Origin of the sequence: Pseudomonas sp. PA27(2017) (assembly GCF_001945445.1) — a bacterium.
Classification (GTDB): domain Bacteria; phylum Pseudomonadota; class Gammaproteobacteria; order Pseudomonadales; family Pseudomonadaceae; genus Aquipseudomonas.
On the sequence record NZ_MSXW01000061.1, the window covers coordinates 420118 to 476742 of the forward strand.

The window sequence follows — 56625 nt, forward strand, 5'->3', positions numbered from 1 at the left end:
TGTGGAGCGCCGCGATGGCCTTCACTACACCCGTCTACGCTACCCATGTGCAAGACCCATGCAGGAAGCCAGATCATTATGAATGTCTTGATCGTTGATGACGAACCCCTTGCCCGTGAGCGCCTGAGCCGAATGGTGGCCGCGCTGGACGGTTATCGTGTGGTCGAGCCCTCTGCGAGCAATGGCGAAGAGGCGTTGGCGCTCGTGGAGAGCCTCAAGCCCGACGTAGTGCTGCTCGACATCCGCATGCCGGGCCTCGACGGCCTGCAGGCCGCCGCCAGGCTCTGCGAGCGTGAGGCGCCGCCAGCGGTGATCTTCTGCACCGCCCATGATGAGTTTGCCGTGGAGGCCTTTCAGGTCAGCGCGGTGGGCTATCTGGTCAAGCCCGTGCGCCCAGAACACCTTGAGGACGCACTGAAAAAAGCCGAGCGCCTGAACCGCGTGCAACTGGCCGCGCTCACCCGACCCGCAGCGGAAAGTGGCGTTGGCCCGCGTAGCCATATCAGTGCGCGGACCCGCAAAGGCATAGAACTGATTCCGCTGGACGACGTGATCTATTTCATCGCCGATCACAAATACGTGACGCTGCGTCACGAGGGCGGCGAGGTCCTGCTCGACGAGCCGCTCAAGGCGTTGGAGGACGAGTTCGGCGACCGTTTCGTACGCATCCACCGTAATGCCCTGGTGGCCCGCGAGCGTATCGAGCGCCTGCAGCGCACCCCGCTGGGTCACTTCCAGCTCTACCTCAAGGGGCTCAATGGCGATGCGTTGGTGGTCAGCCGCCGCCACGTTGCGGGTGTGCGGAAATTGATGAACCAGATCTAGCGAGTCCGTTGCCGCGTCGCGGGCAGTAGGGCGAAGGGTCGCAGCCGGCTTCGGGCCGGCGACCCGCGAGCCTGTTATCATTCGCGGCAACTGGTTTTCTGGAACATGCAAATGCCCCGCGAAATTCGCATCGCCACCCGCAAGAGTGCCCTGGCCCTGTGGCAGGCCGAACACGTCAAGGCTCGCCTCGAACAGGCCCATCCGGGCTTGCGGGTGAGCCTGGTGCCGATGGTCAGCCGTGGCGACAAGTTGCTCGATGCGCCGCTGGCCAAGATTGGTGGCAAAGGCCTGTTCGTCAAGGAACTGGAAACCGCGTTGCTGGAAGACCAGGCCGACATTGCCGTGCATTCGATGAAAGACGTGCCGATGGATTTCCCCGAAGGCCTGGGCCTGTTCTGCATCTGCGAGCGTGAAGACCCGCGTGATGCGTTCGTTTCCAATACCTACGACAGCCTCGACGCGTTGCCGGCCGGCAGCGTGGTCGGCACCTCCAGCCTGCGTCGCCAGGCTCAGCTGCTGGCGCGCCGCCCCGACCTGAAAATCCATTTCCTGCGTGGCAACGTCAACACCCGTCTGGCCAAGCTGGATGCCGGTGAATACGACGCCATCATCCTGGCGGCGGCGGGCCTGATCCGTCTCGGCTTCGAAGACCGCATCCGCGCCTCCATCGGCGTCGAGCACAGCCTGCCGGCTGGTGGGCAGGGCGCGGTGGGTATCGAATGTCGGGTCGGCGATGCCCAGTTGCAGCAACTGCTGGCGCCCCTCAACCACACCGAGACCGCACTGCGCGTGACGGCCGAGCGCGCCATGAACAAGCACCTCAACGGCGGCTGCCAAGTGCCGATTGCCTGCTACGCCATTCTCGAAGGCGAGCAGCTGTGGCTGCGTGGCCTGGTCGGCGAGCCGGATGGCAGCCGCTTGCTGCGTGCCGAACAACGCGGTTCGGCTGAGGACGCCGAGCGCCTTGGCATCGACGTCGCCGAGGCACTGCTGGCTCAGGGCGCGGGCGAAATCCTCAAGGCTATCTACGGCGAGGCCGCTGCCGAGTGAGTGCCTGGCGCCTGCTGCTGACTCGCCCCGAGCAGGAGTGCCAGGCGCTGGCCCAGGCGCTTGTGGGCGAAGGTATTCGAAGTGCTTGCCTGCCGTTGCTCGGCATCGAGCAATTGCCGGAAACGCCTCAGCACAGTGCGACCATTTGCGACCTGCACCGCTACACGGCAGTGATCGTGGTGAGCAAGCCCGCGGCCCGCTTCGGCCTGGAGCTGCTCGATCGCTATTGGCCGCAGCCGCTAGCCGATCAGCCCTGGTTCAGCGTCGGCGCCGGCACCGGACATATTCTCGCCGACTACGGCCTGGCGGCGTTCTGGCCGAAACACGGCGACGACAGCGAAGCCCTGCTGGATCTGCCCGAGCTGCAGGCGCCGCTCAAGGATGCGATGTTTCCGCGGGTGCTGATCATCCGCGGTGAAGATGGCCGCACGCTGCTGGCCGAGCGCTTGCAGGCCCAAGGCGTCGAAGTGGACTATCTGCCGGTCTATCGCCGCGTGCTGCCAGCCTACCCTGCCGGTACGCTGCAGCAGCTGATACAGGTGGAACGCTTGAATGGCCTGGTGGTCAGCAGTGGGCAGGGCCTGACGCATCTGCGGCAACTGGCGGCGGATGACTGGCCCACGCTGGCGCAGCTACCCTTGTTCGTGCCCAGCCCGCGCGTCGCCGAAATGGCCCGCGAGCTGGGTGCGGTTGATGTTGTGGATTGCCGTGGTGCCGACACCGCGGCGTTGTTGGCGGCCTTGCGTGCGCAGGCTTCGCCCGACTCTTGAAGCAAAGGATGGATACGTGAGCGAAGCGACTCCCCCCAAAGAGCAGGAACAGCCTGTGCAGACCGCCCCCGAATCGTCCCCAGCCGCTGCCGAGGCCAAACCGGCTGCGCGCGGCTCGGCGATTGCCGCCGTGGCCCTGCTGGTCGGCGCCATCGGTGTCGGCATCGGCGGCTGGAGTGCCTGGCAATTGCACGCACTGCAGAGCGAAGCGCAGCAGCAGTCCGCTCAGCTCGAGCAGGCGCGCAGCCAGGCCCAGGCGTTGACGCAGCGCACCGAAAGCCTGAATGGCCGTTTCGAGCAACTGCCCAGCGTGCAGGAGCTCGAAGAGCGTCGCCAACTGGTGGCGCAACTGCAGGGTGACCAGCAACTGCTCAATCGCCGCCTGGAAACCGTCCTGGGTGCCAGCCGTCAGGACTGGCGCCTGGCCGAGGCCGAGCACCTGCTGCGTCTGGCCAGCCTGCGCCTGTCGGCGTTGCAGGACATCAACAGTGCCACTGCACTGGTCCAGGCGGCCGATGAAATCCTCCGTGACCAGGACGACCCGGCAGCCTTCGCCGCCCGCGAGCAACTGGCCAAGAGCCTGGAAGCCTTGCGCGCCACCGACAACCCCGATCGCACCGGCCTGTTCCTGCAGCTCGGCGCGCTGCGTGAGCAGGCTTCGCAGCTCAACTCGCTGAATCCCAAGTTCGTCGCTGACGGTGGCGTACTTGGCGAGCTGGCGGCCGAAAGTGAACCTGGTACCTGGTGGGGCCAGAGCCTGCACAAGCTCTCCCAGTATTTCCGCCTCGATTTCAACGCCGATCAGAACGTGCGCCCGCTACTGGCCGGGCAGAGCCTGACGCAAGTGCGTCTGGCCCTGAGCCTGGCGCTCGAACAGGCTCAATGGGCCGCGCTGCATGGCCAGACTCAGGTCTATCGGCAGGCGCTGCAGCAGGCAGCCGAGGTGCTGGACGCCAACTTCAATCGTGACAACCCCGACAGCCGCGCCTTGCGCGCCCGCGTCGGCGAACTGGTCGACCAGCCCATCGAGGTCAAGGCGCCTGAGCTCGGCGAATCGCTCAACGCCGTTCAGGCCTATATCGAGCACAAGCAGTCGGCGCGCGAACGCCTCAAGAATGCACCCGGCCAGGACAGTGCGGAGGAGCGCCCATGAAGCGCGTTTACCTGCTCTTGCTCACCGTGCTGGTGATCGGCGGGCTGGCGCTGCTGGGCCTGGCCATTTCCGAGCATCAGGGCTACGTACTGTTCGCCTACAAAGGGTTCCGCTACGAATCGACCTTGTGGGCCTTCGTGCTGCTGGTCGTTGCAATCGTCCTGGCGCTATGGCTGCTGCGGATTGTGATTCGAGCATTGCTGGTGTCGGTCGGGCTGATCAACCCCTGGTCGAGACTGCACCGCGAGCGCCGCGTGCGTAGCGCCTCCGAGCACGGTTTCCAGGAGCTCATCGAAGGTCGTTGGAGCAAGGCGCAGACGCACCTGAGCCGCATCGCACGCAACGAGCCGCGGCCCCTGATCCATTACCTGGGCGCCGCCCGTGCCGCTCACAACCTCGAGCATTACCAGGAAAGCGACGCCCTGCTGGAAGAGGCGCTGCAGCGCCAGCCCAACGCCGAGCTGGCGATCGCCCTGACCCACGCCGAGCTACAACTGGCGCGTGGTGAAATCGATGACGCCCAACAAACCCTGCAGGTGATGCACGAACGCCATCCGCACAACCCGCAGGTGCTGCGCCAACTGCAGCAGCTCTATGCAACCCGTGGCGACTGGCAGGCGGTGCTCAAGCTGCTGCCGGTGCTGCGCAAGGAAAAGGCCCTGGCGCCGGCCGAGCTGATGGCGCTGGAGCGACGCGCCTGGCGTGAATACCTGCTCGGCCTGGACTTCAATGAGGCAGGCGATGGCGCGCTGCCGTCGCTGGCCCAGGCCTGGGAGCGCTTGTCTCCCAACTTGCGTGGCGAGCCCGAGCTGCTGGCGGTATATGCCGACCGCCTGCGTGCGCTTGGCGCCGAGCCGGGCGCCGAGGAGTTGCTCAACAAGGCCTTGAACCGCGAGTACGACAGCCGCCTGGCGCGCCTTTACGGCTTGCTGCGTGGCCGTGATCCGGCCAAACAGCTGCAAGCGGCCGAAGGCTGGCTCAAGCAGCATCCCGATGATGCCGGGCTGTTGCTTACCCTGGGCCGCCTGAGCCTGCACAACCAGCTGTGGGGCAAGGCCCGTGATTACTTCGAGGCCAGCCTGACGCTCGAACGCCATCCTGAAACCTGCGCGGAGCTGGCGCGCCTGCTGGCGCAACTGGGCGAAGTGGAGCGCAGTAACCGCTTGTTTCAGGAAGGCTTGAGTCTGCTCGACCGTCGCCTCAGCGGCCAGGCGGTCGTAGCCACCACCGTTGAGCCTGCGCGCACGCCGCCGCTGGGCTGAGCTGCATCCGTGTGCGTCGGCTCGAGGCCGGCGCCGCTTTGATCCCCCTTGAAGGGTGATTAGAGCAGGCATAACCTCAGACGAAATGAGAGGTCGGACTGCACGCAGAATCATGCTAGTGTCCGGACTCGGCTGCACGTTCAAGGATCGACTCGTGGTGCGTTGCCGTCGCTGCCTGCCATGGCCCGCAGCGACTTCCGGCCAGTGGGATGCTGCCAGGTGACCAGCCAACTTCCGATTCGCGGCGAAGACAGGTTGAACGATGGTCTGAGCCCGGATGCCTACAGGACTTAACTCATAAGGGAGCGGATCACCATGCTCGAAAGTTGCCAGAATGCGCAGGAGCGGTGGGGCGGCGTACACCTGATGATCGATCGTTGGCTGCAGGAACGTGCCGAACTGATCAAGACCTACGTGGCCATCGATGACGTGAGCGACAAGGTGGTTATGCAGCGGTTCTGCGAATACCTCGTCGACTACGTCTCCGCCGGACATTTCGAGGTTTACCAGCAGCTCACCGACGAGGCCCGGGCGTTTGGTGACCAGCGTGGTCTCGAGCTGGCCAAGCAGATCTACCCACGAATCGAGGTGATCACCGAAGCGGCCCTGGCCTTCAACGACCGTTGCGATGAAGGCGATTGTGGCGACGTAGACTCGGTGAGCGCCGAGCTCAAGCGCCTGGGGCAGATGCTGCACGAGCGCTTCGAACTCGAGGATTGCCTGATCGAGGTTCTGCACACTGCCCACAAACAGCAGGCCACCGCCGCCGCTGTATGAGCCACGACGCCGCGATCATCCGCGGCGTCGTCGTTTCAGGCCCCCGCCAAGCATGCGCAGGTGCTTGCAAAGCGCCTCTGGCGGGCGCAAATTTCACCCACCTATGTATGGCTTTATCCCATCCGCCTGGAGGCGCGTCATGCCGGCCACAAAAAACCTGAAGAAGAAATCGGTCACCACCCCTTTGCATCTGCTGCAGCAACTGTCCGGAAGCTTGCTCGAGCACCTCGAGAATGCCTGCTCGCAAGCGCTGGTAGACGCTGAAAAGATTCTCGCCAAACTGGAAAAGCAGCGCGGTAGCGCGCAGGAAAAACTGCACAAGGCCCGTGGCAAGCTGCAGTCGGCAGTCGCCGATGGCAAGGCCAAGGCGCAGTCCAAGGCCAAGGCCGCGGTGGATGAGCTGGAAGGCGCGCTCGATGCGCTGCAGGCTCGCCAGACCGAGACCCGCCAGTACATCGTGCAACTCAAGCGCGATGCTCAGGAAAGCCTGAAACTGGCCCAGGGCGTCGGCAAGGTACGTGAGGCCGCCGGCAAAGCCCTGACCAGTCGTGACAAGGCACAGGCCAAGCCGGTTGCCAGCAAGGCTGCAGCCAAGCCAGTGGCTGCCAAACCAGCCGCCAAGGCTGCTGCAAAACCTGCTGCTAGCAAACCTGCGGTCAAAGCCGCAGTGAAACCGGCGGCTCGCGCTGCTGCCAAGCCGGCGACCAAGGCCGCAGCCAAACCCGCAGCCAAACCGGCCACCAAGGCAGCCGCTAAGCCTGCTGCCAAACCAGCCGCTCAAGCTGCCGCGAAACCGGCTAGCGTCAAGCCAGCTGCCAAACCTGCAGCAACCAAGACGGCGGCCAAGCCAGCAGTAGCCAAGTCGGCTGCCAAAGCGGCTGCGAAACCCGCTACCGCCAAGCCAGCGGCCAAGGCCGTCGCGAAGCCAGCTGCCAAGCCGGCTAGCCAGGCCACTGCCAAATCGGCCGCTGCCAAGCCCGCAGCTAAACCGGCTGCCAAGCCAGGTGCCAAAGCTGCCGCCAAGCCTGCCACCCCGGCGGCGGCGAAACCGGCTGCTGCCAAGCCGGCGACCAAGGCTGCCGCCAAACCTGCAGCTGCCAAAGCCGCGGCCAAACCTGCAGCCAAAGCCACGGCTGCAAAGCCGGTGGTCAAGCCTGAAGCCAGCAAGCCTGCCGTTGCATCGGCGAGCGAGCCAGCTCCTGCGTCCACGCCTGCCACCAATGCTGCCAACGGTGCAACGCCGCCAGCCAGCAACTGATCGGCCTCTGAGCCTGCGAGCCTTGCGCTCGCAGGCTCGACCCTCACTCCTTTCGATTATCCGCATGCTCTCGTGCGATCTCCGCGTCGATTAGTATGCGTTTTCTAGTTTTGCCCTTTACGTTGTCTGGTAAGCCTGTGTCGTGCAGGCCATCTCCCAAACCACTGTGAGGTGCACCATGTCGAACGCTACCGTCAGCAAGAAACCACTTGTCTCCGCTCGCCGCTCTGCCCTGGGCGATCAACCGTCGCGAATCAGAAAGTTGTGGCTCGCCGGTCTGGGTGCTTATGCGAAGGTTGGTCAGGAAGGCCTGGAATATTTCCAGACGCTGGTGCACCTGGGGGAGCAAGCGGAACAGCGCGGCAGGAAACAGGTCAATGAACAAGTCGAGGCGGCCAATGGCCAGATCGACGAAGCCAGAAGCAGAGTGTCCGTTGTGAAGAACCAGGTCGCCGCGCGTATCGAAAAGATCGAGCAGGCCTTCGATTCACGCGTGGCTGGCGCACTGAACCGTCTTGGTATTCCCGCCCGACAGGATATCGAAGCCCTGTCTGCTAAGCTGGATGAGCTGAGCGCGTTGCTCGAGCGTGTCGCGCGTACTCAATAAGGAGAGCAGGATGGCTGTCAAAAAGAAAACCGAGAAACAGACCAGCTCGTGGATCGGCGAGGTTGAAAAGTACTCGCGGCAGATCTGGTTGGCAGGCCTGGGCGCATATTCCAAGGTCAGCAAGGACGGCACCAAGCTGTTCGACACGCTGGTCAAGGATGGCGAAAAGGCCGAGAAAGCCGCCAAGAGCAACGTCGATAAGCAGGCCGATGCGGTGAAGTCGTCGGTGGATTCGTCCGTCAGCAGTGCGCGTTCGCGTGTCGACGAGGTGAAGGGCAAGGCGATCGGCAAGTGGAGCGAGCTCGAGGAAGCGTTCGACAAGCGTCTCAACAATGCGATCTCGCGGCTGGGTGTACCGAGCCGCAACGAGGTCAAGGCGCTCAATGACAAGGTCGATCTGCTGACCCGTCAACTGGAGACGCTGACGGGTGTATCCAGCAAATCCACCGCCAAGCCTGCGGTGAAAAAAGCCGCGGCCAAGCCGGCCAGCAAACCGGCGACCGCGAGTAAGGCGCCGGCCAGCAGGGCAGCCAGCACGGCAGCGGTGAAGCCAGCCGCCAAGCCGACTGCGGCTAAACCTGCAGCAGCCAAGAAAGCGCCGGTGAGCAAGGCGGCGGCGAGTAAGCCAGCCTCTGCCGCGAAAACCCCGGCAAAGGCCGCAGCTAAACCAGCTGCCAAGCCCGCGGCCAAACCGGCAGCTAAACCAGCCGCCAAAGCCGCCAGCAAACCAGCGGTGAAGAAACCGGCAGCCAGCAAGGCCACTACGGCACCGGCGGCACCGGTAACCACGCCAGCGGCCTCGACGACGCCGGCCGTGAGCCCCTCGACCTCTTCCGGCACGCAGTCCTGAGTCGGTAAGTCGCCTCTAAAACGCCCGATCCCGTATCGGGCGTTTTCGTTTTCAGCCGGCGCTCTCGTGCAGGTAACTGTGAGCCAGCAGCACAGTGGTGTGGCGCGCTTCGTCCTGCAGATGCGGGGCGACCAGCATCATCACGTGGTAAACCACCAGGCGGCTGTCGGCCGGCTGAGCAACGATACGCTGGTAATCCTGGGCGAACAGCAGGGTCAGCACGATTTGTTCGACCAGCTGCTGCAAGGCCTTGTCCTCACTGATCAGCACCCGCCGGCCCTTTAGATGCGCCAGCAGAGCCGTGAGCGTATGTCGCAGCCTGGCAAGCCAGTGGCGCATGCCGGCGGCCAGCTTGGGCAGGCGTCCGCTGAGGTTGGAGAGATCCTGAAACAGGAAGCGATAGGCCGACATGCCTTCGGCAATCAGGTGCAGGAACAGCCAGTAGTCCTGGGCGTCGAGCTCGGCGTCGTCAGGTGGGGTAAGCAGTGGCGCCAGTGTCGTTTGGAACTGCTCGAAAAGCGCCAGGGTCAGCGGTTCCTTTCCGTGAAAATGGTAATAGAGATTGCCCGGGCTGATGTTCAGTTCATTGGCGATTTCCAGGGTCGAGACGTTGGGTTCACCACGCTCGTTGAACAGCTGCAGGGTCGCAATGAGGATGCGTTCGCGGGTCTTCATGGGGCCGACGCATCCTCACCCATTGCCATGCGCCTGACCGTCAGAGTTGCCCACGGGTCGCCGTCACGTTGTACGGATGCATGACAGCCGGCTGCCGCTCTTCGGCGAGGAACTTCATGATGATGGGCGCCACCACCTCGGCACGGGTCACCAGGAACAGGTGGCCGTCGTCGATCACGTGCAGCTCCGAGTTGGGGATGCGCCAGGCCAGCAGGCGCATGTTGAGCAGGGGGATGATCGGGTCGTCGTCGCCGGCCAGTACCAGGGTCGGTTGGCGGATCTTGTGCAGCCAGTGAATGCTCGTCCAGCCCATGCCGGCGAACAGCTGCCAGTAGTAGCCGAGCTTGCCACCCGAGCGCACCTTGCTGGCGTGGGACAGGGCGAGCTTGGGATCCCGGCGGAAGGCCCCTCCATAGATGTCGGCGGCGATATGCACGCCGTAGGAGGGCTGCAGATAACGGCGCGGGCTGGCCATGCGCCAAAGCACCTTGGGCTTACCCGGAATCATCACCGCGCCTGCCGAGGTCGCGGCCAGCACCAGTTTCTTGCAGCGCTCGGGGTAGTCACGGGCGAACTGCTGCGCCAGGGCGCCGCCCCAGGACACGCCGATGGCATTGACCTGGCCGTAGTCCAGGTAATCGAGCATGCGCGCCGCCAGCTTGGCCAGGCCGGGAAAGCGATAGGGGATGCTTGGCGTGGAGGAGCCGCCGACGCCCGGCACATCGAAGGCGATGATTTCCTGATCCTTGTCCAGAGCGTTGACGAAGGGCATCACCAGTTCTAGGTTGGCACCGATGCCGTTGAAGATCAGCAGTGGCACCCTGTCCGGGCTGCCGGGGCGCACGGCGGTGCGGATCGTCTGTTGATTCAGGACGATGGTGCGAAACACGAAGGCTGATGACATGTGGCGCCCCTGTCGGTGGTCGTCGCGCGCTTAGCGCTCGTGCACGTAGGTGCCCGGTGCCGCCTCGGCCGCCGGGTAGCGCTTGTTGCCTAGCTTGGCGGGCGCCTTCTTGCTCTCCCCGGAGCGAGCGGTCAGCCATTTCTGCCAGTGCAGCCACCAGGAATCGGCGTGCTTGGTGGCGTCCTCCTGCCAGGCCTTCGGATCGGCCGGCATCTCGGGGTTGGTCATGTAGCGTGCCTTGGGGTTGCCCGGCGGGTTGAGGATGCTCTGGATGTGCCCGCTGCTGGACAGCACGAACTCGCACTGGCCGCCGAACAGCCGCGCCGACTTGTAGCAGGACGTCCAGGGCGTGATGTGGTCGTTGCTGCCGGCCACCACGTAGTAGTCACAGGTGACCTGACTGAGGTCGATGGGCGTGCCGCAGACTTCCAGCGCGCCTGCGCGGGTCAGTGGGTTGGTCTGGAACATCTCGATGAATTCGCCGTGCAAGGCGGCGGGCAGGCGGGTGGTGTCGTTGTTCCAGTAAAGAATGTCGAACACCGGCGGCTCGTTGCCGAGCAGGTAGTTGTTGACCCAGTAATTCCAGATCAGGTCGTTGGGGCGCATCCAGGCGAACACCTTGGCCATGTCGCTGCCTTCCAGCACGCCCGCCTGGTAGGAACGGCGCTTGGCCGCTTCCAGAGTCTGCTCGTCGGCGAACAGCGCGTACTGGCTGTCCAGCTGAGTATCCAGCACGCTGACCAGCAGCGTCTGGGCATGTACTTTCTGTTCGCCGATGGCTGCGTAGTGGCCCAGCAGCGAGGCGGTGGTCGCGCCGCCGGAGCAGGCGCCCAGCACGTTGACATCGCTGCTGCCGGTGATCGCGCAGACCACCTCGACGGCTTCCTTGAGCGCTTCGATGTAGGTCGACAGGCCCCATTCGCGCTGGGCCTTGGTCGGGTTGCGCCAGCTGACGATGAAGGTCTGCACCTGACTGCGCAGGAGAAAGCGCGCCAGGCTCTTTTCCGGGGACAGGTCGAATACGTAGTACTTGTTGATCTGCGGGGGCACCACCAGCAGCGGGCGCTTGAAAACCTGCTCGGTGACCGGGGTGTACTGGATCAGCTCCAGCACCTCGTTGCGAAACACCACGGCGCCTTCGGTGGTGGCGACGTTGCGGCCCACCTCGAAGGCTTTCATGTCCACCTGGCTGGGCATTCCACCGTTGTTCAGCAGGTCTTTGGCCATGTGCGAAAGACCGTCGAGCAGGCTCTTGCCACCTGTATCGAAGATGCGTTTGAGCGCTGCCGGGTTGGCCAGGCTGTTACTCGGCGCCATCGCCTCGGTCATCAGGTTGATGATGAAGTGGCCGCGGCTGACGTCCTGCTCGGACAGCGAGCTGTGCTCGACCCAGTCGTGCAACTCCTTGCGCCAGGCCAGGTAGGTTTGCAGGTAGCGGCGATAGAGCGGGTTCTGGCTCCAGGCCGGGTCGTTGAAGCGGCGGTCGTTGTCCTCGGGCTGCAACGTGGACTGGCCGAGCAGCACGTTCTTCATTTCCAGACCGAAGTGGGCGACGTGCCGGGCGCTGTGCAGCGGCTGGCGAATGGCCTGGGTCATTACCAGGCGGGCGGAAGTCAGCAGATCCCTGCCACGTATACCGATGACCGGGTTGACCCCCATGGTGCTCTTGGTGGGTTTGTATTTCAGGTCATCGTTCTGCTTTTCACTCATCGACAACGCTCCCTTTGCCAGCGGCAGGAGGCCATTGATTGCGGGCAATGGCGCTGATTCTGTCGAGGCTTGCGATTGGCAGTGGTAGTGGCGCTTGCGGCATCCAGAGATGGCGGGTGAACCTGAAGTGCTCTGGTTACCCGAGTTTAGACGTTAGCGCAAGATCGGCCAGGCGGGAGCGGCGATCGATGGGGGGTCAGAGCATCAGGCGCACGACCGACTCGTCGGGGTCGCGCGATTGGCCGGCGGCGGCCAGGGCGTCCAGGTAATCACGCCACAGTTCGTCTTGGCGCAGGGCCAGTTGCTGCAGGTAATCCCAGCTGAACAGCCCGCTGTCGTGGCCGTCGTCGAAGGTCAGCTTGAGGGCGTAGTTACCCGCCGGCTCGATACCGACCAGGGCGACGTTGAGTTTGCCGGTTTGCAGAATCGGTTTGCCGTGGCCCTGCACTTCGGCAGAGGGCGAATGCACGCGCAGGAATTCGGCAGGCAAGCGGTAGCTGTCGCTGCCGTAGTGCAGCTCTAAAATGCGCGATGCCTTGTGCAGCTTGATCGAGGTGGGGATGAGCACGGCGGGCTCCAGGCGAATCTGAAAGACTGCGCGGCGCAGAGCGCCGCGCAGTTGCAGGCTATCAGAGAATGTAGCGCGACAGGTCTTCGTCCTGCGCCAGCTCGCCCAGGTGGCTGTTCACGTAAGCCGCGTCGATGCGGATGGTTTCGCCACCCTGTTGACCGGCCAGATCGCCGGCGCTGAACGACACTTCTTCGAGCAGGCGCTCGAGCAGCGTGTGCAGGCGACGAGCACCGATGTTCTCGGTCTTCTCGTTGACCTGCCAGGCGATCTCGGCGATACGCTTGATGCCCTCGTCGACGAACTCGACGCCCAGGCCCTCGGTCTGCAACAGCGCCACGTACTGCTCGGTAAGCGACGCATGGGGCTCGCTGAGGATGCGCTCGAAGTCTTGCGGGCTCAGCGCCTTGAGCTCGACACGAATCGGCAGGCGGCCCTGCAGCTCCGGCACCAGGTCGCTCGGCTTGCTGAGGTGGAAGGCACCCGAGGCGATGAACAGGATATGGTCGGTCTTGACCATGCCCAGCTTGGTGTTCACGGTGCAGCCCTCGATCAGCGGCAGCAGGTCGCGCTGCACGCCTTCGCGGGATACGTCAGCGCCGCCAGCATTGGCGCGCTTGGCCACCTTGTCGATCTCGTCGATGAACACGATGCCGTGCTGTTCGACGGCTTCCAGGGCCTTGGCCTTGAGCTCTTCCTCGTTGACCAGACGCCCGGCTTCCTCGTCACGCACCAGTTTCAGGGCGTCCTTGACCTTGAGCTTGCGGCTTTTCTTCTTGCCCTTGCCCATATTGGAGAACAGGTTCTGCAACTGGCTGGTCATTTCTTCCATGCCAGGCGGGGTCATGATCTCGATGCCGGCCGGGCTGTCGGCCACTTCGATGTCGATTTCCTTGTCGTCCAGCTGGCCTTCGCGCAGGCGCTTGCGGAACAGCTGGCGAGTGTTCGAGTCGCTGCTCGACGCTGCTTCCTCGGCGAAGCCGCTGCGTGCCGGTGGCAGCAGGGCATCGAGGATGCGGTCTTCGGCGGCGTCTTCGGCGCGATGGCGCACACGGATGATTTCCTGCTCGCGCAGCATCTTCAGCGCGGCATCGGCGAGGTCGCGGATGATCGACTCGACGTCACGGCCGACATAGCCGACCTCGGTGAACTTGGTGGCTTCGACCTTGAGGAACGGCGCGTTGGCCAGCTTGGCCAGGCGACGGGCGATTTCGGTCTTGCCGACGCCGGTTGGGCCGATCATCAGGATGTTCTTGGGCGTGACTTCGGCGCGCAACTCGGCCGGCAGTTGCATGCGCCGCCAGCGGTTGCGCAGGGCGATGGCCACGGCGCGCTTGGCGTCATCCTGGCCGATGATGTGGCGGTTGAGTTCGTGAACGATCTCGCGGGGTGTCATGGACATGAGCGGGCTCCGATCCGGACTGACCTCAAAGGGCCGAGTCCAGCTCCTCGATGGTCAGGTTCTGGTTGGTGAACACGCAGATCGAGCCGGCGATATTCAGCGCGGTTTCGGCGATCTCGCGGGCGCCCAGTTCGTCGCTGCCTTTCTGCAGCAGCGCCAGCGCCGCGGCCTGGGCGAAGCCGCCACCGGAACCCATGGCGATCAGTCCGTGCTCGGGCTCGACCACGTCACCGTTGCCGGTAATGATCAGCGAGGCGTCCTTGTTGGCCACTGCGAGCATGGCTTCCAGGCGGCTCAGGGAACGATCGGTACGCCAGTCCTTGGCCAGTTCGACGGCGGCGCGCACCAGATGCCCTTGGTGCTTCTCGAGCTGCGCTTCGAAGCGTTCGAACAGGGTGAAGGCATCGGCAGTGGCTCCGGCGAAGCCGGCGATCACCTCGCCGTGGTAGAGGCGACGAACCTTCTTGGCGTTGCCTTTCATCACGGTGTTGCCGAGGGAAACCTGGCCGTCGCCACCCATGACGACTTTGCCATGGCGGCGGACTGAAACGATGGTGGTCAAAGGAGAGTCTCCACGCTGCGGGGCGAAATGGCCCTGATGGAAACTCAGATGGGGGCCCGCCGCGGTTTTTCAACCGGCGGCGGACGAAAGACGATCAGCGTAGCTGGCGCTGCTGTAACAACAGGTTGCCGAACCCCCCGGCTGCCAGGGTCTTCTGGGCGCCGGCCAGTTGCTCGCGATTGGCAAAGGGGCCGACCAGCACGCGGTGCCAGGTCTTGTCCTGCACGGTGCCGGATTCCACGCGCACGTTCTGGCCGAGCAGGATGATCTGCGCGCGCATGCTTTCGGCCTTGTCCTTGCTGGGGAACGAGCCGGCCTGCAGGAAAAACTGCGTGGTCAGCGGCGCCTGGGCAGCTTCGGCCGCTTTGGCAACGGGCGGTGCGGGTGGCGGGGTTTCGCCGTTGAGCGCGGCCTGGGCGCGAGCGGCATCGATCTTGGCCGCCTCCTCTGGGGTGACCGGCTTCTGCTCGGGCGTGGGCGTCGGTGGCGTGGGCAGGGCATCCGGCGGCACGATCACTTCCGACTCGGGGAGCAGGGTGTAGAAATCGTATTTGGGTTTGCCCGGCTCCTGGCTGGTGGACGAGGGCGTCGGTTTGGGCGTGGTGCTGGCGCGCTCCGGCTGTGGCTTGTCGCGCTTGACCGCCTCGTCGCCCGGCTTGAGATTGAGCAGCAGGGTGACGAAAACGCCCACGGCCAGGCCGCAGGCGAGCCAGATCCAGCCGGGTACCGGGCGCTTGCTCGGGGCCTTGTAGCGGCTGGCGCCGCGCTTGGGTGCTGGCTTCTTGCGGGCTGCCACTTACATGCGCTCCAGGGTTTCCAGGCCCAGCAATTCCAGGCCTTGCTTGAGGGTGCGGCGAGTCAGGCCAGCCAGGCGCAGGCGGCTCTCACGGATGCCGTCGTCTTCGGCGCCAAGCACCGGGCAATGCTCGTAGAAGCTGGAGAACAGCCCGGCCACGTCGTAGAGATAAGCGCACAGCAGGTGCGGCGTGCCCTTGTCAGCCACGCTGGCCAGTACTTCGCCGAACTGCGCCAGCTTGCCGGCCAGTTCGATTTCCTGGGGCGCGTGAAGTTCGATATGACCGCCGATCTCCTCGATGCCCTTGCCCAGCTTGCGAAAGATGCTCGCGGTGCGCGTGTAGGCGTACAACAGGTAGGGCGCGGTGTTGCCCTCGAAACTCAGCATCAGTTCGAAGTTGAAGCTGTAGTCGCTGGTGCGGTGCTTGGAGAGGTCGGCGTACTTCACCGACGCGATGCCAACAACTCGCCCGATCTGGCGTAGCTCAGCTTCTTCGAATGGTGTTTCACCCTTCGCAGCACGTTGGTCGTTGCGCTCCTTGACCAGCTCGTAGGCACGCGACTCGGCTTCGTCGAGCAGGTCGATCAGCTTCACGGTGCCGCCATCGCGGGTCTTGAAGGGGCGGCCGTCGGCGCCGTTCATGGTGCCGAAGCCCATGTGCTCCAGGTCCATGCCCTCGTGCACGAAACCGGCGCGGCGGGCGACTTCGAAAGCCATCTGGAAGTGTAAGGCCTGGCGCTGGTCGACGAAGTACAGCGCGCGGTCGGCCTTGAGCACCTGGCTGCGGTAACGCATGGCTGCCAGATCGGTGGTCGAGTACAGGTAGCCGCCGCCGGCCTTCTGCACGATCACCGGCAGCGGTTTGCCCTCGGCGTTCTTGTACTCGTCGAGGAAAACGCACTGGGCGCCGTTGTCTTCGGTGAGCAGGCCCTTGTTGCGCAGATCGGCGACCACGTTGGCCAGGTCGGCGTTGTAGGCGCTTTCACCCTTGACGTCGGCCGGGGTCAGCTTCACGCCCAGGCGGTCGTAGGCCTTCTGGCAATGGCTCAGGGAAATGGTGTTGAAGCGGTTCCACAGGCGCATGCATTCCGGCTCGCCGGCTTGCAGCTCGACGACCAGCGCGCGGGCCCGCTCGGCGAATTCCGGAGACTCGTCGAAGCGCTTCTTGGCGGCGCGGTAGAAGCCTTCCAGGTCGGCCAGCTCGCTTTCCGCGGCGGCCGGGTTCTCTTCCATGAAGGCCAGCAGCATGCCGAACTGGGTGCCCCAGTCGCCGACGTGATTCTGACGAATCACCTCGTCACCGAGGAACTCCAGCACTCGCGCCACGGCGTCGCCGATGATGGTCGAGCGCAGGTGGCCGACGTGCATTTCCTTGGCCAGGTTCGGCGAGGACAGGTCGACGACCACGCGCTGCGCCGGGCCATTCTTGCGCACACCGAGGTGCTCGTCGGCCAGAGCCGTTTCCAGGCGCTCGGCCAGGGCGTCGCTGTTCTGGAAAAAGTTGAGAAAGCCGGGGCCGGCGATCTCGACCTTGCTGATCTGCGCATCGGCAGGCAGTGCGTCGATGAGCTTCTGGGCCAGGTCGCGGGGCTTTATGCCAGCTGGCTTGGCCAGCATCATGGCGATGTTGCTGGCGAAGTCGCCATGGGTCTTGTCCCGGGTGTTCTCCACCTGGATCGTCGGGCTCAGGCCGTCGGGCAGCACGCCTTCGGCGGTCAGGCGGGTCAGGGCTTGCTGGATCAGGTGGCGAATGCTGTCTTTCATGGTCTGCTCGTTCGGCCGCGAGGTGCGGCGCCGCTCGAAAGCGTGGGTGGAAAACTGCGCATTATAAAAGCAGCCGCAGGTCGCAGGCCACCGGCGGCAAGGAAAAGCGCGCGGCAGTTGTCTCTGGATGCGAGCCGGGTACTCAGAACAGGTCGATCGGGTCCACATCCAGCGACCAGCGCACCGCGCGGCCGCTGGGCAGGCTTTCCAGGATCAGCAGCCAGTGCGCCAGCAGCTTGTGCAGCGGCGCCCGGGCGTTGCCCTGCAGCAGCAATTGCGCGCGGTAGCGCCCGGCTCGGCGCTCCATGGGCGCGGGCACCGGGCCCAGCAGTTCGATGCCGCTCAGCGCCAGTTCGTTCAGCAAGTGCTCAGCCTCGCTGCAGGCCTCGTCGAGAAAACCTTCCGCCTGGCCGGGCTTGTGCGCTTCGGCACGCAGTAGCGCCAGGTGGCAGAACGGCGGCAGGCCGGCAGCGCGGCGTTCGCTCAGCGCCTGGTCGGCAAAGGCGAAATAACCTTGTTCGGTCAGCTGTACGAGCAGCGGGTGGTCGGCCAGATGGCTTTGAATGATTACCTTGCCCGGCTCCTCGGCGCGGCCTGCGCGGCCGGCGACCTGGACGATCAACTGGGCCATGCGTTCGCTGGCGCGGAAGTCGGCGGAGAACAGCCCGCCGTCGGCATCGAGGATCGCCACCAGGGTGACGCGTGGAAAGTGGTGCCCCTTGGCGAGCATCTGAGTGCCGACCAGGATGCACGGCTCGCCGCGCTGTACGGTGTTGAACAGCGTATTCATCGCCTCCTTGCGCGAGGTGCTGTCGCGGTCGACACGCAGCACCGGCACGTCCGGAAACAGAATCTCCAGGCGTTCTTCGGCGCGCTCGGTGCCAGCGCCCACCGGGCGCAAGTCGACGTTGTTGCAGCTCGGGCAGTTGCTGGGCTGGCGCTCGGCGTGGCCGCAATGGTGGCAGCGCAGCTCGCGGCTGCGCTGGTGCACGGTCATGCGTGCATCGCAGCGCGGGCATTCGGACAGCCAGCCGCATTCGTGGCAAAGCAAGGTCGGCGCGAAGCCGCGGCGGTTGAGAAACACCAGCACCTGCTGGCCGGCTGCGAGGGTCTGGGTGATGGCCTGCTGCAGCGGCGGCGACATGCCGGCATCGAGCGGCCGGCTCTTGATGTCCAGGCGCAGGAAGCGTGGCGGCTGGGCGCCGCCGGCGCGCTGGTTCATGCGCAGCAGGGCGTAGCGGCCACTGTGGGCATTGTGCAGGCTCTCCAGCGAGGGCGTGGCCGAGCCGAGCACGATCGGCACGTCTTCCTGGTGGGCGCGCACCACGGCCAGGTCGCGGGCGTGGTAGCGCAGGCCTTCCTGCTGCTTATAGGAGGCGTCGTGCTCCTCGTCGATGATGATCAGCCCCGGACGCTTCATGGGCGTGAACAGCGCCGAGCGGGTGCCGATGATGATGTCGGCCTCGCCGTCGCGTGCTGCCAGCCAGGCGTCCAGGCGTTCGCGGTCATTGACCGCCGAGTGCAGCAGGGCGATGCGCGCGTTGAAGCGGCGCTCGAAGCGCGCCAGGGTCTGTGGGCCCAGGTTGATCTCGGGAATCAGTACCAAGGCCTGCTTGCCGGCTTCCAGGGTCTCGCGAATCAGCTGCAGATAGACCTCGGTCTTGCCGCTGCCGGTCACGCCGGCCAGCAGAAAGGCGTTGAAGCCATCGAAGCCGGCGCGCACCGCCTCGGCCGCGGCGCGCTGCTCGGCATTGAGTGGCAACTCAGGCTGGGCCAGCCAGTTGGCGTGGCGCTCCGGGCTGCTCAGACGGCGCACTTCGACCCGCACCAGGCCCTTCTCCTGCAGCAACTGCAGGCTGTCGCGGTTGATCTGCAGCTGGCTGAGCAGTTGGTGGGCGACGCCGTGAGGGTGCTGGGCGATGGTTTTCAGGGCCTCGCGCTGGCGCGGCGCGCGGGCCAGGCGGGGATCATCCAGGTGGGCGTCCTTGGCGATCAGCCAGAAGCGCTCCTGGCGCGCTTCGGCGGCTTCGCCCTGGCGCAGCAGCACCGGCAGCGCCCAGCTCAGCGTATCGCCCAGGCTGTGCTGGTAATACTGGGCGGTCCATTGGCACAGGCGCATGAGTGCAGGCGGCACCGGGGCTTGTAGATCGAGCAGTTGCAGCGCGGGCTTGAGTTTGCTGGCGGGTACGTCGCTTTGGCCTGTGACCTCGATCAGCACGCCGATCATCTCGCGGCGGCCGAAGGGCACGCGCAACCGTGCACCGGGCTGCAGGTCGCGGGCCGACACGCCGGGTGGAGCGAGGTAGTCGAACAGCCGGCGCAGTGGCGAGGGCAGGGCGAGTCGCAGGATGACGTCGGGCACGCAGAGGCTCCAGGCAGGCGAGGCGCAATAGTAACAGGCCATGTGCGACGGCCGGTAACAGCGAGTTGGTTGCATCATGGGCCGGCTCTGGTATGATCCGCGGCCAACCTAAGTGCGGTACCTGACAATAGTGTCGGGTGGCGGCACAAAACCTGAGGAAGAATCATGAAAGCCGATATCCATCCGGAATACGTCGCCATCGACGCCACCTGCAGTTGCGGTAACGTCATCAAGACCCGCTCCACTCTGGGCAAGCCCCTGAGCCTGGACGTCTGCTCCGAGTGCCACCCGTTCTACACCGGCAAGCAGAAGGTGCTGGACACCGGCGGCCGTATCGATCGCTTCAAACAGCGTTTCGGTGTGTTCGGCGCCAAGTAAGCGACCGAGCAGCGAAAGAGGCCCACATGGCTGTTTTCGCATCATTGAAAAAGGCGTCCCTGGTGGGCGCCTTTTTCGTTTCTGTCTTTTGCCTGCCTGCCCACGCGCTGTGCCCAGCGCCCGGCAAATTGCCGCAGGTCAAGGTGCAGCGTGTGGTCGATGGCGATACGGTGCGCCTGGCCGATGGCCGCAACGTCCGCCTGATCGGCCTCAATGCCCCCGAGCTGGCGCGCAAGGGCCGGCCGGCCGAGCCATTCGCCGAAACTGCCCGTGAGCGGCTTGCCGAGTTGGTGGCTGCCAATGGCGGGAGGGTGGGCGTGCAGGTGGGCGAGCAGAAACAGGATCGCTACGGCCGTACCCTGGCCCATCTCTACGATGGCGCTGGCAACAATCTGGAAGCGCAACTGCTCTCCGAAGGGCTTGGCCAACTGGTGGCGATCACGCCGAATGTGGCGTTGGTCGTCTGTCATCGTGAGGCCGAGCGTCAGGCACGTGGTGCTCGGGCCGGCCTCTGGGCGCAGCTTCGACCGCTGCCGGCCCGCGCGGTACGCAGCGGTGGTTTCGTGCTGCTCGAAGGGCAAGTGCAGCGTGTCGAGCGCAATCGTGGTGGCGTCTGGATCGAGCTGGGCAATTCGGTGGTGCTGCGTATTGCGCCGCAGGTGCTGGATACCTTCGCCGCGGCGGATCTGCGCGATCTTCAAGGCAAGCGGATCGAAGCGCGGGGCTGGATGATCGACCGCTCCCGCGGCGGCGGCCTCAAGGCTGGCCAGGCCCGCTGGATGTTGCCCCTGACCCATGGCGGCATGCTGGAGGTGCTGCGATGAGGTTGTGTTTGTTGGTTCTGATGCTGGCGACCCTGGTGGGCTGTGCGGTGAATCCGGCCACCGGGCGCACCGACTTCGTGATGATGAGCGAGGCCCAGGAGCTGTCCATCGGCCGTGATGCCCATCAGCAGATACTCAAGCAATACCCGCGCTACCCCGATGAAGCCCTGCAGGCCTATGTGCAGCAAGTTGGCGAGCGCGTGGCGCGGCACAGTCACCGCGGCCAGCTGGATTATCACTTCACGGTGATCGACAGCCCGGACATAAACGCCTTCGCCCTGCCGGGCGGCTACATCTATATCCATCGCGGGCTGATGGCTTACCTGAGTTCAGAGGCCGAGCTGGCGGCCGTGCTCGGTCATGAGGTCGGCCACGTGACCGCCCGCCACGGCGTGCGCCAGCAAAGCCAGTCGACCGCCTGGGGAATTCTCGGCCAGGCGGTGGCCATGGGCACCGGCGTCGGGGCCGCCGCCGACGTGACGGGTGTGCTGGGCAATGCCGTGGTGCGCGGTTACGGTCGCGACATGGAGCTGGAGGCCGATGGCCTTGGCGCCCAGTATCTGGCTCGCGGTGGTTACGACCCGCAGGCGATGATCGAGGTGGTCGAGGTGCTCAAATTGCAGGAAGACTTCGCCCGTGACCAGGCCGCTGCGCGCGGTGAGCAACAGCCGGTCGGCAGCTACCATGGCCTTTTCGACACTCACCCGGATAACGACCGTCGCCTGCAGCAGGTGATCGGCCCGGCCCGAGCTCTGGTAGGCGGGCAGCAGGTGGTCAACCGCGACGCATTTCTACAGCGCTTGCAGGGTCTGCCGTTCGGTGATTCGGCCGAGAGCGGTATTCGTCGCGGCGAGCGCTTCTATCACCGTGACCTGGATTTCACCCTGGCATTCGCCAAGGGCTGGAGCATCGTCAACCAGCCGCAGCAACTGATCGGCCAATCGCCGGACAAACAGGTGCTCGTCGCCATGACCCTGGAAGACAACCCGCGCGGTCTCGACGCCGCAACCCTGATCGAGCAGCGCATCGGCGGTCGGCGCCTGCTTGGTGGCGAGGCGCTGCAGCAGGCCGGGCTGCAGGGTTATACCGGACTGATCGAGGGCAACGTACCGCGCCGGGTGGCGGCGATTCTCAAAGGCGACAAAGCCTACCTGTTCGTCGGTGCGGTCAAGGGTCGCGCCGCCAGCGCCACGGAAGATGCCCAGATGCTCGCCGCGATCGGCAGTTTCCGACCGCTGCAGGCGGCCGAGCGCAAGCTGGCCGAGCCGCTGAGGTTGCAACTGGTTCGCGTGGCGGCAGGGCAGAGCGTCCGGTCGCTGGCGGCTGTCAGCGGCTTGCCGGATGACGCCGAGGCGACGCTGCGACTGCTCAACAATCTTTATCCACAGGGCGAGCCTCGCCCCGGTGATTGGTTCAAAACGGTTCGCTGAGGCACGTTTGCAGGCTGACTGCATAGTCTTGTGCAGGCCACCGCAGATTGCGTATCCTCGGCCGCCTGCCAGTCAATAGCCCAAAAAAGCGGAAATGCCACTATGTCTGATCTGAAAACTGCCGCTCTCGAATACCATGAGAAGCCCCGTCCGGGTAAGTTGAGCGTCGAGCTCACCAAGCCCACCGCCACTGCCCGTGACCTGTCGCTGGCCTACAGCCCGGGTGTTGCCGAGCCAGTGCGCGAGATCGCTCGCGATCCGGAGCTCGCCTACCGTTACACCGGCAAAGGCAACCTGGTGGCAGTTATTTCCGACGGCACCGCGATCCTCGGCTTGGGCGACCTCGGCCCGCTGGCCTCCAAGCCGGTCATGGAAGGCAAAGGCGTGCTGTTCAAGCGCTTTGCCGGCGTCGACGTGTTCGACATCGAAGTCGATGCCGAAAGCCCGCAGGCCTTCATCGATACCGTCAAGCGCATCTCCATCACCTTCGGTGGCATCAACCTGGAAGACATCAAGGCGCCCGAATGCTTCGAAATCGAGCGCGCCCTGATCGAGCAGTGCGACATCCCGGTTTTCCACGATGACCAGCACGGTACCGCGATCGTCACCGCAGCCGGCATGCTCAACGCCCTGGAAATCGCCGGCAAGACCCTGCCGCAAGCCAAGATCGTCTGCCTGGGTGCCGGCGCTGCAGCCATCTCCTGCATGAAGCTGCTGGTGAGCATGGGCGCCAAGGTCGAGAACATCTACATGATCGACCGCAAAGGCGTGATCCACGCTGGCCGCGATGACCTGAACCAGTACAAGGCGGTGTTCGCCACCGAAACCGACAAGCGCACCCTGGATGACGCGCTGACCGGCGCTGACGTATTCGTCGGCCTGTCCGGCCCGGATCTGCTGAGCGCCGAAGGCCTCAAGCTGATGGCGCCGAACCCGATCGTGTTCGCCTGTTCGAACCCGGATCCGGAAATCAAGCCGGAGCTGGCCCACGCCACCCGCAACGACGTGATCATGGCCACCGGTCGTTCCGACTACCCGAACCAGGTTAACAACGTATTGGGCTTCCCGTTCATCTTCCGTGGTGCGCTGGACGTTCGCGCGACCCGCATCAACGAAGAAATGAAGATCGCTGCGGCCAACGCCCTGCGCGAGCTGGCCAAGCTGCCGGTTCCCCAGGACGTATGCGACGCCTACGGCGGTATCAAGCTGGAGTTCGGCCGCGAGTACATCATTCCGAAGCCGATGGATGCTCGCCTGATCAACGTGGTGTGCGATGCCGTTGCCAAGGCGGCCATCGAGAGCGGCGTGGCGACCCTGCCGTATCCGAAGCACTACCCGCTGCAATCGGTCAACGACGTGTTCAAGGGCTGAGTCGTTCAGCCGGCAATGAAAACCCGCTTCGGCGGGTTTTTTATTGGGCGCGTTTTGAGCTGTTGATGCGTGCTACAGGGTATCGCCGGCTAGAGCCTGTTCACGATCTTTATGCGCATGAAGCGACAGCTACAAGGCGGAAACAGCCACTAAGACCAACCTGTGGGAGCCCCGACCTCGGGGCGAAACGATTGCAGCCTGACTGCCTATTTCGGCGGTGCCTGAGCGATTCGCCGCGAGGTCGCGACTCCCACGATGGATCGGATAACGGCCGTTCCCGCCACTTTGCAGTCAACATCGACGAGCCTGGGCTGAAAGATTATGAACGGGGCTTAGAACAGATCGATCGGTGCGCTCTCGTCTGCCGGCAGCGGGCTGTTCGGTGCGCCCATGCCTGGGTCGAATTCGTTCATTGGCGGCGGTGAGTCTTCGCTCTTGAATAGTTCGAAATACGCGTCTAGCGTTCCTGGGGCTGCAGCACGGCCGCTGCGTGGATCGACGCGCAGGGTGAGAATGCCATCCGGCTCGGCGGGAGTATGGCTGGGCTTGTCCTTGAGCGCGGCGCCCATGTAGTTCATCCAGATCGGCAGGGCAACGGTGCCACCGTATTCATGGCGGCCGAGGCTTTCCGGCTGATCGAAACCGGCCCATACGGTGGTCACGAAATCGGCGTTGTAGCCGGAGAACCAGCTGTCCTTGGATTCGTTGGTGGTCCCAGTCTTGCCAGCCAGATCGGTGCGGCCCAGGGCCATGGCCCGGCGCCCGGTGCCGCGCTTGATCACATCCTGCAGCATGCTGGTCATGATGTAGGCGGTGCGCTCATCGAGGATACGCTCGGCGGCGGCCGGCTCAGGCGCGTCCGGCAGTTGCTCGGGTGCTGCCTCGGCGCTGCTCATCACGCCTTCCTCGTTGACCGGCGGCGGTACTTCGGGCTTGGCTGCATTGGGCACGCTCGGCGGGTTGGCGATGAACAACGGATCGCCATGGCGGTTGTCGATACGCTGGATCAGGTAGGGCTGAACCTTGTGGCCGCCGTTGGCGAAGGCCGTCCAGCCGGTGGCGATTTCCATCGGCGTCAGGTTGGCCGTGCCGAGTGCCAGGGACAGGTTGCGCGGCAGATCCTGGCGATTGAATCCGAAACGCTCGATGTAGTTCAGCGTGTTTTCGATGCCCATGGCCTGCAGTAGGCGGATCGACACCAGGTTGCGCGACTTGTACAGGGCCTCGCGCAAACGAATGGGGCCGAGGAAGGTATTGGTGTCGTTCTTCGGTCGCCAGACCTGATCCATGTAGTCATCGACGAACACGATCGGCGCGTCGTTGACCAGGCTGGAGGCGGTGTAGCCGTTGTCGAGCGCGGCACTGTAGATGAAGGGCTTGAAGCTCGAGCCGGGCTGGCGCTTGGCTTGTACGGCACGGTTGTAGTTGCTCTGCTCGAAGGAGAAGCCGCCGACCAGGGCGCGGATGGCGCCGTTCTGCGGGTCGAGCGAGACCAGGGCACTTTGCGCACTGGGCAGTTGCGCGAAGCGCAGGCTGCCATCGTCCTGGCGCTGCACGCGGATCAGGTCACCGATCTGCGCTACGTCCGCCGGTTGCTGCGGACGCGGCCCCAGGCTGTTGGTATTGAGGAACGGGCGGGCCCATTTCATGCTGTCCCACGACACCGCTTCTTCGTCGCCGCGACGGGTCAGCACCAGAATGCCGCTCTTCTCGACCTGGGTGACGATCGCCGGCTCCAGGCCGCCGCGCAGGCCTTGCTTGCTCAGTTCGGTCTGCCAGGTTTCCCGGGTCATGCCGGGCAGGCGGCTTTCCGGGCCGCGATAACCGTGGCGTTGGTCGTATTCGATCAGGCCATCGCGCAGGGCCTTGTTGGCCATGACCTGCAGGTCGCTGGGTACCGTGGTGGTGACGTTGAAGCCCTGGGTGTAGGCGTCGCTGCCGTAGCGGCCGACCATTTCGGCGCGGGCCATCTCGGCCACGTAGGGTGCGGGTACTTCAGGTGTGGGCACGTGATAGCTGGCGTCCACCGGCTCGGCCAGGGCGGTTTCGTAGCGCGCCTGGTCGATACGGCCCAGGCGATACATGCGGCCGAGAATCCAGTCGCGGCGCTCTTTGGCCCGGGTCGGGTTGGTCAGCGGGTTGAAGGCCGAAGGTGCCTTGGGAAGACCGGCTATCGTCGCAAGCTGCGAGAGGCTCAAGTCTCGGATGGATTTGCCGTAATAGACTTGGGCGGCGGCCTCGATGCCGTAGGCGCGGTGACCCAGGTAGATCTTGTTGACGTACAGCTCGAGGATTTCGTTCTTGCTCAGCTCGCGCTCGATTTGCAGGGCGAGCAGAATCTCGGTGATCTTGCGCGAGAAGCTGCGCTCGCTGGTGAGGAAGAAGTTCTTCGCCACCTGCATGGTGATGGTGCTGCCGCCGGACTGAATTTGACCTGTTTTCAATAATTGCGTGGCAGCGCGCATCAGGCTCGTAAGATCAACGCCATAATGGTTTGCGAAGTTATCGTCTTCGGCAGCCAGCAACGCGCTGGTGAAGTCGGGCGGTATGTCGGCGAAGGCGATGGGCGAGCGGCGCATCTCCCCGAATTCGGCGATGAGTTTTCCGTCGCTGCTGTACACGCGAAGCGGGATCTGCAGCTCTATACTGCGCAAGGCATCGACAGAGGGTAGGGTCGGGCTCAGGTAGAGGAAGGCACCACTGACGGCGAGTACCAGCGCACAAAAAACGGCGATGACGGACCAGCAGAAAAACTTCAGCAAACGCATCAAGATTTTTGGATTTCCAGATAAAAGAATGAGTTAAGCGGAAGACAAAATGAAAAGGCAAAAGCTGATCACATTATAAGCGTTTTTTTTGCTGGGGAGCCATTTGCGCTTCTGTCAAGTCTGCTATTTAATGTGGAAAAACATAAATCATCCGTAAGTTATGGATGTGAATAGGAAATCGGTCGTGCTAGGGCTCTTCAGTAAAAAAGCGAATAAGCTTTTGGGGATCGATATAAGTTCGACCTCCGTCAAGCTCCTCGAATTGAGTCGCTCAGGTAGCCGCTACAAGGTAGAGGCCTACGCTGTCGAGCCACTCCCCGCCAATGCCGTGGTCGAAAAGAACATCGCCGAACTGGAGGGTGTCGGCCAGGCCCTGTCGCGCGTTCTCGCCAAGGCCAAGACCAGCGTGCGCTCGGTTTCCGTGGCCGTTGCCGGCTCCGCGGTGATCACCAAGACCGTCGAGATGGAAGCGGGCCTGTCGGACGACGAGCTGGAGAACCAGCTCAAGCTCGAGGCCGATCAGTACATTCCTTACCCTCTTGAAGAGGTGGCGATCGACTTCGAAGTTCAGGGCATTTCGCCGCGCAACCCCGAGCGGGTCGAAGTGCTGCTTGCAGCTTGCCGCAAGGAAAACGTCGAAGTTCGCGAGGCCGCCCTGGCCCTTGCCGGCTTGACCGCCAAGGTAGTGGATGTCGAGGCCTATGCCCTCGAGCGTGCCTATGACCTGCTGGCCGAGCAACTCGGCGGCGTGCACGACGAGCTGACCGTCGCGGTCGTCGATATCGGCGCGACCATGACCACGCTCAGCGTGCTGCACAATGGTCGCACCATCTACACCCGCGAACAGCTGTTCGGTGGCCGCCAACTGACCGAGGAAATTCAGCGTCGTTACGGCCTCTCCGTCGATGAGGCCGGGCTTGCCAAGAAACAGGGCGGCCTGCCCGACGATTACGAAAGCGAAGTGCTGCAGCCGTTCAAGGACGCCTTGGTACAACAGGTGTCCCGCTCGCTGCAGTTCTTCTTCGCCGCCGGCCAGTACAACGATGTGGATTACATTCTGCTGGCTGGTGGAACCGCTTCCATCCCGGATCTCGATCGCCTCATTCAGCAGAAGATCGGTACCCAGACCCTGGTTGCCAACCCCTTCGCGGACATGGCCCTGAGCGGCAAGGTCAACGCGGGAGCGTTGGCCAGTGATGCACCGGCGCTGATGATTGCCTGCGGCCTGGCGATGAGGAGTTTCGACTGATGGCGCGCATTAACCTCCTTCCCTGGCGCGAGCAGCTTCGCGAAGAGCGCAAGCAGCGCTTTCTGGTGTCGCTGGGTGGTCTGCTGGTCGCCGCAGCGGCATTGATCTTCCTGGGCGACCAATACCTCAATGGTGAGATCGAGAATCAGCAGGCCCGTAACGACTTCGTGCGCAAGGAAATTGCCGTGCTCGATACCCGCATTGCGGAAATCAGCGAGCTGCGTACGCGTCGCCAGCAACTGCTGGAGCGGATGAAGATCATTCAGGACCTGCAGGGCAACCGCCCGATCATTGGCCACGTGTTCGACCAGTTGGTAAGAACGCTGCCTGATGGTGTGTATTTCACCGGGGTGAAAATGACCGACAAGACCATCGCCATCGTTGGCGCGGCCGAGTCGAACAGCCGAGTTTCCAAACTGATGCGTGATATGGATGCCTCCGACTGGCTGACCGCACCCAACCTGACCGAGGTCAAGGCGGTCACCGCTGGCGCAGTGGATCAGGCCAACACCTTCCAGCTGACCGTGCAGCAATCCAAGCCCGTCAAGGAAGAGGGGGAGGTCAAGCCATGAGCCTGAATGATTCTCTGGCCAGCCTGCGCAAGGTCGACATCAACGATCTCGATCTGAACAACATCGGCTCTTGGCCCAACGCGGTCAAGGTAATCGCCGGAATTTTGGCCTTCGTGCTGGTTCTGGTACTGGGCTACAACTTTCACCTGAAGGATTTGCAGGCCACGCTGGATCAGCAGCGTCTGGACGAGCAATCCCTCAAAGAGCAGTTTTCCACCAAGGCGTTCCAGGCGGCCAACCTCGAGGCCTACCGTGAGCAGATGAAGGAAGCTGAAATTTCCTTCGGTGCTCTGCTCAAGCAACTGCCCAGCGATACCGAGGTGCCGGGTCTGCTCGAAGACATTACCCGTATTGGCCTGGACAGCGGTCTGGAGTTCGAGGAGATCAAGTTGCTACCGGAAGTCACGCAGCCTTTCTATATCGAACTGCCTATCCAGATTCAGGTGGTCGGCGGCTATCACGACCTGGCGACCTTCGTCAGCGGCGTCGCCAGCCAGCCGCGAATCGTCACGCTGCACGATTTCGAGTTGGTGCCGGCCGAGCAGGGCAGTACCTCCAAGCTGCGCATGAAGGTTCTTGCCAAGACCTATCGCTACAACGACAAGGGGGCACACCAATGAAACGTGTCCTTGTGCCTGGCCTGTTGCTGGCGACCCTGAGTGGTTGCGGCGGCGGTGACTTCAGCGACCTGCAGGCGTATATGGATGAAGTGCGGGCGCGGCCGAAGGGCCAGATTGAGCCCTTGCCGCAACCTGAACCCTACGAAAGCTTCACCTACAGTGCTGCCGCTTTGCGCAGCCCATTCCAGCCGCCCGTGAAGATCGATGTGGTCGCTCGGGCGAAAGGCAGCAAGGAAATCAAACCCGACGAAACGCGCGTGAAGCAGTTCCTCGAAGGGTTCAATATCGAGCTGTTCGAGATGGTCGGCACGCTGGCCAATGACAATGGTTCGTTCGCTCTGGTGAGCGGTGCGGGCGGCGTACATCGCGTCAAGGTCGGGGATTACCTGGGACGCAATGAAGGCCGCATCGTCGCCATCGACAGCGCCAAGATCGACGTGGTCGAGATCGTCCCGGACGGTGATGGCGGCTGGCTCGAGCGTCCTCGTACCCTCACTCTGAAGGAACGCTCCTGAGGAGCGAGGTGAACCATGAACAGAAATAACCGGTCTGCCAAACGGAACCCAAGCATGAACAGCTCTCTCTCTCGCCTAAGCATTTCGCTGCTGGTGGCAATGCTCTCTCCTGCCGCTCTGGCCGCCAACCTGCAGGCGCTGGACGTGGCGGCTCTGCCGGGCGACCGCGTCGAGCTGAAACTGTCCTTCGATGAGCCGGTGGCGGCGCCGCGCGGCTATACCATCGAGCAGCCGGCGCGTATCGCACTGGACCTGCCAGGGGTGTCCAACAAGCTGGGCGTGAAGAACCGTGAACTGGGCATGGGCAACGCGCGCAGCGTCACCGTGGTCGAGGCCAAGGATCGTACGCGGTTGATCATCAACCTGACCAATCTGTCGCCCTACAACACCCGCACCGAAGGCAACAACCTGTTCGTGCAGGTCGGTACCGGCGTAGCCACTTCGGCAACCACTACGGCAGCTGCGCCGGTGAGTGCGCCTGCGCCAGCAGCGGCCCGCCCGGCTCAGGCGGCAACGCCTGTTGCGGCGCCTGCAGCACCGAAGGTATTCGGCGCGGTTAACAAGTCGATCAGCAATATCGACTTCCAGCGCGGCGAGCAGGGTGAGGGTAACGTTGTCATCAACCTGTCCGATGCGTCTGTCAGCCCTGATATTCAGGAGCGTGGCGGCAAGATCATCCTGAATTTCAACCGCACCCAGCTGCCTGAAGCCCTGCGTGTGCGCCTGGACGTCAAGGACTTCGCGACCCCGGTGCAGTTCGTCAGTGCCAGTGGCACCGGCGATGACGCCAGCATCGTCATCGAGCCTGTTGGGGCTTTTGATTATTTGGCCTACCAGACCGAGAACAAGCTGACCCTCAGCGTCAAACCGCTGACCCAGGAAGATGCCGACAAGCGTCAGGCCGAGCGTTTCGCCTATACCGGCGAGAAGCTGTCGCTGAACTTCCAGGATATCGACGTGCGCTCGGTGCTGCAGCTGATCGCCGACTTCACCGACCTGAACCTGGTCGCCAGTGACACGGTAGCCGGCAACATCACCCTGCGCTTGCAGAATGTGCCTTGGGACCAGGCGCTGGATCTGGTGCTGAAAACCAAGGGTTTGGACAAGCGTCAGGTCGGCAACGTATTGCTGGTTGCGCCAGCCGAGGAAATTGCTGCGCGCGAGAAGCAGGAGCTGGAATCGCAGAAGCAGATCGCCGAACTGGCGCCGCTGCGTCGTGAGCTGATTCAGGTCAACTACGCCAAGGCTGCCGATATGGCCAAGCTGTTCCAGTCGGTGACCAGTGCGAATGGTGGTGTTTCGGACGATCGTGGTTCTATCACGGTGGATGAACGCACCAACAGCATCATCGCCTATCAGACCCAGGAACGCTTGGATGAGCTGCGCCGTATCGTGGCACAGCTCGACGTAGCGGTGCGCCAGGTCATGATCGAGGCGCGAATCGTCGAGGCTAACGTCAACTACGACAAGGCACTGGGCGTGCGTTGGGGGGGGAGTGCAAGGCGAGGTGGTTGGGATGTAAGTGGTAAGGATGGTGTTCAGGCGTTTGATCAAGATACTGGTGCACGGGCTCCGTTCGTAGGAACGGATACTGTCGGTAGTACGACTTTGGACGATGGCCTTGCTCGCCTGCCCTTTGTTGACATGGGAGTGGCCAATAGTACTTCTGGTATTGGTATCGGCTTCTTGAGTAACAATGTGGTTTTGGATCTTCAGCTCTCTGCTATGGAAAGCTCGGGTAACGGCGAAATCGTCTCTCAGCCCAAGGTTGTTACCTCAGATAAGGAGACCGCAAAAATTTTGAAAGGCCAAGAGGTTCCTTATCAAGAAGCTAGCTCCAGTGGGGCGACGTCTACATCCTTCAAAGAAGCAGCCCTGTCTCTTGAGGTCACTCCGCAGATCACGCCGGATAATCGAATTATCATGGAGGTCAAGGTGACCAAGGATGCGCCGGACTTCGGCAGGGTGCTCAACGGCGTTCCGCCGATTAACAAAAACGAAGTCAATGCAAAAGTTCTAGTTGCAGATGGTGAGACGATTGTAATTGGCGGTGTGTTTGAGAATACTCAAACGAAATCTACGGAAAAGGTCCCTTTTCTTGGTGATGTGCCGTATCTCGGACGCCTGTTCCGTCGCGACACTATCTCCGACAACAAGACCGAGTTGCTGGTTTTCATCACTCCGCGCATCATGAACACCTCTGCGGTGGCCGTGAGTCGGTAATTTGTGCGTAATCTGATCCTTGTCGGCCCGATGGGTGCTGGAAAAAGTACTATCGGGCGTTTGCTTGCCAAAGAGCTGCGGTTGCCATTCAAGGACTCCGACAAGGAGATCGAACAGCGTACCGGTGCCGATATACCCTGGATTTTCGATGTCGAGGGTGAGCAGGGTTTCCGCGAGCGCGAGCAGGCGGTGATCTGTTCGTTGTGCGAATCCGATGGTCTGGTGCTGGCTACTGGCGGTGGTGCGGTTTTGCGACCACAGAACCGCCAGGCACTGCGCGACAGTGGCCGGGTTGTCTATCTGCATGCCTCCGTGGAGCAGCAGATCGACCGTACCGCCCGTGATCGCAACCGGCCTTTGCTGCGTGCCCCCAATCCGGGGCAGGTACTGGCAGATCTGCTCGCCATCCGTGATCCGCTCTATCGGGAAATCGCTGACGTGATCATCGAGACCGACGAGCGTCCGCCGCGAATGGTGGTTCAGGAAATTCTCGAGCGGCTGGAAGCGCTGGCGCCCCGTTAATGACAGGGCAGAACTGCGCTATCCTAGAGCCCTTTTTCAATCGGGGGCTCCATGCAAACACTTCATGTTGATCTCGCTGAGCGCAGCTACCCCATTCATATCGGGGCTGGCCTGCTGAGCCGCGCCGACTTGCTGGCGCCGCACATCGTCGGGCGCCAGGTGGCGATCGTCACCAACGAGACCATCGCGCCGCTGTATCTGCAAGCGCTGCAGGACACGCTCGCCGATTACCGCGTCACCCCGATCGTGCTGCCCGATGGCGAGGCGTTCAAGAACTGGGAAACCCTGCAGAGCATTTTCGATGGCCTGCTCGGCGCGCGCCATGACCGGCGCACTACAGTCCTGGCCTTGGGCGGCGGGGTGATCGGCGATATGGCCGGTTTCGCTGCAGCTTGCTATCAGCGTGGCGTGAACTTCATCCAGTTGCCGACTACGCTGCTGTCCCAGGTCGATTCCTCCGTAGGTGGAAAGACCGGTATCAATCATCCGCTGGGCAAGAACATGGTCGGTGCGTTCTACCAGCCGCAAGCCGTGCTGATCGATACGCGCAGCTTGGACACCCTGCCGCCGCGTGAGCTGTCGGCGGGCCTGGCCGAAGTCATCAAGTACGGGCTGATCTGTGACGCGCCGTTTCTCGACTGGCTCGAGGAGAACATGGCCGCATTGCGCAGCCTGGATCAGGCCGCCTTGACCGAGGCCATCGAGCGCTCCTGTGCGGCCAAGGCCCGGGTGGTCGGTGCCGACGAGAAGGAAACCGGCGTGCGCGCCACCCTGAATCTGGGGCATACCTTCGGTCACGCCATCGAGACGCAGATGGGCTATGGCGTCTGGTTACATGGTGAGGCCGTGGCGGCAGGAACGGTGATGGCCCTGGAGATGTCTCATCGCCTGGGTTGGATCGATGCGGACGAGCGCGATCGTGGTATCCGTCTGTTCCAGGCTGCCGGCCTGCCTGTGGTGCCGCCGCAGGAGATGACGCCTGCGCAGTTCCTGGCGCACATGGCCGTGGACAAGAAGGTGCTGGATGGTCAATTGCGCCTGGTGCTGCTGCGCTCGCTGGGCGAGGCGGTGGTGACCAGCGATTACCCGGCAGACATATTGAGTGCCACCCTGGCCGCCGATTACCCGGCGCTGGTGGCCCGGCTTAACAATCAGTGAGTATTCAATGACCAGTTTGCACGCCGACGAAGCATTTCTCGATCACTACCAGTTCACCCACGACCCGTTCGCGGCGCGGGTACCTGGTTTCAAGTTCTTCCCGGCGCAACGCAAGCCGGTGCTTGGGCAGCTGCATCACCTGGCGCGCTATAGCCAGTTGCTGCTGGTGGTCACCGGCCCAGAGGGCAGCGGCAAGACCCTGCTGCGTCAGGCGCTGGTCGCCAGCACCAACAAGCAGGCCGTGCACAATGTGGTGGTTTCGGCCCAGGGCGCTGCGGATCCTGCGACCCTGATGCGCCACATCGCCCAGGGTTTGAATACGCAGCAGACCGATCGTGCCTCACTACTCGGTCAGGTCGGCCAGCTGTCGCTGACCGGGCAGGAGGTCTACCTGCTGATCGACGACGCCGAAGAGCTCAGCGACGCCGCGATCGACGAGCTGCTGATACTGGCCCAGGGCAATGCAGAAGGGCGCCCTCACGTCTTCCTGTTCGCCGACACCGATCTGATCGCCCGCCTGGATGCCCTCAGCAACGGCGAAGAGTCGTTCCACGTCATCGAACTGGAACCGTACAGCGAAGACGAGACCCGTGAGTACCTGGCCGTACGCCTGGATGGTGCGGCCCAGGGCATCGAGCTGCTGTCCGATGAGCAGGTCGAGCTGATTCACGAGCGTTCTGGCGGTTGGCCTGGTGAGATCAACCGGGTCGCGCGCGAGGTGCTGATCGACGCCATGGCCGCCCGCCGTGGCGCGGTGAAGGGTGGTGGTTTCGCCTTCAAGCTACCCAAGAAGCATCTGTTGGCGCTTGGCGTGGTGGCCGTCGGCGTGGCGGCAGCCTTGTTGATGCAAGGTCGCTCGGAGTCCACCGATGCACCGGCTCCGACCCAGGCTCAACTGCCCATGGACAGTGCGCCGCCGCCTCAAACGGCGCCAGGCGCTCCGGCTGGTGCCGAGCAGGGCGCTGATGGCAAGCCGCCGATCGAGTTCGCCGGCAGCAATCAGCCATTGCCGTTGCCCCTGGTAGGTCAATCCCAGCCGGTCATCCGTCAGCCGCTGGCCCAGGCCGCGGGTGAGACCGACGGTGAGGCGAACGTGGAGCTGCCGGAGTCCACGCCGACCGCGCCGGTCACCGTGCCGCCCACTGCCTCGCAGAGTGTGCCTGCACCGACGCCTGCTCCGGCGCCGCAAGTCGCCACGCCGGCTGCGCCGCAGCCCAAGCCAGTTGAACAACCCAAGCCCGTTCAGCAGCCGAAACCGGCAGAGCAAGCCAAGCCGGCGACGCCACCTGCTCAGGCAACTCGGCCCGCACCAGCGACCCAGGCGCCGGCGACGGCGGGCGGCTCGCAAGCCAATGCCTGGTATGCAGCGCAGAACAAGAGCCACTACACCCTGCAGGTGCTGGGTACCAGCACGGAAGCCAGTGCACGCTCGTTCGTCAGCCAGAACGGTGCCCAATACCGCTACTTCAAGAAGATGCACCAGGGTAAGCCACTTTTCGTCATCACTTATGGTAGCTTTGCCAGCCGCGATGCCGCCCAGGCTGCCGTGAAGACCTTGCCTGCCAAGGTTCAGGCCGGCAAGCCGTGGCCGAAGACCTTTGCCAGCGTCACCCAGGAAATGGCCAACTGATCGAAAGAGCCCGCCACGCACAAACTGACGTAGCGGGCTCTTTCGTTTTTGCGACATTTTATTCCTGTTTTTCGTCACATTGTTCTTTGTGACGTCTATCTCGCTATGTACAATGCCCTCCGTTTGCCTGCGCAACGCGGCGTCTAGACCTGCGCGCGGATTAGAGAAAACGCCTGAAAAAGGCTGTCTGGTGAGAGTCCCTTATGAAAGCAGGTTTGTACCGTCCTGATGAGTTCAAGGATAACTGCGGCTTCGGCCTGATTGCCCACATGCAAGGTGAGGCCAGCCATCACCTGTTGCAGACGGCGATCGAAGCACTGACCTGCATGACCCACCGCGGTGGTATCAACGCCGATGGCAAGACCGGTGACGGTTGCGGTTTGCTGATTCAAAAGCCCGATCTGTTCCTGCGCGCCATCGCCAAGGACACCTTTGGCGTCGAACTGCCCAAGCAATATGCCGTTGGCATGGTCTTCCTCAATCAGGATGACGCCAAGGCCAGCGCTGCCCGCGAGAACATGAACCGCGAGATCCAGGCCGCGGGCCTGAACCTGGTCGGCTGGCGCAAGGTACCGCTGGATACCAGCGTGCTCGGCCAGCTGGCGCTCGAGCGTTTGCCGCAGATCGAGCAGGTGTTCATCGGCGGTGAAGGTCTGAGCGACCAGGAATTCGCCATCAAGCTGTTCTGCGCCCGTCGCCGTTCCTCGGTGGCCAATGCCGCCGACACCGAGCACTACATCTGCAGCTTCTCGCACAAGACCATCATCTACAAAGGCCTGATGATGCCGGCCGACCTGCAGCAGTTCTACCCGGACCTGGGTGACGAGCGCCTGCAGACCGCCATCTGCGTGTTTCACCAGCGCTTTTCCACCAACACCCTGCCGAAATGGCCACTGGCTCAGCCGTTTCGTTTCCTCGCCCACAACGGCGAGATCAACACCATCACCGGCAACCGCAACTGGGCCCAGGCGCGCCGTACCAAGTTCGAGAACGGCCAAATCCCGGCCCTCGACGAACTCGGCCCGCTGGTCAACCGCGTCGGCTCCGACTCCTCGAGCATGGACAACATGCTCGAGCTGATGGTCACCGGCGGCATCGACCTGTTCCGCGGCGTGCGCATGATCATTCCGCCGGCCTGGCAGAACGTCGAGACCATGGACGCCGACCTGCGCGCGTTCTACGAATACAACTCCATGCACATGGAACCCTGGGATGGTCCGGCCGGCGTGGTGCTGACCGACGGCCGTCATGCCGTGTGCCTGCTCGACCGCAACGGCCTGCGCCCGGCGCGCTGGGTGACCACCACCAATGGCTACATCACCCTGGCTTCGGAAATCGGCGTGTGGAATTACCAGCCCGAAGACGTAGTCGCCAAAGGCCGTGTCGGCCCGGGCCAGATCCTCGCCGTGGACACCGAAACCGGCCAGGTGCTGACCACCGACGACATCGATAACCGCCTCAAGTCGCGCCACCCCTACAAGCAGTGGCTGCGCAAGAGTGCGTTGCGTGTGCGCGCGACCATGGAAGACAACGACCATGGCTCGGCCTTCTACGAGGCCGATCAGCTCAAGCAATACATGAAGATGTTCCAGGTCACCTTCGAGGAGCGAGACCAGGTGCTGCGCCCGCTTGCCGAGCAGGGCCAGGAAGCGGTCGGCTCCATGGGTGACGACACGCCGATGGCGGTACTGAGCCAGCGCGTACGCTCGCCGTACGACTATTTCCGCCAGCAGTTCGCCCAGGTCACCAACCCGCCGATCGACCCGCTGCGTGAAGCCATCGTCATGTCGCTGGAGATCTGCCTCGGGGCCGAGCGCAATATCTTCGAGGAGTCGCCCGAGCACGCCATTCGCGTCATCCTCAGCTCGCCGGTGATCTCTCCGGCCAAGTGGCGCACCTTGATGAACCTGGACCGCCCGGGCTTCGAGCGGCAGATCATCGACCTCAACTACGACGAGTCGATCGGCCTGGAAGCGGCCGTGCGCAACATGGCCGATCAGGCCGAAGAAGCCGTGCGTTCCGGCAAAGTGCTGCTGGTGCTGACCGACCGCCATATCGCGCCGGGCAAGCTGCCGGCCCACGCCGCACTGGTCACTGGCGCGGTGCACCACCGCCTGACCGAGACCGGCCTGCGTTGCGACTGCAACATTCTGGTGGAAACCGCCACCGCCCGTGACCCGCACCATTACGCGGTGCTGATCGGTTTCGGCGCCTCGGCGGTTTACCCGTTCCTGGCCTACGAAGTGCTCGGCGACCTGATCCGCACCGGCGAAGTGCTGGGCGATCTGTACGAAGTCTTCAAGTACTACCGCAAGGGCATCTCCAAAGGCCTCTTGAAGATTCTCTCGAAGATGGGCATCTCCACCGTCGGCTCCTACCGCGGCGCCCAGCTGTTCGAAGCCGTTGGCCTGGCCGACGAGGTCACCGACCTGTGCTTCCGCGGCGTGCCGAGCCGCCTCAAGGGCGCACGTTTCGTCGATCTGGAAGCCGAGCAGAAGGCCCTGGCTGGCGAAGCCTGGAACAACCGCAAGGCGATCCAGCAGGGCGGTTTGCTCAAGTTCGTCTATGGCGGCGAATACCACGCCTACAACCCGGATGTGGTCAACACCCTGCAGGCCGCGGTGAAACAGGGCAGCTACGAGAAATTCAAGGAATACACCGCGCTGGTGGATACTCGCCCGGTGTCGATGTTGCGCGACCTGTTGCAGGTCAAGCTGGCCGACCAGCCGCTGAGCCTGGACGAAGTCGAGCCGCTGGAGTCGATCTTCAAGCGTTTCGACGCTGCCGGTATTTCCCTCGGCGCGCTGTCTCCGGAGGCCCACGAAGCGCTGGCCGAGGCGATGAACCGCCTGGGCGCGCGCTCCAACTCCGGTGAGGGCGGCGAAGACCCGGCGCGCTACGGCACCATCAAGAGCTCGAAGATCAAACAGATCGCCACTGGCCGTTTCGGCGTGACCCCGGAATACCTGGTCAACGCCGAGGTGCTGCAGATCAAGGTCGCCCAGGGCGCCAAGCCGGGCGAGGGCGGTCAGCTGCCAGGCGGCAAGGTCAATGGCCTGATCGCCAAGCTGCGCTATGCGGTACCGGGCGTGACGCTGATCTCGCCGCCGCCGCACCACGACATCTACTCCATCGAAGACCTGGCGCAGCTGATCTATGACCTCAAGCAGGTCAACCCCAGCGCCCTGGTCTCGGTGAAGCTGGTCTCCGAAGCTGGCGTCGGCACCATCGCTGCTGGCGTCGCCAAGGCCTACGCCGACCTTATCACCATCTCCGGCTATGACGGTGGTACTGGCGCGTCGCCACTGACCTCCATCAAGTACGCCGGTGCGCCGTGGGAACTGGGCCTGGCGGAAACCCACCAGACCCTGCGCGGCAACGACCTGCGCGGCAAGGTACGGGTACAGACCGACGGCGGCCTGAAAACCGGCCTGGACGTGATCAAGGCCGCTATCCTCGGCGCCGAAAGCTTCGGCTTCGGCACCGCGCCGATGGTCGCCCTGGGTTGCAAGTACCTGCGCATCTGCCACCTGAACAACTGCGCCACCGGCGTGGCCACCCAGAACGACAAGCTGCGCAAGGACCACTTCATCGGCACTGTCGACATGGTGGTGAATTTCTTCACCTATGTGGCCGAGGAAACCCGCGAGTGGCTGGCCAAGCTGGGCGTGCGCAGCCTCGGCGAGCTGATCGGGCGTACTGATCTGCTCGACGTGCTGCCAGGCGAAAGCGCCAAGCAGAACCACCTGGATCTGACCCCGCTGCTGGGCAGCGACCACATCCCGGCGGACAAGCCACAGTTCTGCGAAGTCGACCGCAACCCGCCGTTCGACCAGGGTCTGCTGGCCGAGGAAATGCTGTCGATGGCCAAGTCGGCCATCGATGGCGCCACTGGCGGCGAGTTCGAACTCGACATCTGCAACTGCGACCGTTCCATCGGGGCCCGCGTGTCTGGGGAGATCGCCCGGGTGCATGGCAACCAGGGTATGGTCAAAGCGCCGATCACTTTCCGCTTCAAGGGCACGGCCGGGCAGAGCTTCGGCGTGTGGAACGCCGGCGGCCTGAACCTGTACCTCGAAGGCGACGCCAACGACTACGTCGGCAAGGGCATGACCGCTGGCAAGCTGGTGATCGTGCCGCCAAAGGGCAGCCCGTTCGCCACCCAGGACAGCGCCATCATCGGCAACACCTGCCTGTACGGCGCCACGGGCGGCAAGCTGTTCGCCGCGGGCACCGCGGGCGAGCGTTTCGCCGTGCGCAACTCCGGCGCCCATGCGGTGGTCGAGGGGGTGGGCGACCACTGCTGCGAATACATGACTGGCGGTTTCGTCTGCGTGCTGGGCAAGACCGGCTACAACTTCGGTTCCGGCATGACCGGCGGCTTCGCCTACGTGCTCGACCTGGACAACAGCTTCTACGACCGCGTGAACCATGAGCTGGTGGAAATTCAGCGCATCAACAGCGAGTCCATGGAGGCCTACCGTAGCCACTTGGAGCGCGTGCTGGTCGAATACGTCGAAGAGACGTCGAGCGAGTGGGGCCGTAACCTGCTGGAAAACCTGGACGACTACCTGCGCAAGTTCTGGCTGGTCAAGCCCAAGGCCGCGAACCTCAAGTCGCTGCTCTCCAGCATCCGCGCCAACCCGCAATAAGCAGCTTCAAGCGGCGTGCCCTGACAGCAGGGCCGCCGCTCAACGTGATTGTCTCGCAGCTTTGGGCGTATCGCCCGGCGCTGCTGCTAAGAGGTTTATGACATGGCTGAACGTCTGAATAACGACTTCCAGTTCATCGAAGTCGGGCGTAAAGACCCGAAGAAAAAGCTGCTGCGCCAGCGCAAGAAAGAGTTCGTCGAGATCTACGACACCTTCAAGCCGGCCCAGGCCAGCGACCAGGCGCATCGCTGCCTGGGTTGCGGCAACCCGTATTGCGAGTGGAAGTGCCCGGTGCACAACTTCATCCCCAACTGGCTGAAGCTGGTATCCGAAGGCAACATCCTGGCCGCCGCCGAGCTGAGCCACCAGACCAACACCCTGCCGGAAGTCTGCGGCCGCGTATGCCCGCAGGATCGTCTCTGCGAGGGCGCCTGTACCCTCAACGACGGTTTCGGCGCGGTGACCATCGGTTCGGTGGAGAAGTACATCACCGATACCGCTTTCGCCATGGGCTGGCGCCCGGACATGTCCAAGGTCAAGCCGACCGGCAAGCGCGTTGCGGTGATCGGCGCCGGCCCTGCTGGCCTGGGCTGTGCCGATGTACTGGTGCGCAACGGCGTGACCCCGGTGGTGTTCGACAAGAACCCGGAAATCGGTGGTCTGCTGACCTTCGGCATCCCCGAGTTCAAGCTGGAAAAGAGCGTGCTCAGCAACCGCCGCGAAGTGTTCACCGGCATGGGTATCGAATTCCGTCTGAACACCGAAGTGGGCAAGGACGTCACCCTGCAACAGCTGCTGGATGAGTACGATGCCGTGTTCATGGGCATGGGTACCTACACCTACATGAAAGGCGGCTTCCCTGGTGAAGACCTGCCGGGCGTCCACGATGCCCTGGATTTCCTGATCGCCAACGTCAACCGCAACCTCGGTTTCGAGAAGTCGCCGCAAGACTTCGTCGACGTGAAGGGCAAGCGCGTCGTGGTGCTCGGCGGTGGCGACACCGCGATGGACTGCAACCGCACCTCGATCCGCCAGGGCGCCAAGGCGGTGACCTGTGCCTACCGTCGTGACGAAGCGAACATGCCGGGCTCGCGCAAGGAAGTGAAGAACGCCAAGGAAGAGGGCGTGAAGTTCCTGTTCAACCGCCAGCCCATCGCCATCGTTGGCGAAGACCGGGTGGAGGGCGTCAAGGTGGTCGAGACCCGTCTCGGCGAGCCGGATGCCCGTGGCCGTCGCAGCCCCGAGCCGATCCCGGGCTCCGAGGAGATCATCCCGGCCGAAGCCGTGCTGATCGCCTTCGGCTTCCGCCCGAGCCCGGCGCCGTGGTTCGAGGAGTTCGATATCCGTATCGACACCCAGGGCCGTGTCGTCGCTCCGGAAAAGGCCACCTTCAAGCACCAGACCAGCAACCCGAAAGTGTTCGCCGGCGGTGACATGGTGCGCGGCTCCGACCTAGTGGTCACCGCCATCTACGAGGGCCGTAACGCCGCCGAAGGGATTCTCGACTACCTCGGTGTGTGAGTCCTTCGCGTCGTGACGAAGCCGGCCAAGTGCCGGCTTCGTCGTTTATGGCGCCTCGCTGACCTGGGGCAATGCGCCGTGCGACTGCTTGCCTCATCCTCCCGCGCCTGCGGCACGGCGTCCCACTCCGTGCCTTTTAAAGCCTGCTCTGCGACAATGTGCGCACTTTTTGCTCACCGCTTCTGCCCGGGAATACTCATGACTGCCCTGAAGAACGACCGCTTCCTTCGCGCCCTGCTCAAGCAGCCCGTCGACGTCACGCCGGTGTGGATGATGCGCCAGGCCGGTCGTTACCTGCCCGAATACCGCGCCAGCCGCGCCAAGGCCGGGGACTTCATGAGCCTGATGATGAACCCTGAGTTCGCCTGCGAAGTCACCCTGCAGCCCCTCGATCGCTACCCGCAACTCGATGCCGCGATCCTCTTCTCCGACATCCTCACCATTCCCCATGCCATGGGCCAGGGCTTGTACTTCGAGACCGGCGAAGGTCCGCGTTTCAGGAAGGTGATCAGCAGCGCTGCCGATATCGACGCACTGCCGATTCCCGATCCGGAACAGGACCTGGGTTACGTGATGGACGCGGTGCGCACCATCAAGTCGGCCCTGAACGGCCGGATGCCGCTGATCGGCTTTTCCGGCAGCCCCTGGACCCTGGCGACCTACATGGTCGAGGGCGGCTCGTCGAAGGATTTTCGCAAGATCAAGGCAATGCTCTACGACAATCCCGAAGCCATGCACGCTTTGCTCGACAAGCTGGCCCGCTCGGTGACCGCCTACCTCAATGGGCAGATTCGAGCGGGTGCCCAGGCCGTGCAGATCTTCGATACCTGGGGCGGCAACCTGTCGTCGGCGGCGTACCAGACGTTCTCGCTGGCCTACATGCAGAAGATCGTCGACGGGCTGATTCGCGAGCAGGATGGCCGCAAGATTCCGGTGATCCTGTTCACCAAGAATGGCGGCCTGTGGCTGGAGTCCATGGCGGCCACCGGCGCCGACGCGCTGGGCCTGGACTGGAGTTGCGACATCGGCGAGGCGCGCCGCCGCGTCGGCAGCCAAGTGGCCCTGCAGGGCAACATGGACCCGACCGTGCTGTACGCCAAGCCGGCAGCGATCCGCGCCGAAGTCGCACGTATCCTCGAAAGCTATGGCAGTGGCAGCGGCCACGTCTTCAACCTGGGCCATGGCATCACCCCGGAAGTCGACCCGGCTCACGCGGGTGCCTTCCTCGAAGCCGTTCACGAGCTGTCGGCCGCTTACCACAGCTGATTGCGGTCAGTCCGTCTGCGCCTTGCCGCGGGCTGGGTGCAGGCGGATGTCGACCAGCGTGTCGTCCTCGCCGTGCTCGAATGCGGCGGCCCGGGGTTTGGGTTTGCCTTTGAGTAACGTGGGGTTGTTGGAAAAGCCAACAGGTTCCAGGGGGATGCCACGCGGGCTCAGGTCGAGGCGGCCGTTGCCGTTGCTGTCCTGGTAGAGTTGCAGGGCAAAACGCCCGGGTGGCACGTCCTTGAGGATCAATTGAGCACCTTCGCCGTGCAATTCGCGAAGCATCGGCTGCCAGTCGTCCTGGCTGGCATCCACCAGGGCGAGATACAGCCTGGCCGGGCTGTGGTTGCCCTCCACCCGTATCAACAGATCCCCGGCCTGGGCCGATAACGGGCCGAGCAAGAGAACCACTGCACAGCTCGTGCAGTGTTTGGTTACGATTTGAAGAAGTCTCTGTGGCATAATGCGCCTATTTTGCAGGGATTCGCTTTAAAAATGCGTCAGGTTCTCGTCGTTCACTTTTCACAGACTGGCCAATTGAACCGCCTGGTGCAATCGGTCTGTGCGCCCTTGCAGACGAGTGACGGCGTCCAGGTCGACTTTCTGGCCCTGCAACCGGCCCTGCCGTTCCCCTTTCCCTGGCCCTTTCTCGGCTTCTTCCGGATCTTCCCGGAAACCGTGCTGATGAAACCGCAGCCGCTGCTGCCGTTGGCCGTCGACCCTGACAAGCGGTACGACCTGATCATTCTCGCCTATCAGGTGTGGTTCCTGTCGCCCTCGCTGCCCTTCACCAGCTTTCTCGCCTCCCCCGAGGCCGCCTCGCTGCTCAAGGGTACGCCGGTGGTGACGCTGATCGGCTGTCGCAACATGTGGCTGATGGCCCAGGAGAAGGTCAAGGCACGCCTGCAAGCGCTGGGCGCGCGGCTGGTCGACAACGTGGTGCTGACCGATGCCTGCGGCACGGCGGCCAGCTTTCTGGCCACGCCCCTGTGGATGTTCACCGGTCGGCAGAAGCCCTACAGCTGGGTGCCGCGCGCCGGTATCGACGACGGCGAACTGGCGGCTGCCAGCCGATTCGGCGATGCCATGACGCGCCGCCTGCTGGCTGACGAGCGGCCCATCGAGCAGCCGATGCTCGCCGGCCTGGGCGCGGTGAAAGTGGATGAAAAGCTGATCGCCAGCGAGAAGGTCGGCAATCGCAGCTTCACCCTGTGGAGCCGCCTGCTGTCGGCGCTCGGGCCGCAGCAGAGCCGTCGCCGTGGTGCCGGGCTGGTCGTCTATATCGTTTTCCTGATCTGCCTGATCATCACCGTGGTGCCGATCACTGCGGTGCTGAAGAAGTTGCTGGCGCCGCTGTTCAAGGCGCGTATCCAGCGTGAAAAGGCCTATTTCGCCGGGCCCTCCGGCGAGTGAAGCGGGCCGAGGACAAGTTCATGGCAATACCCGTATTCATCAATCGCATCAGTGCCTGCCTGCCCCACGAGCCCGTGGGCAACGAGCAGATGGAGTCGCGCCTCGGCATGGTCGGCGGCAAGCCGTCGCGGGCGCGCAAGCTGATCCTGCGGCGCAATGGCATCCAGCAGCGCCACTACGTCATCGACCCGATCAGTGGCGAGCCGAGCATGAGCAACGCCCAGCTCAGTGCCGAGGCGATTCGCGGTCTGGCCGGCGATGGCTTCACCCTGGACGAACTGGAGTGCCTGGTCGCCAGCACCTCGTCGCCCGACCAGGTGATGCCCGGCCATGCAGTCATGGTGCACGGTGAGCTGGGCAACCCGCCCTGCGAGGTGGCGACCACCGCCGGCATCTGCGTATGCGGGATGACCGCCCTGAAATACGCCTGGATGAGCGTGGCCAGCGGGCAGAGCGGTAATGCCGTGGCCTGCGGCTCGGAAGTGGCTTCGGCATTGATGCAGGCGCGCAACTTCAACGCCGAATACGAGAGCCGCGTCGACGAGCTGGAGACGCACCCCGAGATCGCTTTCGAGAAGGACTTCCTGCGCTGGATGCTTTCCGATGGAGCGGGCGCCGTATTACTGCAGGACCGACCCAACCAGGCCGGCCTGAGCCTGCGCATCGACTGGCTGGATATCTACTCCTTCGCCGACCAGATGCCAGCATGCATGTACGCCGGTGCCGAGATGCAGGACGGTGCGCTGCGCGGCTGGAGCCGCTATGACGCCGACCAGCGCGCGCACCGCTCGGTGATGGCCATCAAGCAGGACGTCAAGCTGCTCAACGACAACATCGTCCGCTTCACCGTGGTCGAGGCGTTGCGCCGTATCATGGCGCGCCGCGAGTTGCGCGTAGCGGACATCGACTGGCTCCTGCCGCATTACTCGTCCGAGTTCTTCCGCGAGCGCCTGGCGGCTGGCCTGGCCGAGGTCGACCTGCCGATTCCCATGGAGCGCTGGTTCACCAACCTGACCAGCAAGGGCAATACCGGTGCAGCGTCGATCTTCATCATGCTCGAAGAGTTGTTCAATGGCGGGCACCTGCGCAGTGGCCAGAAATTGCTCTGCTACGTGCCGGAAAGTGGGCGTTTCTCCAGCGCATTCATGCATCTGACGGTGGTCGGCAATGAAGCTTGATGACGTTCCCCAGGACCCGGATTCCGCCTACGGCGGGCACAGCAAGCTGCTTTACGCCGTCGATGACAAAGGGCATTACCAGGGGGCGCAGAGCGCCGGCTGGGAGCCCGAGTCCTATTCCACCCAACTGGCCGTCGCCGAGCTGCAGGCCCAGGAAGCCGAGGCCCATGCCGCCTGGCAGCGCGGCGAGGTGTCGCCGCTCAAGTGCCTGATGTATCGCTATCGCATGGACGAAGCGGCGCTCGCGCAGATCGCCGGGCTCTGGCAGTGGCGTGTGCGTCGGCATTTTCGACCCGAAGTCTACCGGCGCCTGAGCAATGCGCTGCTGGCCCGCTATGCCGAAGCCTTCGGCCTGAGCGTCGACGAACTGCGCCGTTATCAGAAGGAACTGCCATGACCGCCTTCGAGCACCGTCAGAGTGCCCACTGCGAAAGTGGCGTGATGGCCAGCTTGCTGACCCATGCCGGCCTGCCGATGAGCGAGCCGATGGCGTTCGGTTTGGCTTCGGGCCTGGCGTTCGCCTACTTGCCGATCGTCAAGCTTGGTGGCATGCCGCTGATCGCCTACCGCATGCCGCCGCGGCACCTGATCAAGACCCTCAGCAAGCGCCTCGGGGTGCGCCTGACCAGCCGTACGTTCAGCAATCCCGAGCAGGGCCGTACTGCGTTGAACGCAGCGCTGGACAGCGGGCGCCTGGCTGGCCTGCAGAGCTCGGTGTTCTGGCTGCCGTACTTTCCGCCGGAGATGCGCTTTCACTTCAACGCCCATAACCTGCTGGCCTACGGGCGCGAGGGCGACGAGTACCTGCTCAGCGACCCGGTGTTCGAGGCGCCGGTGCGCTGCGCCGCCGAGGACCTGCAAAAGGCCCGCTTCGCCAAAGGGGCGCTGGCGGCCAAGGGGTTGATGTATTACCTGGACGACGTGCCGCAGGAACAGGACTGGCAGCGGTTGATTCGCCAAAGCGTGCTGTCCACCTCGCGGATCCTCGACGGCATGCCGCTGCCGTGGATCGGCATCCGTGGCATTCGCCACCTGGCCAAATGCGTTGAGTCGCTCGACCCGGCGCAGAGCAAGTACAACCGTTTGTACCTAACCCATATCGTGCGCATGCAGGAAGAGATCGGCACCGGCGGCGCTGGTTTTCGCTTCATGTACGCCAGCTTCCTGCAGGAGGCCGGCGAGAAGATCGGCGACGCCACGTTGCGCGAGGCCTCGACGCGTATGACCACCGTGGGCGACGACTGGCGCCAGTTCGCCTCGGCCTGTGTGCGCGCCAGCCGCAGCAAGGGCGAAGCGCCGGACTTCAGGCCGATTGCCGAGATGCTGCGGGGGATTGCCGATCAGGAGCGGGTGTTGATGAAAGAGTTGGGGGCTTGGGCCAAGCGTAGGGTCTGAGATAAGGCTGTAGGAGGGTCTGTGCGGAGCTTTTGTAGGATAGGCCGGGCGGCGATCCGCTTTAGCCTCGAGTTTTCTGAACAGCCCGCTTCACATGCTTGAGCTGTGATTTGCCAGAGTTATCGAATTGCTCTTGCGTTCGGTTCCGCTCTGACGAGCGGGTTACTTTTGGCATCGCCCCAAAAGTAACCAAAAGGTCTAGCCCCGACATTCGGCCCCGGCTTCGCCGGGGTTCCCTCACTCCATCGTTGTTCCGGGGGCCGGCCTGGAAGGGCCATCCATGGCCCATCAGGCCTCTCGCCGCATCCATGCGGCTCGTCCCCCTGCACAACGACTCCATTCGGCCTCCTGAAGGGGCGATTTGTGTCGCCTGTTATTCCCGTGTAGGAGAAACATCAAAAAGTTAAAGCCAGCCAAACGCCCGCTGCGTTACAGCTGCAACTGCAGCACATCGATTCCCGCCGTCAGCCCGGCAAAATCAGTTGTCTGGCTTGATCCCTCGATCAACACCGCCTGAGCCTCGAAGGCCTGGTCTTCATCGATCAGCACCAGCAGCGCCTGGCCGATCAGGCCGTCGGCCAGGTCCAGCCCAGCCAATGCCTGCAGGTGCTTCCATACGTGCGGACCGGCGCCGATGAACAGGTTCGGCCCTTCCAGCTCCAGTTGCGCGGCGACGTGAAAGCCGGCGGCATTGCTGACGCTGTTGACGAACTCGAAGGGCTTGGGCTGCAGCTGGTGCACGCACACGCTGTCGAGTAGCGAGCCCATGGTGCCCCTCGCCGGGTGGCGCGAGGCCAGGTACAGGCCGCAGTCACGGCGTATCTTAGCCTTGAGCGGTGCGGTGCACAGCAGGGCCTGCAGGATCAGCCGGTCGATTCGCCGTGGCGTGCTCGGCAGCCAGTTGATCAGCGCGGCCTTGAGGTCCTTGTCGGTGTTTTCCACATCCCCACGTACGCTGCAGGCCGCGATGGCATGGCTCATGGTGCGTCTCCTGCGCAGCGTTGCAGCACCAGGCTGGCGTTATTGCCGCCAAAGCCGAAGAAATTGGACAGCAGCAGGCTGCGCTCGGCGACCGCCAGGGGCTGATCGGGCAGGGGGAGCAGGGCGTCCATGGCGTAGTCGCAGGCGGGCAGGTGGGCGAGGTTTTCCACCAACAGCAGGGTTTCGGTCAGGCCGCAGGCGCCCAGGGTATGGCCGAGCCAGGGCTTGAGCACACAGAGGGGCGGCAGCGCTTCGCCGAACAGCAGGCGCACCCCGTTGCTTTCGGCGCGATCGTTGGCGCCGGTGGCGGTGCCATGGGGTTTGACCAGGTCGATCTGCGCGGCGTCGATACCGGCGCTGCGCAAGGCTTCGCGCATCACCCACTCGATATGGCTGCCGTCTTCGCGGGTATTGGTCAGGCTGCTGGTGTCGCAGGCGCTGAAGCCGCCCAGCAGGCGGGCCAGTGGTGCCGGGCCCGGTTCGAGTGCCAGCAGCGTGGCCGCGTAGGCTTCACCCAACACCAGGCCATCGCGCTGCGGGTGGAAGGGTCGGTAATCGCCACTCGGCGAGACCAGGCCCAGGGCGCCAAAGCCTTGTTGGGCAATGGCACTGGGGGTTTCGAAGGCCAACACCAGAGCCCGGCGATAGAGCCCGGCGCCGAGCATTCGGGCACCGTAGAGCAGGCCGTTGGCGGCGCTGGTGCAAGCGGTGTTGAGAGTGAAGGCATCGGCGAAGCCGAAGCGCACGCGCAGCCGTTCGGCGAGCAGGTCGAGGGAGGTCGAGTGGCTCGGGTGGAAGCCGCCCTGCTGCGCGGCGAGCGCCTCCAGCTCGTCGATGTCCAGGCTGGTGCTGGCGACGATCAGCAGGCAGTCGTCCGTTGCGCCGGGGTCGCCGCCCAGGGTTTCGCGGAGCAGCCGTTCGAAATGCTCGTCTAGGCTTTCATCGCCGGCCACGGCAAGGTACGGGCGCGGTTCCTGCAATTCATGCAGCAGCACGGTACTGGCCTGCGGCTTCGCGCCGCTGCGCAGGGCTGTATTGGCAGCGCACAGATCGGCGCCGAGGGCGCTGTGCAGGGCGCCTCGCTGCAGGTAAACGGGCGTCACTGCTGCTGCCTGATGAAGGCCGCGATACTGGCGATGCTGTTGAGAATGCGCCGACCGTCCTTGGCCCCTTCGATGCGCACACCGTAGTGCTGCTGCAGCGCCAAGGAGACCTGCAGGGCGTCCAGGCTGTCCATCTGGATGCGGCTCTGCTGGCCGAACAACGGCTCGTCGTCTGCGATGCTTTGCCAGTCGATGTCGTCTTCCTTGTCGCACTCGCGAATCAGCAATTGCTTGAGCTTTTCTTCTAGTAGTGTGTGGTCCATTGCGTTTGCTGTACTCGTTTGTGGAACAGGAACAAGCCGCTGGCACCGGCCACCGCTGCAAACAGCAACAGGCGAGCGCACCACGGGGCTACGTCGTTCAGTGAGCCGTGGCCCACCAGCAGGGTAAGGAAGGCGTCCAGTGCCCAGCTCATCGGCGACACTTCCGCCAGCTGGCGCATGGCCTCGGGCATCACGCTCTTGGGCACCATGATGCCGCCGATGGCTGCGAGGATGATATTGATCCCGCCGCCAAGCAATAGGGCTTGTTCACTACTGCGCGCCAAAGCGGCCAGCAACAGGCCCAGGCTGCTGGTGGCCAGGGCGATGCTGATGGCCAGCACGGCGTAGGCGAGCAGGCTGCCGTTGAGTTCCAGCGCGGGCAGGCCGGCCAGTGGCAGCCCGTGCACGCCGATCGTCAGCAGCACCGCGAACTGCACCAGATTGATGGCTAGGTACGGCAGCACCTTGCTCGCCGCCAGGGTGCCGAGCCCCAGGCTCAGGCAGCGGAAGCGCAGCAGCGCGCCGCTTTGTTGTTCGCGCTGGAAGCTGCCGGCCATCGGCAGCACCACGAAGAACATGCCGAAGATCAGCCAGGCCGGCACGCTCATCTGTGTGGCGTTGGCCTGGGCGCTGAGGTCGCCGCTGGCCAGGCGTTCCTGCTCGTCGATGCGGCTCTCGGTGCGCTGCTGGACCAGTTCGAGCTGCTCGTCGCGGCTGAGGCCTTGTTCCAGGGCGCCGCTGTCCTGCAGATAGGCGAGCAGCCGGGTCTGCGCCAGGGCGATGGTTACCGCAGCGTGCAGGCGCTGGCGCGACAGGCGGTCGAACTGCGCCGGAAAGCTCAGCGCCGGGCCCTGGTGAGGGGTGTCCAGCAGCCTCTCGTCGAAGTCCGCGGGCAGGCTGATGCGCGCCATCTGCGCCGGCCCATCGTCCAGCAGCTGGCTGTCCGGCAGTTGCGCCTGCAGAGCGTCGTGAAAGAAGCGGCTCGACTCGCTGGGCTGCGGGGTTTGCAGCACCAGTTGCAGTGGCGGCAGGCGGTCCTGCAGGTAGCTGGACATGGCGCCGGCCATGATCACCAGGAACAGCGTCGGCATGATGAACAGCACGGCCAGCGCGTGGGGGTCGCGAACCAGCAGGAGAATTTCCTTGCGAACCAGGGCGCGCAGTCTCACAGGCGACCTCCGTTGAGGCGCAGGTAAAGCTGCTCCAGGGACGGCCGACCGAAGCGCAGCAGGCTGGGCGTTTGCGGCTGTGCGGCGATGAAGCGGGTGATCGCCAGCAACTGCTCCACGTTCAGCGCGGCGATGCGCAGGCCGTTGGGCGTGAACTCCGCGCTCAGGCGGAGCTCGGCCAACAGCGCCGGCAACGCCTCGGGCACGCGTTCGGGCCACTCCAGAAACAGCCCCGGCTGGTCACCGAGCAACTGGTGCGTATCGACATCCAGCTGCACACGGCCTTCGTGCAGCAGCAGAATGCGGTCGGCGACCTTTTCCACTTCGTCCAGGTAATGGCTGGTGTAAATCACCGCCTTGCCGTCGGCGGTCAGCTGCTGCACGGCGTCGAGCAGCAACTGCCGGCTGGCGGCATCGACGCCCACCGTGGCCTCGTCGAACAGGTACAGATCGGCCGGTTGCAACAGACCGATGGCGAAGTTCAGGCGCCGCTGCTCACCGCCGGACAGGCATTCGGCGCGGCGCTCGAGCTTGTCTACCAAGGCCGTGCTGGCGATGCAGCGTTCCAGGCGCTGGCGCCGCTCGCTGCCGCGCAATCGGTAAAGATCGGCGAACAGCGCGAGGTTCTCCCGCACCTTCAGCCCGGCGTAGAAGGCCAGCTGCTGGGGCACCAGGCCCAGGCGCCGCTCGCCGTGCCAGGCGATCTGCCCATCCAGCGGCTGCAGCACGCCGCTGAGCAGCGACAGCAGGGTAGTCTTGCCGGCGCCGTTGCTGCCCAGCAGCCCTAGGCACTGGCCGGCATGCAGGTGCAGGTCGATGCCGTGCAGCGCCGGTTGCCCGGCGCCGGGGTAGCGATAAGCGAGGCGGCTGAGTTCAAGCACGGACGAGCACCAGCAGCAGCTTGCCATCCAGCAGCAGGCGCTCGCCTTCCTGCACGCTGAACGCATAGAGCGCGCCGGCCGGGCTCAGGGCTTCCTGGGTCGCGCTGACCAGCAGGGCGCCTTCACGCCGGGTGGGGTGATAGTGCAGCTGCAACTGGGAGAGTTTGCCGACCAGGGCCATTTCGATGGCGCTGTCGCTGCCGTATAAGGCACCATGCGCAGCGCACAACTGGGCAGCGGCCTCGAACAACAGGCTCGGCGAGGCGTTCTCGCCGAGGTTCTGCAGATGCTGCCAGCCGCTCAGGCCGCGAATGCCGGTGGCATCGTGGTCGAGCAGGGCATCCAGCCAGAGTGCCTGGCCCTGGTGCGGCAGCAGTGAGTGCAGTTGGGTGCGATCCATGGCGGGCGTCTGGCGGCGGGCTGCTAAGCGAGCGCAGCAGTGTAACAGAGGGTATTGGGGAGCAAGCGAGTGAGCGGTTGGCAATTACTGGTTTTCGTGGGGCTGAGCATCGCCCTGACGCTCGTCTCCTGGCGCTCGCTGGGCAACCCGCGCAGCCACGGCTTCTATCGCTACTTCGCCTGGGAGGTGATGCTGGTGATGCTGGTGCTCAACGCGCCGTTCTGGTTCGAGGATCGCGCTGCCGTGCATCAGCAGATTTCCTGGGTGTTGCTGACTTCCTCGCTGGCGGTGCTGTTCGCCGGCGTCTACCAGATGCGCCGCTTCGGGCGTGCCGACGAGCGCCGTCAGGACGACGAACTGTTCGCCTTCGAGCGTACCTCGCAACTGGTTACCAGCGGCATCTTCGGCTATATCCGCCATCCGATGTACTGCTCGCTGCTGCTGCTCGCCTGGGGTATCGCCTGGAAGCAGCCGACCACCCTCCTCATGCTGCTGGCAGTCGCGTCCAGCGTGCTGCTGTGGCTCGCCGCGCGCGTCGAGGAGCGTGAGTCGTTGGCCTATTTCGGCGACGCCTACCGCGACTACATGGCGCGCAGCCGGATGTTCGTGCCCTTCATCTTCTGAGCCGACGCGCCGCAAGGCTGTGCTTGCGGCGCATCACGGGCTTACTTGACGCTCGCGTATTTACCCTTCAGCGCAACGCCGGCCATGATGGCGCCGGCGTGGCATTCGTACTTGCCGCTGTCGCGGTATTCCTTGTTCTTGTAGTTGCTGGCCAGGTCGACCACGGCGTTGGCGCCTGCCGCCTTGGCCGAGTTCTGCAGTTTGATCAGCGCCGATTGCAGCGCCCAGCTGCAGGCGGCTTCGTCGGTCTTGTTGAAGGCGTTGGTCTTCTGGCTGGTGGTGACGTTGGCGTTGATGATCTTGGCGCCGGCCGGGGTCTTGTTCAGGTAGAACTTCACCGAGCCGTCGAGGCGACCGGCCTGGGTGGCTTCGTTGACCACCGACTGGAAGTCCAGGAAGTGGGCGGTGTCACGGGCCTGGCTGACGGCGGGTAGCAGGGCGGCGGTGAGCAGTGCAGCAGCGGTCAAGCGTTTCGCGTTCATCGGGTTTCTCCTGGGGTGTTACTGGGGCATGGGAAGGGAGGGGCTTTGCAGTTCCTGCTGGATACTGCGGTCGAGATTACGGACCCACTTGTTGTAGTTGCGGTGGATCTTGCCTTTGCGGTAGTCGAGGTTGTGGCTGTCGCGGTAGCGGATCGAGTAGCCCGACGCGCTGTAGGGAATGGTGATTTCGGCCTGATGGCTGCGGCGGGTGATCAGCGCCATGATCTGCCCGCGGTCGGCGCGCTCCACCGTCCACTGCCGGCGTTGCAGGGCGGTGAGGATCGCCCGGCGCATGTCGTCCTCGCTCTTCACTATGGCGGGCGGCGCACTGCTGGTGATATTCAGCACCGGTTTCGAGGTACAGGCAGTAATGCCCAGCAGCAGTGCGGCGAGCAGGGCGAAGCGGTTGAGGCGAGACATCATCCTTGGTCCTTGTCTTGAGAAAAATCAGCGCCAGCGGCGAAAGATCAGCGACGTATTGACCCCGCCAAAGGCGAAATTGTTGTTCATCACGTATTCGTGGCTCATCTCGCGGAACTCGCCGCGCAGGTAGTCGAGCTCGCCACAGGCCGGGTCGATGTGCTCCAGGTTGAGGGTGTGCACGTAACTGTCGCGGTTGAGCATCTCGATGCTGAACCAGGACTCCAGCGCGCCGCAGGCGCCCAGGGTGTGGCCGAAGTAGCTCTTTTGCGAGCTGATCGGCATGCGCGGGCCGAACAGGCTGCTGGTGGCCTGAGTTTCGGCGACGTCGCCCTGTTCGGTGGCGGTGCCGTGACCATTGACGTAGCCGATGGCCTCGGGCGTCAGCGTGGCATCTTCCAGGGCCAGCTCCATGGCCCGGCGCATGGTGCTCTGCACCGGCTTGGTGGCGTGCTGGCCATCGGCATTGCAGCCGAAGCCGACGATCTCGGCGTGGATGGTGGCGCCGCGTGCCAGGGCGTGTTCCAGCTCCTCGAGCACCAGCATTCCGGCGCCTTCACCGATCACCAGGCCGTCACGGCCGCTGTCGTAAGGGCGCGGGCTGGTGTGTGGTGCGTCGTTCTTCAGGCTGGTGGCGTACAGCGCGTCGAAGACCATCGCTTCGGTCGGGCACAGCTCCTCGGCGCCGCCGGCGAGCATCAGCGGCAGGCGGCCGAACTTGATCGCCTCGTACGCGTAGCCGATGCCCTGGCTGCCGCTGGTGCAGGCGCTGGAGGTGGGGATCAGCCGGCCGGTGAGGCCGAAGAAGATGCTGATGTTGGCCGCCGTGGTGTGCGGCATCATGCGGATGTAGGAGTTGGCGTTGAGGCCGTCGGCCACCGAATTGAGCAGCATGTTGCCGAACGCCTTGATCTCGTCGGTACTGCCGGTGGACGAGCCGCAGGCCACGCCCATGCGCCCATCTTTGATGCTTTCGTCTTCGAGCAATCCGGCGTGGGCCAGGGCGCGTTCGGCGGCGTACACCGACAGGCGTGACACGCGGCCCATGCTGCGCAGCTGCTTGCGGGTCCAGTGGGTGGGCACGACGAAGTCGTCGACCGGGCCGCCCAGGCGGGTGTTCAGCTCGCTGAAGCGATCCCACTCGTGCATCACGCGAATGCCGCTGCGGTTGGCGCGGAAGTTCGCCGCGATGCTGTCCCAGCTATCGCCCAGGGAGGTAATGCCGGCCATGCCGGTAACGACTACGCGTTTCATGCCACTTCGCTCTCTTTCAACACAGACCGCCGTTCACGGCGATCACCTGGCGGGTGATGTAGGCCGCCTCTTCGGACATCAGGAAATTCACCGTGCCGGCCACTTCTTCCGGGGTGCCCATGCGCGCAGCCGGTACCATCTTGAGAATCTCCTCGAGCGGTACGTGCTCGTCGAGAATCTCGGTGTCGATCAGCCCAGGGGCCACGCAGTTGACGGTGATCTTGCGTTTGCCCAGCTCGATTGCCAGGGCCTTGGCGGCACCGATGATGCCGGCTTTCGAGGCGCTGTAGTTGACCTGGCCGCGGTTGCCGATCAGCCCGGAAACCGAGGTGATGCAGACGATACGCCCTGGCTTGCGGCGACGCACCATCGGCATCGTCAGTGGGTGCAGCACGTTGTAGAAACCATCCAGATTTGTGCGCAGCACCACATCCCAGTCCTCCTCGCCGAGTGCCGGGAAGGCGCCGTCGCGAGTCAACCCGGCGTTGCACACCACGCCGTAGTAAGCACCATGGCTTTCCACGTCGGTTTCCAGTGCGTTGCGGCAGGTTGCCCGGTCGGCCACGTCGAACTGCAGGATGCGCGCCTTCTGGCCCATGGCCTCGATCTCGCGCTGTACCGCTTCGGCCTCGTCGCGGCGCGAGCGGCAGTGCAGCACAAGGTCGAAACCGGCGCGCGCCAGGCGCAGGGCTATGGCACGGCCGATACCGCGGCTCGATCCGGTGACCAGAATGGTCTCGCTCATTGGGACGGCTCCTGAAGTGGGGGTTCTTGGATATAGGTGGACACGTCACGGGGCTGGAACACGTTGAGCCGCGCTTCGACCAGGATGTCCGGGCCTTCGAGGCGGCATTCGAACACGCACATGCCGTTGTCGTCCTGCAGCGACCGATTGGCGTGGATCAGCAGGGTGCTGCCAGCCGGGAAACGGTCCACGTTGCAGGTGAAGTTGCGGGTGCCGAGTAGAAAACCGAGCTCCACCGGCAGGCCTTGTTCACGGGCGTGGCAGCCGGCGAACGCGGCCACGCTCTGGGCCATCAGCTCGATGCCCACCGCAGCCGGCAGGCTGCCGTCGGCCTGGCTGAACAGGCCGCCAGGGCGTACCACCAGGCGGGTGTCGATATGGTCGGCGCCGAACGCCAGCACCTCGTCGATCAGAATCATGTCGCCAGCGTGGGGCACCAGCTCGGCGACGGGCCAGACACTCACGAAAGGTCTCCCAGGATCAAGGAAATATTGTTGCCGCCAAAGGCGAACGAATTGCTCATCAGATAACGCCGGCCGGGGCTTGGCAACTGTCGGTTGGCGTTTGCGCTGACCAGATCGAGTCGCGGCAGGTGCGGTTCGGCCTGGCCGTCCCAGATGTGCGGCGGCAGGCGATTGGCGGTGTTGTAGGCCGACAGGGTCAGCCAGCAGAAGGCCGCCTCCAGAGCGCCGGCAGCGCCCAGGGTGTGGCCGGTCAGCGGTTTGCTCGACGAACAGGCCACGCCCGCCGGAAACAGCGCCTGCACGGCCAGGCTTTCCATGGCGTCGTTGTGCGTGGTGGCTGTGCCATGCAGGTTGAGGTAACCGATCTGTTCGGCGGCCACCCCGGCGGCGGCCAGTGCCTGGCGCATCGCCTGCTGGGCGCCGAGGCCCTCGGGGTGGGGGGCGGAAATATGGTGGGCGTCGGAGGTGGCGCCGCCGCCGAACAGGCCGATGCCGGGGCCCTGCTCCGCGCGGGTCATCAGGAACAACGCGGCAGCCTCGCCGATATTGATGCCGTGGCGGTTGACCGAGAACGGGTTGCAGCGCTCGTCGGATACCGCCTCCAGGCTGGCGAAGCCGTTCAGGGTCAGTTTGCACAGGCTGTCCACGCCACCGCACAGCACCGCATCGCACACGCCCATGCGCAGCAGGCGCTGGGCGGCGAGCAGGGCGCGGCCGCTGGAGGTGCAAGCCGTGGACTGGCAATAGACCGGGCCGCTGAGGCCCAGCCAGTCAGCCAGGAAATTGGCTGGCGCGGCGATCTCCTGGCGGCTGTAACGGTAGGCGGCCGGCAGCTCGCCGTCATGTACGTACTCGGCGATGTGCTCGCCGGCTTCGGCGATGCCCGAGGTGCTGGTGCCGAGCACCACGGCGATGCGGCTGGCGCCGTAGCGGGCGATAGCGGCGCGGATGTCGCCCTCGATCTCCCGGGCGGCGGCGAGCAGCAGGCGATTGTTGCGGCTGTCGGCGTGCTCGAAGCCGGCGGGGATCTCCGGCAAGGGCGTCTCGACCGCGCCAACGGTCACGCTGCGCTCGGGAATCCAGCCGGCCTGGCGGCGCATGCCGCGGGTGTCGCCGGCGAACAGAGCATCGGCCACCGCCTGCTTGCCCTGGCCGAGGGCGCAGATCACGCCGAGGGCGTCGAGTCGAGCGATCATGGTTGCGTCTCCAGCGGGCGCACGCGGTACTGCTGCGTGGCATTGCTCAGTTCGATGGCCTGCCCGGCGCCATAGCGGATACGCCAGTCAGGGGCCAGCTGGCGCCCCTCGGCGCCTTGTCGCCAGCCTTTATCGGCATAACTGCCGGCCAGTTGAGCGTCCGGGGTGAGGGCGAACAGCAGGGCGGCGAACAACTCGCGGGCCGCGGGGTTGGGTGGCAGCAGGCCGTCATTGTGCCAGGCGCCGCCTGCCAGCGATTGCCGGGCCAGCGGGACGCCAAGGGGGTCGAACAACGACCAGCGCAGGGCCTCGCCCTCGGCCTGGATCACCAGCAGCCAGTCCTGGCCATCGGCGGTGCTGACCTGCAGCGACATCGGCAGCGGCTGCGCCAATTGCGGCGTGGTGGCGGGCAGCGGCGTGCGGGCGGCGCAGGCCGTCAGCAGCAGGATGCAGGCAAGGGTCAGCAGGTGTTTCATGCCGGCTCCAGCGGTTTGCGCACCGCGGCGTTGACCAGGGTCTCGTTGCGCTGGCCGAACGGCTTGGCCTTGCGGATGCCCCAGCGCTCCAGCAAGCCGAAATCCTCCGAGCGACTCCACCACAGGTACGGATAGGAGACGTTGCGCTCGCTGAATTCGAAGCCCTGCTGGCGCAGCATGGCCAGGTATT

General features: G+C 64.1%; 55 protein-coding genes (2 of these 55 cut by a window edge). 30 read left to right on the top strand and 25 right to left on the bottom strand.

Annotated features, from left to right (window positions below; all coding sequences use genetic code 11):
- From BVH06_RS23510 to BVH06_RS23555, 10 genes are all read left to right on the top strand, one after another.
- Window positions 1-82 carry the final stretch of a sensor histidine kinase gene (locus BVH06_RS23510; protein WP_075935653.1) on the top strand. The gene continues 995 nt to the left of window position 1, outside the view, so the window shows 82 of its 1077 coding nt (coding positions 996-1077); its start codon lies off the left edge, out of view; the stop codon is at window positions 80-82.
- Complete coding sequence (locus BVH06_RS23515; RefSeq protein ID WP_075928562.1) at window positions 79-825, top strand: LytTR family DNA-binding domain-containing protein; 747 nt, start codon at window positions 79-81, stop codon at window positions 823-825. Before BVH06_RS23510 ends, BVH06_RS23515 begins: the two co-directional genes overlap by 4 nt.
- Window positions 826-936: 111 nt before the next feature.
- On the top strand, window positions 937-1875 hold the full coding sequence (gene hemC / locus BVH06_RS23520) for a hydroxymethylbilane synthase (RefSeq protein ID WP_075935654.1): 939 nt from the start codon (window positions 937-939) through the stop codon (window positions 1873-1875).
- The gene (locus tag BVH06_RS23525; protein ID WP_075935655.1) at window positions 1872-2645 is read left to right on the top strand and encodes a uroporphyrinogen-III synthase; all 774 of its coding nucleotides are present in this window, start codon (window positions 1872-1874) and stop codon (window positions 2643-2645) included. The genes hemC and BVH06_RS23525 overlap by 4 nt, the downstream gene beginning before the upstream one ends.
- A gap of 16 nt (window positions 2646-2661) precedes the next feature.
- Complete coding sequence (locus BVH06_RS23530; RefSeq protein ID WP_075935656.1) at window positions 2662-3798, top strand: uroporphyrinogen-III C-methyltransferase; 1137 nt, start codon at window positions 2662-2664, stop codon at window positions 3796-3798.
- A complete protein-coding gene (locus BVH06_RS23535) occupies window positions 3795-5060 on the top strand; it encodes a heme biosynthesis HemY N-terminal domain-containing protein (protein WP_075928566.1) in 1266 nt (421 codons plus the stop codon). The genes BVH06_RS23530 and BVH06_RS23535 overlap by 4 nt, the downstream gene beginning before the upstream one ends.
- A gap of 315 nt (window positions 5061-5375) precedes the next feature.
- Window positions 5376-5837, top strand: coding sequence for an Rsd/AlgQ family anti-sigma factor (locus BVH06_RS23540; protein ID WP_075928567.1), 462 nt, complete (start codon window positions 5376-5378; stop codon window positions 5835-5837).
- Between the two features lie 139 nt (window positions 5838-5976).
- Window positions 5977-7095: an AlgP family protein gene (locus BVH06_RS23545; protein ID WP_075928568.1), complete on the top strand. Its 1119-nt coding sequence runs from the start codon at window positions 5977-5979 to the stop codon at window positions 7093-7095.
- A gap of 178 nt (window positions 7096-7273) precedes the next feature.
- Complete coding sequence (locus BVH06_RS23550) at window positions 7274-7702, top strand: phasin family protein (protein ID WP_075928569.1); 429 nt, start codon at window positions 7274-7276, stop codon at window positions 7700-7702.
- A 10-nt stretch (window positions 7703-7712) separates the two neighbouring features.
- Window positions 7713-8552, top strand: a complete 840-nt coding sequence (locus BVH06_RS23555) for a phasin family protein (RefSeq protein ID WP_075928570.1) — start codon at window positions 7713-7715, stop codon at window positions 8550-8552.
- Window positions 8553-8603: 51 nt separating this feature from the next.
- On the opposite strand, the gene BVH06_RS23560 is transcribed toward BVH06_RS23555, so the two are convergent.
- The 9 genes from BVH06_RS23560 to BVH06_RS23600 form a co-directional block, all read right to left on the bottom strand.
- The gene (locus BVH06_RS23560; protein ID WP_075928571.1) at window positions 8604-9227 is read right to left on the bottom strand and encodes a TetR/AcrR family transcriptional regulator; all 624 of its coding nucleotides are present in this window, start codon (window positions 9225-9227) and stop codon (window positions 8604-8606) included.
- A 40-nt stretch (window positions 9228-9267) separates the two neighbouring features.
- Window positions 9268-10131, bottom strand: coding sequence for a poly(3-hydroxyalkanoate) depolymerase (phaZ, locus tag BVH06_RS23565; protein ID WP_075935657.1), 864 nt, complete (start codon window positions 10129-10131; stop codon window positions 9268-9270).
- 30 nt (window positions 10132-10161) lie between these two features.
- Complete coding sequence (gene phaC / locus BVH06_RS23570) at window positions 10162-11841, bottom strand: class II poly(R)-hydroxyalkanoic acid synthase (RefSeq protein WP_075928573.1); 1680 nt, start codon at window positions 11839-11841, stop codon at window positions 10162-10164.
- A gap of 196 nt (window positions 11842-12037) precedes the next feature.
- Window positions 12038-12409 carry a gamma-butyrobetaine hydroxylase-like domain-containing protein gene (locus BVH06_RS23575; RefSeq protein ID WP_075928574.1) on the bottom strand — a complete coding sequence of 124 codons (372 nt, stop codon included), beginning with the start codon at window positions 12407-12409 and terminating at the stop codon, window positions 12038-12040.
- A 61-nt stretch (window positions 12410-12470) separates the two neighbouring features.
- On the bottom strand, window positions 12471-13811 hold the full coding sequence (gene hslU, locus BVH06_RS23580; protein WP_075928575.1) for an HslU--HslV peptidase ATPase subunit: 1341 nt from the start codon (window positions 13809-13811) through the stop codon (window positions 12471-12473).
- A 25-nt stretch (window positions 13812-13836) separates the two neighbouring features.
- Window positions 13837-14373, bottom strand: a complete 537-nt coding sequence (gene hslV / locus BVH06_RS23585; RefSeq protein WP_075935658.1) for an ATP-dependent protease subunit HslV — start codon at window positions 14371-14373, stop codon at window positions 13837-13839.
- A 94-nt stretch (window positions 14374-14467) separates the two neighbouring features.
- The gene (locus BVH06_RS23590) at window positions 14468-15169 is read right to left on the bottom strand and encodes an SPOR domain-containing protein (protein ID WP_075935659.1); all 702 of its coding nucleotides are present in this window, start codon (window positions 15167-15169) and stop codon (window positions 14468-14470) included.
- Window positions 15170-16933, bottom strand: a complete 1764-nt coding sequence (gene argS, locus BVH06_RS23595) for an arginine--tRNA ligase (protein WP_075935660.1) — start codon at window positions 16931-16933, stop codon at window positions 15170-15172.
- Window positions 16934-17075: 142 nt separating this feature from the next.
- Window positions 17076-19295 carry a primosomal protein N' gene (locus tag BVH06_RS23600; RefSeq protein ID WP_075935661.1) on the bottom strand — a complete coding sequence of 740 codons (2220 nt, stop codon included), beginning with the start codon at window positions 19293-19295 and terminating at the stop codon, window positions 17076-17078.
- 165 nt (window positions 19296-19460) lie between these two features.
- On the opposite strand from BVH06_RS23600, the gene rpmE reads away from it, so the two are divergent.
- The 4 genes from rpmE (at window position 19461) to BVH06_RS23620 (ending at window position 23298) form a co-directional block, all read left to right on the top strand.
- A complete protein-coding gene (gene rpmE / locus BVH06_RS23605) occupies window positions 19461-19673 on the top strand; it encodes a 50S ribosomal protein L31 (RefSeq protein WP_070885964.1) in 213 nt (70 codons plus the stop codon).
- Between the two features lie 26 nt (window positions 19674-19699).
- Entirely contained in the window at window positions 19700-20497 is a 798-nt protein-coding gene (locus BVH06_RS23610; protein ID WP_075935662.1) for a thermonuclease family protein, read from the top strand.
- A complete protein-coding gene (locus BVH06_RS23615; RefSeq protein WP_075935663.1) occupies window positions 20494-21927 on the top strand; it encodes a M48 family metalloprotease in 1434 nt (477 codons plus the stop codon). The genes BVH06_RS23610 and BVH06_RS23615 overlap by 4 nt, the downstream gene beginning before the upstream one ends.
- Before the next feature lie 102 nt (window positions 21928-22029).
- Window positions 22030-23298, top strand: a complete 1269-nt coding sequence (locus tag BVH06_RS23620; RefSeq protein WP_075928582.1) for a malic enzyme-like NAD(P)-binding protein — start codon at window positions 22030-22032, stop codon at window positions 23296-23298.
- Between the two features lie 332 nt (window positions 23299-23630).
- Here the strand turns inward: BVH06_RS23620 and BVH06_RS23625 are convergent, their stop codons facing one another.
- Complete coding sequence (locus BVH06_RS23625) at window positions 23631-26069, bottom strand: penicillin-binding protein 1A (protein ID WP_075935664.1); 2439 nt, start codon at window positions 26067-26069, stop codon at window positions 23631-23633.
- Window positions 26070-26250: 181 nt separating this feature from the next.
- On the opposite strand from BVH06_RS23625, the gene BVH06_RS23630 reads away from it, so the two are divergent.
- The 11 genes from BVH06_RS23630 to hemE all read left to right on the top strand — a co-directional run bounded on the left by BVH06_RS23630 (window position 26251) and on the right by hemE (window position 41994).
- On the top strand, window positions 26251-27315 hold the full coding sequence (locus BVH06_RS23630; RefSeq protein ID WP_075935665.1) for a pilus assembly protein PilM: 1065 nt from the start codon (window positions 26251-26253) through the stop codon (window positions 27313-27315).
- The gene (locus BVH06_RS23635; RefSeq protein ID WP_075935666.1) at window positions 27315-27887 is read left to right on the top strand and encodes a PilN domain-containing protein; all 573 of its coding nucleotides are present in this window, start codon (window positions 27315-27317) and stop codon (window positions 27885-27887) included. Before BVH06_RS23630 ends, BVH06_RS23635 begins: the two co-directional genes overlap by 1 nt.
- On the top strand, window positions 27884-28507 hold the full coding sequence (gene pilO / locus BVH06_RS23640) for a type 4a pilus biogenesis protein PilO (protein ID WP_075935667.1): 624 nt from the start codon (window positions 27884-27886) through the stop codon (window positions 28505-28507). Before BVH06_RS23635 ends, pilO begins: the two co-directional genes overlap by 4 nt.
- The gene (gene pilP / locus BVH06_RS23645) at window positions 28504-29022 is read left to right on the top strand and encodes a type 4a pilus biogenesis lipoprotein PilP (protein WP_075928587.1); all 519 of its coding nucleotides are present in this window, start codon (window positions 28504-28506) and stop codon (window positions 29020-29022) included. The genes pilO and pilP overlap by 4 nt, the downstream gene beginning before the upstream one ends.
- A gap of 54 nt (window positions 29023-29076) precedes the next feature.
- The gene (gene pilQ, locus BVH06_RS23650; RefSeq protein ID WP_075935668.1) at window positions 29077-31245 is read left to right on the top strand and encodes a type IV pilus secretin PilQ; all 2169 of its coding nucleotides are present in this window, start codon (window positions 29077-29079) and stop codon (window positions 31243-31245) included.
- A gap of 3 nt (window positions 31246-31248) precedes the next feature.
- Window positions 31249-31767 carry a shikimate kinase AroK gene (gene aroK / locus BVH06_RS23655; RefSeq protein ID WP_075928589.1) on the top strand — a complete coding sequence of 173 codons (519 nt, stop codon included), beginning with the start codon at window positions 31249-31251 and terminating at the stop codon, window positions 31765-31767.
- Between the two features lie 51 nt (window positions 31768-31818).
- Window positions 31819-32925: a 3-dehydroquinate synthase gene (gene aroB, locus BVH06_RS23660; protein ID WP_075935669.1), complete on the top strand. Its 1107-nt coding sequence runs from the start codon at window positions 31819-31821 to the stop codon at window positions 32923-32925.
- Window positions 32926-32932: 7 nt separating this feature from the next.
- Window positions 32933-34555, top strand: a complete 1623-nt coding sequence (locus BVH06_RS23665; RefSeq protein WP_075935670.1) for an AAA family ATPase — start codon at window positions 32933-32935, stop codon at window positions 34553-34555.
- A gap of 203 nt (window positions 34556-34758) precedes the next feature.
- Window positions 34759-39207, top strand: a complete 4449-nt coding sequence (gene gltB, locus BVH06_RS23670) for a glutamate synthase large subunit (RefSeq protein WP_075928592.1) — start codon at window positions 34759-34761, stop codon at window positions 39205-39207.
- Window positions 39208-39309: 102 nt separating this feature from the next.
- Window positions 39310-40728: an FAD-dependent oxidoreductase gene (locus tag BVH06_RS23675; protein ID WP_075935671.1), complete on the top strand. Its 1419-nt coding sequence runs from the start codon at window positions 39310-39312 to the stop codon at window positions 40726-40728.
- A 198-nt stretch (window positions 40729-40926) separates the two neighbouring features.
- Window positions 40927-41994: a uroporphyrinogen decarboxylase gene (gene hemE / locus BVH06_RS23680; protein WP_075935672.1), complete on the top strand. Its 1068-nt coding sequence runs from the start codon at window positions 40927-40929 to the stop codon at window positions 41992-41994.
- Window positions 41995-42000: 6 nt separating this feature from the next.
- Here hemE and BVH06_RS23685 read toward each other — a convergent pair whose 3' ends face one another.
- Window positions 42001-42402, bottom strand: a complete 402-nt coding sequence (locus BVH06_RS23685; protein ID WP_075928595.1) for a DUF2141 domain-containing protein — start codon at window positions 42400-42402, stop codon at window positions 42001-42003.
- Between the two features lie 84 nt (window positions 42403-42486).
- On the opposite strand from BVH06_RS23685, the gene BVH06_RS23690 reads away from it, so the two are divergent.
- From BVH06_RS23690 to BVH06_RS23705, 4 genes are read left to right on the top strand one after another with little or no spacing between them, the layout of a single operon-like run.
- Window positions 42487-43404 (top strand): hypothetical protein, encoded by a 918-nt coding sequence (locus tag BVH06_RS23690; protein WP_075935673.1) that lies wholly within the window; start codon window positions 42487-42489, stop codon window positions 43402-43404.
- Window positions 43405-43424: 20 nt separating this feature from the next.
- Window positions 43425-44582, top strand: a complete 1158-nt coding sequence (locus BVH06_RS23695; RefSeq protein WP_075935790.1) for a beta-ketoacyl-ACP synthase III — start codon at window positions 43425-43427, stop codon at window positions 44580-44582.
- Window positions 44572-44979: a hypothetical protein gene (locus BVH06_RS23700; protein ID WP_075935674.1), complete on the top strand. Its 408-nt coding sequence runs from the start codon at window positions 44572-44574 to the stop codon at window positions 44977-44979. The genes BVH06_RS23695 and BVH06_RS23700 overlap by 11 nt, the downstream gene beginning before the upstream one ends.
- Window positions 44976-45977: a BtrH N-terminal domain-containing protein gene (locus BVH06_RS23705; protein WP_075935675.1), complete on the top strand. Its 1002-nt coding sequence runs from the start codon at window positions 44976-44978 to the stop codon at window positions 45975-45977. Before BVH06_RS23700 ends, BVH06_RS23705 begins: the two co-directional genes overlap by 4 nt.
- 429 nt (window positions 45978-46406) lie before the next feature.
- Here the strand turns inward: BVH06_RS23705 and BVH06_RS23710 are convergent, their stop codons facing one another.
- From BVH06_RS23710 to BVH06_RS23735, 6 genes are read right to left on the bottom strand one after another with little or no spacing between them, the layout of a single operon-like run.
- Window positions 46407-46958 (bottom strand): hypothetical protein, encoded by a 552-nt coding sequence (locus BVH06_RS23710; RefSeq protein ID WP_075935676.1) that lies wholly within the window; start codon window positions 46956-46958, stop codon window positions 46407-46409.
- A complete protein-coding gene (locus BVH06_RS23715) occupies window positions 46955-48061 on the bottom strand; it encodes a beta-ketoacyl synthase N-terminal-like domain-containing protein (protein WP_075935677.1) in 1107 nt (368 codons plus the stop codon). Before BVH06_RS23715 ends, BVH06_RS23710 begins: the two co-directional genes overlap by 4 nt.
- Window positions 48058-48324, bottom strand: coding sequence for an acyl carrier protein (locus BVH06_RS23720; protein ID WP_075928601.1), 267 nt, complete (start codon window positions 48322-48324; stop codon window positions 48058-48060). Before BVH06_RS23720 ends, BVH06_RS23715 begins: the two co-directional genes overlap by 4 nt.
- A complete protein-coding gene (locus tag BVH06_RS23725) occupies window positions 48306-49493 on the bottom strand; it encodes an ABC transporter permease (protein WP_075935678.1) in 1188 nt (395 codons plus the stop codon). Before BVH06_RS23725 ends, BVH06_RS23720 begins: the two co-directional genes overlap by 19 nt.
- Window positions 49490-50374 (bottom strand): ABC transporter ATP-binding protein, encoded by an 885-nt coding sequence (locus BVH06_RS23730; protein ID WP_075935679.1) that lies wholly within the window; start codon window positions 50372-50374, stop codon window positions 49490-49492. Before BVH06_RS23730 ends, BVH06_RS23725 begins: the two co-directional genes overlap by 4 nt.
- Complete coding sequence (locus BVH06_RS23735; protein WP_075928604.1) at window positions 50367-50774, bottom strand: beta-hydroxyacyl-ACP dehydratase; 408 nt, start codon at window positions 50772-50774, stop codon at window positions 50367-50369. The genes BVH06_RS23730 and BVH06_RS23735 overlap by 8 nt, the downstream gene beginning before the upstream one ends.
- A gap of 69 nt (window positions 50775-50843) precedes the next feature.
- Between BVH06_RS23735 and BVH06_RS23740 the strand changes: the two genes are divergently transcribed.
- Window positions 50844-51398, top strand: coding sequence for an isoprenylcysteine carboxylmethyltransferase family protein (locus tag BVH06_RS23740; RefSeq protein ID WP_075935680.1), 555 nt, complete (start codon window positions 50844-50846; stop codon window positions 51396-51398).
- A 41-nt stretch (window positions 51399-51439) separates the two neighbouring features.
- Here BVH06_RS23740 and BVH06_RS23745 read toward each other — a convergent pair whose 3' ends face one another.
- The 8 genes in view from BVH06_RS23745 to BVH06_RS23780 are tightly spaced (at most 27 nt apart) and all read right to left on the bottom strand, a layout consistent with a single transcriptional unit that may run on beyond the window.
- Window positions 51440-51880 carry an excinuclease gene (locus BVH06_RS23745; protein ID WP_075928606.1) on the bottom strand — a complete coding sequence of 147 codons (441 nt, stop codon included), beginning with the start codon at window positions 51878-51880 and terminating at the stop codon, window positions 51440-51442.
- Between the two features lie 18 nt (window positions 51881-51898).
- Window positions 51899-52300, bottom strand: a complete 402-nt coding sequence (locus tag BVH06_RS23750) for a hypothetical protein (RefSeq protein ID WP_177344589.1) — start codon at window positions 52298-52300, stop codon at window positions 51899-51901.
- Window positions 52301-52327: 27 nt separating this feature from the next.
- Window positions 52328-53554 (bottom strand): beta-ketoacyl-ACP synthase, encoded by a 1227-nt coding sequence (locus BVH06_RS23755; protein WP_075935681.1) that lies wholly within the window; start codon window positions 53552-53554, stop codon window positions 52328-52330.
- Between the two features lie 16 nt (window positions 53555-53570).
- Window positions 53571-54299, bottom strand: coding sequence for a 3-oxoacyl-ACP reductase FabG (gene fabG / locus BVH06_RS23760; protein ID WP_075928609.1), 729 nt, complete (start codon window positions 54297-54299; stop codon window positions 53571-53573).
- Complete coding sequence (locus tag BVH06_RS23765) at window positions 54296-54763, bottom strand: hotdog family protein (protein ID WP_139315717.1); 468 nt, start codon at window positions 54761-54763, stop codon at window positions 54296-54298. The genes fabG and BVH06_RS23765 overlap by 4 nt, the downstream gene beginning before the upstream one ends.
- On the bottom strand, window positions 54760-55959 hold the full coding sequence (locus BVH06_RS23770; protein ID WP_075935682.1) for a beta-ketoacyl-[acyl-carrier-protein] synthase family protein: 1200 nt from the start codon (window positions 55957-55959) through the stop codon (window positions 54760-54762). The genes BVH06_RS23765 and BVH06_RS23770 overlap by 4 nt, the downstream gene beginning before the upstream one ends.
- Entirely contained in the window at window positions 55956-56435 is a 480-nt protein-coding gene (locus BVH06_RS23775) for a DUF3261 domain-containing protein (protein ID WP_075928611.1), read from the bottom strand. The genes BVH06_RS23770 and BVH06_RS23775 overlap by 4 nt, the downstream gene beginning before the upstream one ends.
- Window positions 56432-56625, bottom strand: the 3' portion of a protein-coding gene (locus BVH06_RS23780; protein WP_075928612.1) for a class I SAM-dependent methyltransferase. The gene runs 529 nt beyond the window's last position; the window shows 194 of its 723 coding nt (coding positions 530-723); its start codon lies off the right edge, out of view; it ends in the stop codon at window positions 56432-56434. The genes BVH06_RS23775 and BVH06_RS23780 overlap by 4 nt, the downstream gene beginning before the upstream one ends.

Coding starts and splice junctions, on each gene's coding strand:
- pilQ (WP_075935668.1), top strand. CDS start 29,077: ATGAACAGCTCTCTCTCTCGCCTAAGCATTTCGCTGCTGGTGGCAATG.
- BVH06_RS23770 (WP_075935682.1), bottom strand. CDS start 55,959: ATGATCGCTCGACTCGACGCCCTCGGCGTGATCTGCGCCCTCGGCCAG.
- BVH06_RS23705 (WP_075935675.1), top strand. CDS start 44,976: ATGACCGCCTTCGAGCACCGTCAGAGTGCCCACTGCGAAAGTGGCGTG.
- BVH06_RS23735 (WP_075928604.1), bottom strand. CDS start 50,774: ATGGATCGCACCCAACTGCACTCACTGCTGCCGCACCAGGGCCAGGCA.
- BVH06_RS23535 (WP_075928566.1), top strand. CDS start 3,795: ATGAAGCGCGTTTACCTGCTCTTGCTCACCGTGCTGGTGATCGGCGGG.
- BVH06_RS23615 (WP_075935663.1), top strand. CDS start 20,494: ATGAGGTTGTGTTTGTTGGTTCTGATGCTGGCGACCCTGGTGGGCTGT.
- pilP (WP_075928587.1), top strand. CDS start 28,504: ATGAAACGTGTCCTTGTGCCTGGCCTGTTGCTGGCGACCCTGAGTGGT.
- BVH06_RS23750 (WP_177344589.1), bottom strand. CDS start 52,300: ATGTCTCGCCTCAACCGCTTCGCCCTGCTCGCCGCACTGCTGCTGGGC.
- BVH06_RS23775 (WP_075928611.1), bottom strand. CDS start 56,435: ATGAAACACCTGCTGACCCTTGCCTGCATCCTGCTGCTGACGGCCTGC.
- gltB (WP_075928592.1), top strand. CDS start 34,759: ATGAAAGCAGGTTTGTACCGTCCTGATGAGTTCAAGGATAACTGCGGC.
- argS (WP_075935660.1), bottom strand. CDS start 16,933: ATGAAAGACAGCATTCGCCACCTGATCCAGCAAGCCCTGACCCGCCTG.
- BVH06_RS23690 (WP_075935673.1), top strand. CDS start 42,487: ATGCGTCAGGTTCTCGTCGTTCACTTTTCACAGACTGGCCAATTGAAC.
- hemC (WP_075935654.1), top strand. CDS start 937: ATGCCCCGCGAAATTCGCATCGCCACCCGCAAGAGTGCCCTGGCCCTG.
- rpmE (WP_070885964.1), top strand. CDS start 19,461: ATGAAAGCCGATATCCATCCGGAATACGTCGCCATCGACGCCACCTGC.
- BVH06_RS23745 (WP_075928606.1), bottom strand. CDS start 51,880: ATGAACGCGAAACGCTTGACCGCTGCTGCACTGCTCACCGCCGCCCTG.
- BVH06_RS23695 (WP_075935790.1), top strand. CDS start 43,425: ATGGCAATACCCGTATTCATCAATCGCATCAGTGCCTGCCTGCCCCAC.
- BVH06_RS23635 (WP_075935666.1), top strand. CDS start 27,315: ATGGCGCGCATTAACCTCCTTCCCTGGCGCGAGCAGCTTCGCGAAGAG.
- hslU (WP_075928575.1), bottom strand. CDS start 13,811: ATGTCCATGACACCCCGCGAGATCGTTCACGAACTCAACCGCCACATC.
- BVH06_RS23700 (WP_075935674.1), top strand. CDS start 44,572: ATGAAGCTTGATGACGTTCCCCAGGACCCGGATTCCGCCTACGGCGGG.
- BVH06_RS23560 (WP_075928571.1), bottom strand. CDS start 9,227: ATGAAGACCCGCGAACGCATCCTCATTGCGACCCTGCAGCTGTTCAAC.
- BVH06_RS23610 (WP_075935662.1), top strand. CDS start 19,700: ATGGCTGTTTTCGCATCATTGAAAAAGGCGTCCCTGGTGGGCGCCTTT.
- BVH06_RS23720 (WP_075928601.1), bottom strand. CDS start 48,324: ATGGACCACACACTACTAGAAGAAAAGCTCAAGCAATTGCTGATTCGC.
- BVH06_RS23515 (WP_075928562.1), top strand. CDS start 79: ATGAATGTCTTGATCGTTGATGACGAACCCCTTGCCCGTGAGCGCCTG.
- BVH06_RS23620 (WP_075928582.1), top strand. CDS start 22,030: ATGTCTGATCTGAAAACTGCCGCTCTCGAATACCATGAGAAGCCCCGT.
- BVH06_RS23555 (WP_075928570.1), top strand. CDS start 7,713: ATGGCTGTCAAAAAGAAAACCGAGAAACAGACCAGCTCGTGGATCGGC.
- BVH06_RS23710 (WP_075935676.1), bottom strand. CDS start 46,958: ATGAGCCATGCCATCGCGGCCTGCAGCGTACGTGGGGATGTGGAAAAC.
- BVH06_RS23540 (WP_075928567.1), top strand. CDS start 5,376: ATGCTCGAAAGTTGCCAGAATGCGCAGGAGCGGTGGGGCGGCGTACAC.
- aroB (WP_075935669.1), top strand. CDS start 31,819: ATGCAAACACTTCATGTTGATCTCGCTGAGCGCAGCTACCCCATTCAT.
- BVH06_RS23675 (WP_075935671.1), top strand. CDS start 39,310: ATGGCTGAACGTCTGAATAACGACTTCCAGTTCATCGAAGTCGGGCGT.
- hemE (WP_075935672.1), top strand. CDS start 40,927: ATGACTGCCCTGAAGAACGACCGCTTCCTTCGCGCCCTGCTCAAGCAG.
- BVH06_RS23550 (WP_075928569.1), top strand. CDS start 7,274: ATGTCGAACGCTACCGTCAGCAAGAAACCACTTGTCTCCGCTCGCCGC.
- phaZ (WP_075935657.1), bottom strand. CDS start 10,131: ATGTCATCAGCCTTCGTGTTTCGCACCATCGTCCTGAATCAACAGACG.
- phaC (WP_075928573.1), bottom strand. CDS start 11,841: ATGAGTGAAAAGCAGAACGATGACCTGAAATACAAACCCACCAAGAGC.
- BVH06_RS23755 (WP_075935681.1), bottom strand. CDS start 53,554: ATGAAACGCGTAGTCGTTACCGGCATGGCCGGCATTACCTCCCTGGGC.
- fabG (WP_075928609.1), bottom strand. CDS start 54,299: ATGAGCGAGACCATTCTGGTCACCGGATCGAGCCGCGGTATCGGCCGT.
- BVH06_RS23665 (WP_075935670.1), top strand. CDS start 32,933: ATGACCAGTTTGCACGCCGACGAAGCATTTCTCGATCACTACCAGTTC.
- pilO (WP_075935667.1), top strand. CDS start 27,884: ATGAGCCTGAATGATTCTCTGGCCAGCCTGCGCAAGGTCGACATCAAC.
- BVH06_RS23545 (WP_075928568.1), top strand. CDS start 5,977: ATGCCGGCCACAAAAAACCTGAAGAAGAAATCGGTCACCACCCCTTTG.